This window comes from Streptomyces amakusaensis, from assembly GCF_039532665.1.
GTDB lineage: Bacteria > Actinomycetota > Actinomycetes > Streptomycetales > Streptomycetaceae > Streptomyces > Streptomyces amakusaensis.
In genome coordinates this window covers 56735-103216 of sequence record NZ_BAAASB010000024.1, presented here as the reverse complement: position 1 = coordinate 103216, position 46482 = coordinate 56735, and the positions used below count along the sequence as shown (strand labels likewise).

The 46482-nt window shown below is 72.5% G+C and carries 44 protein-coding genes and 1 pseudogene (1 of these 45 running past the window's edge); 26 read left to right on the top strand and 19 right to left on the bottom strand.

All coding sequences use genetic code 11. The features are described 5' to 3' along the window. A pseudogene (locus ABD371_RS31530) lies at window positions 1-116 on the bottom strand (electron transfer flavoprotein subunit beta); the annotation flags it as partial. A 183-nt stretch (window positions 117-299) separates the two neighbouring features. Here ABD371_RS31530 and ABD371_RS31525 point away from each other — a divergent pair. Continuing rightward, window positions 300-995, top strand: a complete 696-nt coding sequence (locus ABD371_RS31525) for a TetR family transcriptional regulator (protein ID WP_344484605.1) — start codon at window positions 300-302, stop codon at window positions 993-995. Window positions 996-1036: 41 nt separating this feature from the next. On the opposite strand, the gene ABD371_RS31520 is transcribed toward ABD371_RS31525, so the two are convergent. Beyond that, on the bottom strand, window positions 1037-1627 hold the full coding sequence (locus ABD371_RS31520) for a TetR/AcrR family transcriptional regulator (RefSeq protein ID WP_344484587.1): 591 nt from the start codon (window positions 1625-1627) through the stop codon (window positions 1037-1039). Window positions 1628-1734: 107 nt separating this feature from the next. Here ABD371_RS31520 and ABD371_RS31515 point away from each other — a divergent pair, with 107 nt between their 5' ends. From ABD371_RS31515 to ABD371_RS31500, 4 genes are read left to right on the top strand one after another with little or no spacing between them, the layout of a single operon-like run. Continuing rightward, window positions 1735-2148: a VOC family protein gene (locus ABD371_RS31515; protein WP_344484584.1), complete on the top strand. Its 414-nt coding sequence runs from the start codon at window positions 1735-1737 to the stop codon at window positions 2146-2148. A gap of 58 nt (window positions 2149-2206) precedes the next feature. Beyond that, entirely contained in the window at window positions 2207-2887 is a 681-nt protein-coding gene (locus ABD371_RS31510) for an ABC transporter permease (protein ID WP_344484581.1), read from the top strand. Continuing rightward, window positions 2884-3555: an ABC transporter permease gene (locus ABD371_RS31505; protein WP_344484579.1), complete on the top strand. Its 672-nt coding sequence runs from the start codon at window positions 2884-2886 to the stop codon at window positions 3553-3555. The genes ABD371_RS31510 and ABD371_RS31505 overlap by 4 nt, the downstream gene beginning before the upstream one ends. Further along, window positions 3552-4499: an ABC transporter substrate-binding protein gene (locus tag ABD371_RS31500; protein WP_344484577.1), complete on the top strand. Its 948-nt coding sequence runs from the start codon at window positions 3552-3554 to the stop codon at window positions 4497-4499. Before ABD371_RS31505 ends, ABD371_RS31500 begins: the two co-directional genes overlap by 4 nt. 67 nt (window positions 4500-4566) lie before the next feature. Here the strand turns inward: ABD371_RS31500 and ABD371_RS31495 are convergent, their stop codons facing one another. Next, entirely contained in the window at window positions 4567-5862 is a 1296-nt protein-coding gene (locus ABD371_RS31495) for a hypothetical protein (protein ID WP_344484575.1), read from the bottom strand. Between the two features lie 72 nt (window positions 5863-5934). Then, on the bottom strand, window positions 5935-7098 hold the full coding sequence (locus ABD371_RS31490) for an ABC transporter ATP-binding protein (RefSeq protein ID WP_344484573.1): 1164 nt from the start codon (window positions 7096-7098) through the stop codon (window positions 5935-5937). Between the two features lie 216 nt (window positions 7099-7314). Here ABD371_RS31490 and ABD371_RS31485 point away from each other — a divergent pair, with 216 nt between their 5' ends. From ABD371_RS31485 to ABD371_RS31475, 3 genes are all read left to right on the top strand, one after another. Beyond that, window positions 7315-8460, top strand: a complete 1146-nt coding sequence (locus ABD371_RS31485; protein WP_344484571.1) for a glycoside hydrolase family 5 protein — start codon at window positions 7315-7317, stop codon at window positions 8458-8460. Window positions 8461-8548: 88 nt separating this feature from the next. Continuing rightward, window positions 8549-9847 (top strand): alpha/beta fold hydrolase, encoded by a 1299-nt coding sequence (locus ABD371_RS31480; RefSeq protein ID WP_344484568.1) that lies wholly within the window; start codon window positions 8549-8551, stop codon window positions 9845-9847. Window positions 9848-9888: 41 nt separating this feature from the next. Further along, window positions 9889-10620 (top strand): PIG-L deacetylase family protein, encoded by a 732-nt coding sequence (locus tag ABD371_RS31475; protein ID WP_344484565.1) that lies wholly within the window; start codon window positions 9889-9891, stop codon window positions 10618-10620. 55 nt (window positions 10621-10675) lie between these two features. On the opposite strand, the gene ABD371_RS31470 is transcribed toward ABD371_RS31475, so the two are convergent. Both ABD371_RS31470 and ABD371_RS31465 read right to left on the bottom strand, forming a co-directional pair. Beyond that, on the bottom strand, window positions 10676-11431 hold the full coding sequence (locus tag ABD371_RS31470) for an SAM-dependent methyltransferase (RefSeq protein WP_344484562.1): 756 nt from the start codon (window positions 11429-11431) through the stop codon (window positions 10676-10678). A gap of 75 nt (window positions 11432-11506) precedes the next feature. Then, a complete protein-coding gene (locus ABD371_RS31465; protein ID WP_344484559.1) occupies window positions 11507-12412 on the bottom strand; it encodes a ribokinase in 906 nt (301 codons plus the stop codon). A gap of 157 nt (window positions 12413-12569) precedes the next feature. On the opposite strand from ABD371_RS31465, the gene ABD371_RS31460 reads away from it, so the two are divergent. From ABD371_RS31460 to ABD371_RS31440, 5 genes are read left to right on the top strand one after another with little or no spacing between them, the layout of a single operon-like run. Next, a complete protein-coding gene (locus tag ABD371_RS31460) occupies window positions 12570-14204 on the top strand; it encodes an ABC transporter substrate-binding protein (protein WP_381735183.1) in 1635 nt (544 codons plus the stop codon). A gap of 53 nt (window positions 14205-14257) precedes the next feature. After that, window positions 14258-15223 carry an ABC transporter permease gene (locus tag ABD371_RS31455; protein WP_344484556.1) on the top strand — a complete coding sequence of 322 codons (966 nt, stop codon included), beginning with the start codon at window positions 14258-14260 and terminating at the stop codon, window positions 15221-15223. Beyond that, window positions 15216-16082 (top strand): ABC transporter permease, encoded by an 867-nt coding sequence (locus ABD371_RS31450; protein ID WP_344484553.1) that lies wholly within the window; start codon window positions 15216-15218, stop codon window positions 16080-16082. The genes ABD371_RS31455 and ABD371_RS31450 overlap by 8 nt, the downstream gene beginning before the upstream one ends. Beyond that, window positions 16079-17053, top strand: coding sequence for an ABC transporter ATP-binding protein (locus tag ABD371_RS31445; protein WP_344484550.1), 975 nt, complete (start codon window positions 16079-16081; stop codon window positions 17051-17053). Before ABD371_RS31450 ends, ABD371_RS31445 begins: the two co-directional genes overlap by 4 nt. Window positions 17054-17097: 44 nt before the next feature. Next, window positions 17098-17760: an ABC transporter ATP-binding protein gene (locus tag ABD371_RS31440; RefSeq protein WP_344484547.1), complete on the top strand. Its 663-nt coding sequence runs from the start codon at window positions 17098-17100 to the stop codon at window positions 17758-17760. A 48-nt stretch (window positions 17761-17808) separates the two neighbouring features. Here the strand turns inward: ABD371_RS31440 and ABD371_RS31435 are convergent, their stop codons facing one another. After that, window positions 17809-18891, bottom strand: coding sequence for a protein kinase family protein (locus ABD371_RS31435; RefSeq protein ID WP_381735180.1), 1083 nt, complete (start codon window positions 18889-18891; stop codon window positions 17809-17811). Between the two features lie 202 nt (window positions 18892-19093). Here ABD371_RS31435 and ABD371_RS31430 point away from each other — a divergent pair, with 202 nt between their 5' ends. Continuing rightward, window positions 19094-19963: a phosphatidylinositol-specific phospholipase C/glycerophosphodiester phosphodiesterase family protein gene (locus ABD371_RS31430; RefSeq protein ID WP_344484544.1), complete on the top strand. Its 870-nt coding sequence runs from the start codon at window positions 19094-19096 to the stop codon at window positions 19961-19963. Window positions 19964-20083: 120 nt separating this feature from the next. Further along, window positions 20084-20278, top strand: a complete 195-nt coding sequence (locus ABD371_RS31425) for a hypothetical protein (protein ID WP_190126733.1) — start codon at window positions 20084-20086, stop codon at window positions 20276-20278. A 15-nt stretch (window positions 20279-20293) separates the two neighbouring features. Here ABD371_RS31425 and ABD371_RS31420 read toward each other — a convergent pair whose 3' ends face one another. Next, window positions 20294-20650: a DUF779 domain-containing protein gene (locus tag ABD371_RS31420; RefSeq protein ID WP_344484540.1), complete on the bottom strand. Its 357-nt coding sequence runs from the start codon at window positions 20648-20650 to the stop codon at window positions 20294-20296. Between the two features lie 186 nt (window positions 20651-20836). On the opposite strand from ABD371_RS31420, the gene ABD371_RS31415 reads away from it, so the two are divergent. Beyond that, window positions 20837-21283 (top strand): nitroreductase family deazaflavin-dependent oxidoreductase, encoded by a 447-nt coding sequence (locus tag ABD371_RS31415; protein ID WP_344484537.1) that lies wholly within the window; start codon window positions 20837-20839, stop codon window positions 21281-21283. Window positions 21284-21374: 91 nt separating this feature from the next. Continuing rightward, complete coding sequence (locus ABD371_RS31410) at window positions 21375-21869, top strand: hypothetical protein (RefSeq protein ID WP_344484534.1); 495 nt, start codon at window positions 21375-21377, stop codon at window positions 21867-21869. A 134-nt stretch (window positions 21870-22003) separates the two neighbouring features. Here the strand turns inward: ABD371_RS31410 and ABD371_RS31405 are convergent, their stop codons facing one another. The 4 genes from ABD371_RS31405 to ABD371_RS31390 all read right to left on the bottom strand — a co-directional run bounded on the left by ABD371_RS31405 (window position 22004) and on the right by ABD371_RS31390 (window position 25917). After that, entirely contained in the window at window positions 22004-23041 is a 1038-nt protein-coding gene (locus ABD371_RS31405) for an ABC transporter substrate-binding protein (RefSeq protein WP_344484531.1), read from the bottom strand. A 56-nt stretch (window positions 23042-23097) separates the two neighbouring features. Then, a complete protein-coding gene (locus ABD371_RS31400) occupies window positions 23098-23892 on the bottom strand; it encodes an ABC transporter ATP-binding protein (protein ID WP_344484528.1) in 795 nt (264 codons plus the stop codon). After that, window positions 23892-24959, bottom strand: a complete 1068-nt coding sequence (locus tag ABD371_RS31395) for a FecCD family ABC transporter permease (protein WP_344484596.1) — start codon at window positions 24957-24959, stop codon at window positions 23892-23894. The genes ABD371_RS31400 and ABD371_RS31395 overlap by 1 nt, the downstream gene beginning before the upstream one ends. Before the next feature lie 331 nt (window positions 24960-25290). Then, the gene (locus ABD371_RS31390) at window positions 25291-25917 is read right to left on the bottom strand and encodes an SMI1/KNR4 family protein (RefSeq protein WP_344484525.1); all 627 of its coding nucleotides are present in this window, start codon (window positions 25915-25917) and stop codon (window positions 25291-25293) included. Between the two features lie 177 nt (window positions 25918-26094). Here ABD371_RS31390 and ABD371_RS31385 point away from each other — a divergent pair, with 177 nt between their 5' ends. From ABD371_RS31385 to ABD371_RS31365, 5 genes are all read left to right on the top strand, one after another. Then, window positions 26095-27081, top strand: coding sequence for an NAD-dependent epimerase/dehydratase family protein (locus ABD371_RS31385; RefSeq protein ID WP_344484522.1), 987 nt, complete (start codon window positions 26095-26097; stop codon window positions 27079-27081). A gap of 122 nt (window positions 27082-27203) precedes the next feature. Continuing rightward, entirely contained in the window at window positions 27204-28697 is a 1494-nt protein-coding gene (locus tag ABD371_RS31380) for an outer membrane protein assembly factor BamB family protein (RefSeq protein ID WP_344484519.1), read from the top strand. Window positions 28698-28782: 85 nt separating this feature from the next. Then, a complete protein-coding gene (locus ABD371_RS31375; protein WP_344484516.1) occupies window positions 28783-29046 on the top strand; it encodes an acyl carrier protein in 264 nt (87 codons plus the stop codon). Then, the gene (locus ABD371_RS31370; RefSeq protein WP_344484513.1) at window positions 29043-30587 is read left to right on the top strand and encodes an AMP-binding protein; all 1545 of its coding nucleotides are present in this window, start codon (window positions 29043-29045) and stop codon (window positions 30585-30587) included. Before ABD371_RS31375 ends, ABD371_RS31370 begins: the two co-directional genes overlap by 4 nt. After that, the gene (locus ABD371_RS31365) at window positions 30587-35020 is read left to right on the top strand and encodes a non-ribosomal peptide synthetase (RefSeq protein WP_344484510.1); all 4434 of its coding nucleotides are present in this window, start codon (window positions 30587-30589) and stop codon (window positions 35018-35020) included. The genes ABD371_RS31370 and ABD371_RS31365 overlap by 1 nt, the downstream gene beginning before the upstream one ends. A gap of 16 nt (window positions 35021-35036) precedes the next feature. Here the strand turns inward: ABD371_RS31365 and ABD371_RS31360 are convergent, their stop codons facing one another. The 4 genes from ABD371_RS31360 to ABD371_RS31345 all read right to left on the bottom strand — a co-directional run bounded on the left by ABD371_RS31360 (window position 35037) and on the right by ABD371_RS31345 (window position 38244). Further along, complete coding sequence (locus tag ABD371_RS31360) at window positions 35037-35855, bottom strand: class I SAM-dependent methyltransferase (protein ID WP_344484507.1); 819 nt, start codon at window positions 35853-35855, stop codon at window positions 35037-35039. Between the two features lie 67 nt (window positions 35856-35922). Then, window positions 35923-36138 (bottom strand): hypothetical protein, encoded by a 216-nt coding sequence (locus ABD371_RS31355; protein WP_344484504.1) that lies wholly within the window; start codon window positions 36136-36138, stop codon window positions 35923-35925. Between the two features lie 250 nt (window positions 36139-36388). Continuing rightward, window positions 36389-37036: a response regulator gene (locus ABD371_RS31350; RefSeq protein ID WP_344484501.1), complete on the bottom strand. Its 648-nt coding sequence runs from the start codon at window positions 37034-37036 to the stop codon at window positions 36389-36391. Next, complete coding sequence (locus ABD371_RS31345; RefSeq protein ID WP_344484498.1) at window positions 37021-38244, bottom strand: sensor histidine kinase; 1224 nt, start codon at window positions 38242-38244, stop codon at window positions 37021-37023. Before ABD371_RS31345 ends, ABD371_RS31350 begins: the two co-directional genes overlap by 16 nt. Before the next feature lie 110 nt (window positions 38245-38354). On the opposite strand from ABD371_RS31345, the gene ABD371_RS31340 reads away from it, so the two are divergent. Both ABD371_RS31340 and ABD371_RS31335 read left to right on the top strand, forming a co-directional pair. Further along, the gene (locus ABD371_RS31340; protein WP_344484495.1) at window positions 38355-39128 is read left to right on the top strand and encodes an ABC transporter ATP-binding protein; all 774 of its coding nucleotides are present in this window, start codon (window positions 38355-38357) and stop codon (window positions 39126-39128) included. Continuing rightward, window positions 39128-41521 carry an ABC transporter permease gene (locus ABD371_RS31335; RefSeq protein ID WP_344484492.1) on the top strand — a complete coding sequence of 798 codons (2394 nt, stop codon included), beginning with the start codon at window positions 39128-39130 and terminating at the stop codon, window positions 41519-41521. Before ABD371_RS31340 ends, ABD371_RS31335 begins: the two co-directional genes overlap by 1 nt. 25 nt (window positions 41522-41546) lie before the next feature. Here the strand turns inward: ABD371_RS31335 and ABD371_RS31330 are convergent, their stop codons facing one another. Beyond that, the gene (locus ABD371_RS31330; RefSeq protein WP_344484489.1) at window positions 41547-42446 is read right to left on the bottom strand and encodes an aminoglycoside phosphotransferase family protein; all 900 of its coding nucleotides are present in this window, start codon (window positions 42444-42446) and stop codon (window positions 41547-41549) included. Window positions 42447-42543: 97 nt separating this feature from the next. On the opposite strand from ABD371_RS31330, the gene ABD371_RS31325 reads away from it, so the two are divergent. Both ABD371_RS31325 and ABD371_RS31320 read left to right on the top strand, forming a co-directional pair. Next, on the top strand, window positions 42544-43305 hold the full coding sequence (locus ABD371_RS31325) for an SDR family NAD(P)-dependent oxidoreductase (RefSeq protein WP_344484486.1): 762 nt from the start codon (window positions 42544-42546) through the stop codon (window positions 43303-43305). 26 nt (window positions 43306-43331) lie between these two features. Next, window positions 43332-43703, top strand: a complete 372-nt coding sequence (locus tag ABD371_RS31320) for a MerR family transcriptional regulator (RefSeq protein ID WP_344484483.1) — start codon at window positions 43332-43334, stop codon at window positions 43701-43703. A gap of 287 nt (window positions 43704-43990) precedes the next feature. Here the strand turns inward: ABD371_RS31320 and ABD371_RS31315 are convergent, their stop codons facing one another. Both ABD371_RS31315 and ABD371_RS31310 read right to left on the bottom strand, forming a co-directional pair. After that, complete coding sequence (locus ABD371_RS31315) at window positions 43991-45277, bottom strand: right-handed parallel beta-helix repeat-containing protein (RefSeq protein WP_344484480.1); 1287 nt, start codon at window positions 45275-45277, stop codon at window positions 43991-43993. Window positions 45278-45332: 55 nt separating this feature from the next. Beyond that, on the bottom strand, window positions 45333-46482 hold the 3' portion of the coding sequence (locus ABD371_RS31310; RefSeq protein ID WP_344484477.1) for a right-handed parallel beta-helix repeat-containing protein. Its footprint extends 815 nt past the window's final position; 1150 of the gene's 1965 nt are visible here — the last part of the coding sequence; its start codon lies beyond the right edge, outside the window — the gene reads right to left on this strand; its stop codon occupies window positions 45333-45335.

Genomic DNA, 46482 nt, shown 5'->3' with positions numbered 1-46482 from the left:
AGCTCCGACAGCAAACCGTCCACACCCTCACGGTCCACCGTCAGATCCCCCGCGAAACGCCGGTCCCCCGCCGCATCGGGCACATACTTCACACAGACAACAATCCTCAAGCTCACGCCGGCTCTCCCACTGCTGGACGGATTCGTCCCGATCAGGCTATGGAACTCAGTACCCCTTGTAAAGGTACGGAGTGCCAAATGGTGGTCTCCGGTGTTACGTTTCCCGGCATGACTGAGGCACGCAGATCACGCGGGGCCGCCGCGGGCCCGGCGGCGGACGGCCCGGCCGCCAAGACGCCCATGCGCGAGCTGCTGGCCGAGGCCGCGTTCGAACTCTTCATGGAGCGCGGCTTCGAGGGGACGACCGTGGACGACATCGTCGCGCGGGCGGGGGTGGGACGCCGGTCCTTCTTCCGCTACTTCCCCTCCAAGGAGGACGCGGTCTTCCCCGACCATGAGCGCTGCCTCGCCGACATGACCGAGTACCTGGAGCGGGCCACCTCGGGAGACCCGCTGGACAGGGTGTGCGAAGCGGCCCGGATCGTGCTGCGCATGTACGCCGCCAACCCCGTCTTCTCGGTGCGGAGATACCGTCTGACCCGCGAGGTTCCGGGGCTGCGCACCTATGAGCTGTCCGTGGTGCGCCGCTATGAGCGCACCCTCGCCGGCTATCTGCGCGGCCGCTGGGGCGATGCTCCGGACGGATCGCTCCGGGCCGAGGTGATCGCCGCCGCCGTGGTCGCCGCGCACAACAACGGGCTGCGCTCCTGGCTCCGCTCGGGGGCCGTCGGCGACGCCGAAGTCGCGGTGGACCACGCGCTCGCGCTGGTGCGGGAGGTCTGGTCCCGGACACCGGACCGGCCGGTGACCGTGCTGGACGGCGCGGACGGCGACGGCCGCGAGGTCGTCGTGATGGTCGCGCCCCGGGGGGCCCCGCTGTGGCGGGTGGTCCGCCAGCTCGAATCCGCCCTGGCGGAGACCCCGGCCGCCGAGTAGCCACCCCATGGTGGCACTGAGTGCCATCAATAGTGCGCGGCTCAGTGCGTCCGCAGCGCCCCCAGCATTCTGGAGAGCGCCGCCCTGGTGTCCGCCAGATCGTCGGCGGAGCCGGACGCGGCCAGCCACAGCGCCGCCTCGTTCATCGCGCCCGACAGCAGATGCGCCAGCGGGATCACCGGCTGGGGCGCGATGACGCCGCGCTCGACCAGATCGCCCAGCTGCTCCGCCAGATGGCGCGCGGACGAGGACTCGTCCATGGCCCGCCACTCGTGCCACCCCAGCACCGCCGGGCCGTCGATCAGCATGATCCGCTGAATGTCGGGGTGGGTGGCGGCGGTGATGAACTCCTGGCAGCCGGCCGCCAGTCGCTCCCACGGATCCTTCCGCTCCTCGGCCGCCGCGGCGACCCGCTCGCCCACCTCCTCCTGCACCTCCGTCAGCACCGCGCGGAACAGCGCCGCCTTGCTGGCGAAGTGGTGGTAGAGCGCGCCCTTGGTGACATCGGCGGCCTCGACGATCTCCGCCAGTCCCACCGCCGCGTACCCCTGTGAGGCGAACAGCTCCCGGCTCACGTCCAGCAGCGTCCGGCGGGTCCGCTCCCGCTGCTGGGCTCTCGTCGTCTGCGGCATCGTGCTCCGTCCGTCCGGGCGGCCGGGAGTCCCGGCTTGTTGACATACCGATGGTACGTCAATAGATTCTTGGCATACCGCTGGTATGTCAACGAAGGGAAATCGCCGTGCTCTCCAGCTTCTACCCCGTTATCGCCACCGACCGTGTCCAGGAGACCGTGGACTTCTACACCCGTCTCATGGGCTTCGAGATCACCTTCGAGGCCGACTGGTACGTCAGCCTCCGCCGCGCCGGCGACCTCCCCCACGAGCTGGCCGTGCTCGACCACACCCACCCGACCATCCCCGAGGGTTACCGGAACCCGGTCACCGGCCTGCTGCTCAACTTCGAGGTGGACGACGTGGACGCCGAGTGGGAACGCCTCGTCGTGCGCGAGGGCCTCACCCCCCGGCTCGAACTGCGCACCGAGGAGTTCGGCCAGCGTCACTTCATCGTCGCCGACCCCAGCGGCGTCCTCGTCGACATCATCACCGAGATCCCGCCGGCCGAGAGCTACGCCGACGGCTTCCGCACCCCGTGAGCCCACGGACAGGCCAGCAGAACGCGCGCGCGTCCGCCCGCCGGGCTCCAATGGACGAGTGACGGCGACACCCGACGACTGCCTCGCCCGCAATGAGTGGATCTGCGGCGAGTACCTCTCCACCCGCCGATCGATCCTCGGGGACGCGGTGGTCCAGCACCTCCAGCTCACCGTCGCCGCCGTCCTGATCGGCCTCGCCGTCGCCGTACCGCTCGCCGTCGCGGCCCGCCGCTGGCGCTGGGCCGCCGGACCGGTGCTCGGGATCACCACCGTCCTCTACACCATTCCGTCGCTGGCGATGTTCTCGCTGCTGCTGCCCGTGTACGGCCTCTCCGCCTCCATCGTCATCGCCGGACTGGTGTTCTACTCGCTCACCCTGCTCGTACGGAACATCCTCGCGGGCCTCCGCGCGGTCCCCGAGGAGACCCGCCAGGCGGCCCGGGGCATGGGGTACGGCCCCGTCCGGCTGCTGCTCGCCGTCGAACTGCCGCTCGCCCTGCCCGCCGCGATGGCCGGGCTGCGGATCGCCACCGTCTCCGCCGTCTCCCTGGTCACCATCGGGGCCATCGTGGGCTACGGCGGCCTCGGCAACCTCATCTACTCCGGCATGAACACCTACTTCAAGGCACAGGTGCTCACCGCGTCCGTCCTCTGCGTCGTCATCGCCGTCACCGCCGACCTGCTGCTCCTGCTGGTCCAGCGGTACGCGACGCCCTGGACGCGGGCGGTGGGGGAGTGAACACCCTCGCGGGGGCCTGGGACTGGCTCACCGACGGGGCCAACTGGTCCGGCGAGGGCGGCATCGGGAACCGGCTCACCCAGCATCTCTATCTCACCGGCGTCTGCCTGGCCCTGAGCTGTCTGATCGCGCTGCCCGTCGCCCTCGTCCTCGGCCACATCGGGAAGGGCGGCGCGCTCGCCGTCAACATCTCCAACATCGGCCGGGCCGTCCCCACCTTCGCCGTCCTGGTCCTGCTGCTGCTCAGCCCGATCGGCGGCCACGGCTCCTGGCCCACGATCATCGCGCTGGTGCTCTTCGCCGTGCCGCCGCTGCTCACCAACGCCTATGTCGGCATGCGCGGCGTCGACCGGGACGTCGTACGCGCCGCACGGGGCATGGGCATGACGGGCCGGCAGCTGCTGACCGGGGTGGAGATCCCGCTCGCCCTGCCGCTGATCCTCACCGGCGTACGGATCGCCGCCGTACAGCTGGTGGCCACCGCCACCATCGCCGCGCTCGCGGGCGGCGGCGGCCTCGGCCGGATCATCACCGCCGGCTTCAACCTCGCCTCCACCTCCCAAGTCGTCGCCGGCGCGCTCCTGGTCGCCGTCTTCGCCCTGCTCGTGGAAGGGCTGTTCGAGGCGGGGCAGCGGCTGGCCCCCTCCTGGACCCGGGACCGGGGATGACACGGCCCCTGCTCGTCCTCGGGGCCCTGCTGCTGCTCGTGCTCGCCGCCTGCGCGACCGGACCCTCGCTGGAGCGGAGGGGCGATGTCACCGGCCCGCCCGGCGACAGCCGGGATCTGACGATCGGCTCGGCGGGCTTCACCGAGAGCGATCTGCTCGCCCAGATGTACGCGCTCCTGCTCCACCGGGCCGGCTACCGAACCAAGATCCTCTCCGTCACCAACCGGGAGATCTACGAACCCGCGCTGGAGAGCGGACAGATCGATGTGGTGCCCGAGTACGCCGCGACCTTCGCCGACTGGCTCAACGCCAAGGTCAACGGCCCGGACGCGCCCCCCGCCGGATCGCCCGACCTCGCCCGGACCATGACGGCCCTCCGCCGGCTCGCCACCCCGCGCGGTCTCGACGTCCTCGACCCGGGCAGAGCCGTCGACCAGAACGCCTTCGCGGTCAGCCGCTCCTACGCGGCCGAACACCGGCTGAAGACCCTCAGCGACCTCGGCCGGTCCCAACTCCCCGTACGGCTGGCGGCGGGCGACGAATGCGTCAGCCGCCCCTACTGCGAACCCGGGCTGAAGAAGGTCTACGGAATCGACATCACCGCCGTCGACCCGAAGGGCGTCGGCACCACCCAGGCCAAACAGGCCGTCCAGAACGGCCAGGACCAGATGGTGCTGACCACCACCACCGACGCCACCCTCGACGACTTCGGCCTCGTCCTCCTCGCCGACGACAAGCACCTCCAGAACGCCGACTACATCGTGCCGGTGGTCAACCGCGCCCGCGCGGGCAGCGCCGGCGTCACCCGCGCGCTGTCCGCGCTCAACACCGTGCTGACCACGGCCGACCTCGCCAATCTCAACGAGCGGGTGGACAGCTGGCGCAGGCTGCCCCAGGACGTCGCGAGCGAGTACCTCCGCTCCAAGGGCCTGCTCCCCGGCTGACCGGCCGCCCCGGACGCCGGACCCAGGGGCGTCAGCGCCGCCGCCGAGGCCTTGAGCGGCCCACCCCTCAGACGGGACGGGCCGCGTGCAGACTCTCCAGCCGGCGCTGGAGCACCCTGAGCGCGCCCCGCTGACGGCCGGGCACCCGGCGGCGCAGCGCGACCAGCCGGGGGGCCAGCGCTCGGGCCCCGGCGGCGTCCTCGATCTGCTCCCACTGGTGGTGGGCGCGGTCGACCGCGGCCTCGACATCGGGATCGTCGCTGGCCTGCTCGCGCGTCAGCCGGGCGTCGGCCGCGGTCATCCACAGCTCACAGCTGAGCCGGGGTTCGCGCGCCAGCCGGGCCAGATCCGCCCGTACCTCCAGCCAGTGGATCGCCTGTACGGAGCCGGGCCCGTGGGCCCGCATCTCCTGCTGCTCCCACGCGGCGGCGGCTGCCGCCGCCTCGCTGTGCCGCCCCGCCTGCGCCGCGGCGAGTATCGCCGGATGCGGGTCGCCGTCGCCGACCGGAATCGCTGCTCGCGCAGGCTCCGGGGAGCCCTGCTGCGGCCCGGAGCCGCCGCGCCCCTGCCCGCCGCCGGCCGCACCCGCCGCACCCGCCGGGACCGGCGCGGGCCGCCGGGTCCCGGCGGGATCGTGGACCGCCGGAGGGGGCGTCATCGCCTGTGGTGCGTCCCGCCCGGCGGCGCCGGTGTTCGCCGGCAGGGCGGGGGTGCCGGAGAGCAGCAGCGCGCCCGACATCCCGGCCTGGATCGCGGCCTGTTCGTGCAGGGTGTCCAGATCCGGACGGGACCCGCCGCGCCAGATGGCGGCGCAGGCCCGCAGATACGCGGGGCCCGGCTCCTCGCGGCGCGAAGCGGGCGGTGCGACCCGGCCGTACAGCCGGATCGACAGCCCCAGGCCGAGCCCCTCCTCGCCCACCCGCCGCCAGGCCTCCGGGTCCGCGACCAGATCGACGAAGACGGTGGTCGTGCCGGGCCGCCGGATCGTCAGCTCCGAGGCCAGCCAGTGCCAGGGCAGACCGGTGTACCGCAGGGTCGAGGGGGTGGACCGGGCGAGCGCCAGATGCGGCAGCCGCTGCTTGCGGTCGAGCTGGAGCTGCCCCGCGACGTACAGGAAGAGCGGCCCCGGCGCGGCGGCGGCCGACCGGATCCGGGTCAGCACCGTCTGCGGGTCGAGCGGGTCGGCCAGCTCGATCACCGTCGCCGCCGAGGTGCCCGTCAGCACGCTCGGCGGGACCGCGGCGAGCGCGGGCAGCACCGAACTCGCGTCGACCAGACGCCCCTTCCCGACCGGCGCGGCCGCGATCAGCAGCGCGGTTCCCGGCGCGGCAGTGTCCCCACCCGTGATCAGCACACCCAGCACGGTATCCGACGAGGCCGGTGCCGAGCGCCTCGTACGCCATTCCGGGCATGCCTCTCAGCCGTTCAGCGGTCGCTACACATCGGACACCGAGTCGAACTCCACCTCGTCGCGGGAGACCCCGCGCTCGTCCGCGTCCACCGATCTGCGCAGCGCCTCATGGAGTTTGGCCGGGGTCAGCACCCCCGCGAAACGGGATCCGTCCACCACCGCCACCCACCCCGCGTCATGCTGGAGCATCTCGCTGAACGCCTGCTTCAGCGGCGCTCCGAGCGGCACCCAGGCCTCCATGCGGCGGGCCAGATCGCCCACCGTGCCCCGCTCCCCGGCGAGGGCCAGGGCCTCCGCCGACACCCAGCCGTGCAACTCCCCGTCCGTGCCGACCACCACGGCCCAGCGCGCGCCCTCGGACCGCAGCCGGAGCGCGGCCGTCCGCACGCTCTCGTCCAGTCGGGCGAGCGGCGGCTGCTCCAGGTCGTCCTCCTCGATCGCGGTGACCGAGAGCCGCTTCAGCCCCCGGTCCGCGCCCACGAAGCGGGCCACGTACGGGGTCGCCGGGGTGCCCAGCACGGCGGCCGGGGTGTCGAACTGCTCGATGCGCCCCTGTCCGTACACGGCGATCCGGTCTCCCATCCGGACCGCCTCCTCGATGTCGTGGGTGACCAGCAGCACCGTCTTGCGCACGGTGGCCTGGAGGTTCAGGAACTCGTTCTGGAGCCGTTCGCGGACCACGGGGTCGACCGCGCCGAACGGCTCGTCCATCAGCAGCACCGGGGGATCGGCGGCCAGCGCCCGGGCCACCCCGACCCGCTGGCGCTGGCCGCCGGAGAGCTGGGCGGGGTAGCGCGGGCCGTAGGTCCCCGGGTCGAGCCCCACCAGATCGAGGAGTTCGGCCGCCCGGGCGCGGGCCCGGGACTTCTTCCAGCCGATCAGGGCGGGCACGGTGGCCGTGTTGTCGAGCACCGTGCGGTGCGGGAAGAGCCCGACCTGCTGGATGACATAGCCGATACGGCGGCGCAGCTTCACCGGGTCGACGGACGAGATGTCCTCGCCGTCGATCAGGATCCGCCCCGAGGTGGGCTCGATCAGCCGGTTGACCATCATCATCGTGGTCGTCTTGCCGCAGCCGGACGGGCCCACGAGGGTGACCAGCTCCCCCTTCGCGACCTCGAAGGACAGGCCGTCGACGGCGGTGGTGCCGTCCGGGTAGACCTTGGCCACCTGCTCGAACCGGATCATGTGTCCACGCTAGGAGCGGCGGACGGCCTCCGCACACCGGCCGGGACCGGACGGGCCGGGACCGGCCCGTCCGTCCCTCTGTCCGTCAAGCACTGCCGCGCGCGACACGCCGAATCCTTCTCCCGCCGAGCCCCTTGCAACAGCTTGTTGGAGCCCTTTACCGTTAGGAAAGTTTCCTACCACTCCCGTCACCCACGACCAAGGCAAGGGAGAACCATGGATATTTCCCGCAACCGACTGCGCTCGCTCACCGGCGCCGGCACACTCGCCGCCACGCTCGCGCTCGGCCTCACCGCGGCTCCGGCCACCGCCACCGCCACCCCCTCGGTCCCGCTGACCCCGGCCCCCGCCGCGGGTCCCGTCCTCCCGGCGGCGAACACGCCCGCCCCCGCCGTCAGGGCCCCCGCCGGATCACCCGTGGCGATCAACGGACAGCTCAAGGTCTGCGGCACCAAGCTCTGTAATCAGTACGGCAAACCCATCCAGCTGCGCGGCATGTCCACCCACGGCATCGGCTGGTTCCCCAACTGCTACACCACCGGCTCGCTCAACGCCCTGGCGAACGACTGGAAAGCCGACGTCCTGCGCATCTCCATGTACATCGAGAAGTCCGAGAAGGGCTATCTGGAGAACCCGCGCAAGTACACCGACATGGTGCACAACCTCATCGAGCAGGCCACCGCGCGCGGCATGTACGCGATCGTGGACTGGCACATCCTCACCGAGGGCGACCCCTGGACCAACATCGGCCACGCCAAGACCTTCTTCAAGGAGATCGCCGAGCGCCACAAGAACAAGAACAACCTGCTCTTCGAGATCGCCAACGAGCCCAGCGGCACCAATGTGACCTGGTGGACGATCAAGACGTACGCCGAGGACCTCATCCCCCACATCCGGCAGTTCGACCCGGACACCCCCGTCCTCGTCGGCACCCGCGACTGGTCCTCCTTCGGACTCTCCGGCTCCACCAATGAGTCCGAGGTCGTGAACAACCCCGTCCAGGCCTCCAACATCATGTACACCTTCCACTTCTACGCGGCCTCCCACCGCGAGTGGTACCTCGACGGCCTCACCCGCGCGGCCGACAAGATCCCCGTCTTCGTCTCCGAGTTCGGCACCCAGAACTACTCCGGCGAGGGCGCGAACGACTTCCCCATGACGCAGCGCTTCCTCGACGTCATGGCGAGCAAGAAGATCAGCTGGGTCAACTGGAACTACTCCGACGACCACCGCAGCGGAGCCGTCTTCAAGCAGGGCACCTGCAACTCCGGCGGCCCCTGGACCGGCACCGCGCCGCTGAAGGAGGCCGGAGTCTGGATCCGGGGCAAGATCAGGACCCCGGACAACTTCCCCACCAGCTGATTCGTCGCCCTGTTCGACGCCCCGCGCCCGCCCGTGAAGTCACCGTGTGATCCCATGGGCGGGCGTGCAGCACAGAACAGGAGCTTTCGTGACCAGCTACCGCCAGCCCGGCGTCGTTCTCACCGACCGCCGCTTCACCGTCCCGCTCGACCACTCCGACCCCGGCGGGGAACAGCTGGAGCTGTACGGACGGGAAGTGGTCGCCGCCGCGCGGGCCACCGAGGAACTCCCCTGGCTGGTCTATCTGGAGGGCGGCCCCGGCTTCGGGGCCCGCCGCTTCGTCGGGGCCCAGGCCTGGCTGGGACGCGCCGTGCGCGACTACCGCGTCCTCCTCCTGGACCAGCGCGGCACCGGCCGCTCCGCTCCCCGGAACCGCCAGACCCTCGCCCCGCTCGGCACCCCCCGCGCCCAGGCCGACCACCTCGCCCACTTCCGCGCCGACAGCATCGTGCGCGACTGCGAGACGATCCGCGCCCGGCTCACCGGCGGCGCGCCCTGGAGCGTCCTCGGCCAGAGCTTCGGCGGATTCTGCGCCACCCACTACCTCTCCACCGCACCCGAGGGGCTGCGCGAGGTATTCATCACCGGCGGCCTGCCCTCCCTCGACGGCCACGCCGACGACGTCTACCGCGCCGCCTACCCGCGCATGCGGCGCAAGGTCGAGGCCCACTACGCGCGCTACCCCCAGGACGTGGCCCAGGCCCGCCGGATCGCCGCCCACCTCGCCGACCACCCGACCACCCTGCCGGGCGGCCACCTCCTCACCCCCGAGGCGTTCCAGTCCCTCGGCATCCTCCTCGGCAGCGGCGACGGCAGCCACCAGTTGCACTACCTCCTCGAAGACGCCTTCATCAAGGCCGGCGACCGCCACGAACTCTCCGACGCCTTCCAGGAAGCGGTCCGCGCACAGCTCTCCTTCGCCGGACACCCCCTGTACGCCCTGCTCCACGAGGCCATCTACGGCCAGGACGAGCGCCCCACCGGCTGGTCCGCCGAACGGGTACGCGCCGAGTTCCCCCGCTTCGACGCCGCCACCGCGCTCGCCGGGGACGCCCCGCTCCTCTTCACCGGCGAGACCATCCACCCCTGGCACTTCGAGACCGACCCCGCGCTGCGCCCCCTGCGGGAGACCGCCGAACTCCTCGCCGCCCGCACCGACTGGGCCCCGCTCTACGACGCGAAGCGGCTCGCCGCCAACGAGGTGCCCGTCGCCGCCGCCGTCTACCACGACGACATGTACGTCGACACCACCCATTCGCTGACCACCGCCCGCGCCATCCGGGGGCTGCGCACCTGGGTGACCGACGAGTACGAGCACGACGGAGTCCGGGCCGGCGGCCCCCGCGTCCTCGACCGGCTGATCTCCCTGGTCCAGGGCGAGATCTGACGTACCCGGACCGATCCACGAGAAGGCCCTAGGGTTGGGCCATGGACGAGCAGCTGAAGCCGATGCCCGACGACTGGCGGCGAGCGCTCGCCGTCGTGGCCCACCCCGACGACCTCGAATACGGCTGCGCGGCGGCCGTGGCCGGCTGGACCGACGGCGGGCGGGAGATCGCGTATCTCCTCGCCAGCCGGGGCGAGGCCGGGATCGACACCGTCGACCCGGCCGAGTGCGCGCCGCTGCGGGAGCGCGAGCAGCGCGCGGGCGCGGCGGTCGTCGGGGTCTCCGAGGTGGAGTTCCTGGACCACCGGGACGGTGTCATCGAGTACGGCACCGCCCTGCGGCGGGACATCGCGGCGGCGATCCGCCGCCACCGCCCCGAACTGCTGATCACCCTCAACCACCGGGACACCTGGGGCGGCGGCCACTGGAACACCCCCGACCACCGGGCCGTGGGACGGGCCGCGCTGGACGCGGTGGCCGACGCGGGCAACCGCTGGATCTTCCCGGAGCTGATCTCCGAACAGGGCCTGGAGCCCTGGGGCGGGGTCCGCTGGGTCGCGGTCGCGGGCTCCACCGAGCCCACCCACGCGGTCGACGCGGGCCCCGGCCTCGAACGCTCCATCCGCTCGCTCCTGGAGCACCGCACCTATCTGGAGGTGCTGACCGAGGACCCGGACAGCTATGTCCGCTCCTTCCTCACCGACATGGCCAAGGAGGCGAGCCCGCGCTTCGGCGGCAGGCCGGCCGTGACCTTCGAGCTGTTCCCCCACTGACGGCCCCGGCCGGTCCCGCCCGCCCGCGCGGGACCGGCCCCCCGGCTCCCGGCCCTCAGCCCTCGTCGGACTCCGTCCGCCGGAGCAGCAGCGTCACGAATCCGAGCGTCCGGCGGTAGCCGTGCAGCCAGGCGTCACGGTGCTCCCGCGCCGCCCTCAGCGCCGCCGCGCGCTCCGCGCCGGGTGCCCGGTCCAGTCCCCAGCGGGCCAGGGTCCCGGTCCACGACCACTCGTAGTCGTCCCACTCCTCGACCGTGCTGACATGCCCGTACACCGGAGTCCAGCCGTCGTCCCCGATCCGGTCCACGGTCACCGCGAGAGAGTCGTACTCCTGTGCGGTGAAGCCCGCGTCCAGTGTCTCCGGCCCCGGCTCGCGCTCCCAGAAACCCTCGCCCACCAGGACCGAACCGCCCGGCGCGAGATGCCTGCGGGCCGCCGCGAGCGTGGGCAGCAGACCCCCGAAGGCATGGGTGGCCCCCACCGAGAGCACCAGATCGAAACGGTGGTCCGGGGCGAACTCCGAGGCGTCCCCGACACGCAGCTCGATCTGACCGGCGAGCCCGTCCGCCGCGCAGGCCGCCCGCCCGCTCCCGACCGCCGAGGCGTCGATGTCGATCCCTTCGGCCCGCACCCCGGGCCGGCCCCGTACCGCACGCCTCAGCCAGACGCCCTCCCGGCAGCCGAGATCGAGAACGCGTTCGTCCCCGCGCGGCAGGGCCCGGTCCAGCAGCCCGGTCACCGAGGTCTCGTGCAGGGGAGCGGCGACGGGGTGATCCCCATGGGCGATCGAACTGATCATCTGACGGTCCATGGACGCATCCTGCCGCCCGCCCGCCGCCCGGTCTCCCGGATTTCCCGCGCGCTGTGGACCGGAGACGGCTCCGGCTCAGCCCGCCGGCAGTTCGTCCGGGGTCGGGTACGAGTCCTGCGCGCCCCGGCGCGTCACGGCCGCCGCCCCCACCCGTACGGCGTACGCGGCTGCCGTGACCAGCCTCTCGCCGAGACTCAGCCGCCACGCCAGCGCGGCGGTGAAGGCGTCGCCCGCCCCCGTGGTGTCGACCGCCGTCACCCGGGGGCTCGGCACCGGCACCACCGGGGCCGAGGGGCCCTCCGCGACCAGCGCCCCGGCGCTCCCCAGCGTGATCACCACCGAGCGCGGTCCGAGCGCGAACAGCCCCCGCGCCCACGCGCCCGGCTCGTCCCCGGCCGCGCCGCCGAGCAGGAACCGGGCCTCGTGCTCATTGACGATCAGCGGATCGCAGACGGCCGTCACCTCGGCGGGCAGGGCCGCGGGCGGAGAGGGATTGAGGACCAGACGGCTCCCCGGGGCCAGCGCGCGCACCGTCTCCACCACCGTCGCGAGCGGGATCTCCAGCTGCGCCGAGACCACCCGCGCCGCCCGGAAGAGCGGCGCGGCCCCCCGTACATCGGCCGGGGTCAGCCGGGCGTTCGCGCCGGGCGACACCACGATGCTGTTGTCGCCGGAGGGATCCACCGTGATCAGCGCCACCCCGGTGGGCGCGCCGCCCACCAGCACACCGTCCACCGCCACCCCGGCCGCCCGCTGGGACTCCAGCAGCAGCCGCCCGTGACCGTCGTCGCCGACCCTGGCGAGCAGCGCGGTACGCGCCCCGAGCCGGGCCGCCGCCACGGCCTGGTTCGCGCCCTTGCCGCCCGGATGGACGGCCAGGTCGGAGCCGAGGACCGTCTCGCCGGCTCCGGGCCGCCGCTCCACACGGGTCACCAGATCGGCATTGGCCGAACCGACGACCAGCAGGTCGTAATCGCTCATGCGCCACCTCCTCACGGGTCGGACACGGCCACCTTCTCATCAGCGGGCGCGGGGACCGGCCGAAGCCGATCGAGCCAATGTTTCCCGCATCCTTTACGTGCTGTTTAATGCATGACGTTCGCAACAACAGCTGATCTTCAGTAGGGGTGTGGGAGCCGTGTCTGCCCGACCGATCCGACCGATTCGTTCGACCCGTTCCATACGCGGCCTGGCGGCCCTGACCACGGCCGCCGCGCTGACCGTCGGCGCGACCGCCTGCTCCAACCCGGAGAGCGGCGCGTCGGGCGGCCAGGGCGAGGGCGAGTCGGCGGTCGTCGGCATCGCCTACGAACCCGAGAGCCTCAGCCCTCTCCTCGGCTTCGGCAAGGACGGCAACTCCAAGATCTTCGACGGGCTGCTCGCCCTCGACGGGGACATGAAGCTCAAGCCCGCCCTCGCCGCGGCGCTCCCCGAGGTCAGCGAGGACGGTCTGACCTACACGTACAAGCTCCGCCAGGGCGTGAAGTTCAGCGACGGCAAGCCGTTCTCGGCCAAGGACGTCGTCTTCACCTACCGCACCATCCTGGACGCGAAGACCAACAACGCCTCGAAGTCCGAACTCGACGCGGTCAAGGACGTCAGGGCGACCGGGGACGACACCGTCGTCTTCACCCTGAAGTACCCCTACGCCCCCTTCGCCCAGCGCACCGTGCTCCCCATCGCCCCCGAGCACATCGCCGGCAAGCAGGACGTCAACACCGGCCCCTTCACCACCAAGCCGATCGGGACCGGCCCCTACACCCTGACCGGCTGGTCCAAGGGCGAGAAGATCAGCTTCAAGGCGAACCCCTCCTACTGGGGCGGCGAGCCCAAGGTGAAGAAGTTCACCATGGCGATCATCAAGGACGACGACGTCCGCGCCACCCGGCTGCGCGCGGGCGACCTCGACGGAGCGATCCTGCCGCCGAACCTCGCCGAGGGCTTCAGCGGCGACAAGGCGAAGAAGACCCACGCCGCGAAGACCTACGACTACCGGACCGTGACCCTGCCCGGCGGCAACAAGGTCGCCAAGGACCAGGCCGTCCGCCAGGCCCTCGACATCGCCGTCGACCGCCAGACCATGGTCGACCGGATCCTCGAGGGCGCGGGCAAGCCCGCCTACGGCCCCGTCCCCACCGGCAGCGAGTGGTTCGCCGAGGGCACCGAGCGCGTCCACGACCTCGACCGGGCCAAGAAGATCCTGGACGAGGCCGGCTGGAAGCCCGGCAAGGACGGCATCCGGGTCAAGGACGGCGTCCGCGCCGAGTTCCCCCTCTGGTACCTCTCCGGCGACCGCCTCCGCCAGGACCACGCCCTCGCCTACGCCTCCGACGCCAAGAAGGCCGGGATCTCCATCAAGACCCAGGCCGGCACCTGGGAGGTCATCCAGCCCCGGATGAAGACCGACGCCGTCCTCGCGGGCGGCGGCGCACCCGGCGACCCCGACTTCGACCAGTACCTCCTGCTCACCTCCTCCCTCGCCGGAGACGGCTTCAACAACATGGGCTGGTACGACAACCCGGTCGTCGACAAGGCCCTGGAGAAGGGCCGCGAGAGCGGGAAGAAGGCCGAGCGCAAGGCCGCGTACGACACCGTCCAGCGCGAACTGGTCAAGAACCCCGGCTACACCTTCCTCACCCACATCGACCACCTCTACGTCGTCAACGACAGCTGGGACGGGCTCACCACCCAGATCGAGCCCCACGACCACGGACTGGCCTCCGGCCCCTGGTGGAACGTAGAGGACTGGACCCCCAAGGGCACGAAGAAGTGAGCACCGGCCTCATCGGGGGGAAGACGGCCCGCCGCCGTCTCCCCTGGGGGCCCATGGCACGCATGGCGGGGCGGCGAGCACTCTTCGCCGCCCCCGTCCTGCTGGCCGTGACCTTCGGAGTCTTCGCCGTCGCCGACGCCTCCCCCTTCGACCCCGTCAAGGCGTACACCGGCACCGCGGGACTCACCGCCTCGCAGGAGAGCCTCGACCAGATCCGCGCCAACCTCGGCGTCGACCAGCCCCTCACCACCCGCTGGTGGAACTGGCTCACCTCCGCCCTGACCGGCGACTTCGGCGACTCCAGCGTGATGCGCCAGCCCGTCGCCGACGTCATCGCCGAGCGCATGGGCTGGTCCGTGCTGCTCGCCGCCTCCGCGTTCCTCGTCGCCATCGTCCTCGGCACCGCGCTCGGCGTACTCGCCGCCCGCCGCCAGGGCGGCTGGCTGGACCGCTGCGCCTCCGCCGCCGCCTACACCCTCGAAGCCGCCCCCGCCTTCTGGCTCGGACTGCTCGCCATCTGGTTCTTCGCCCTCGAACTCGGCGTACTGCCCGCCGGCGGACTCACCGACACCGCCAGCGACGTCATCACCTTCGGCCAGGTCGCCTCCCACCTGGTGCTGCCCGCCGCCGTCCTCGGCATCTCCCAGCTGCCCTGGTTCTTCCTCTACGTACGCCAGGGAGTCGCCGACGCGCTGGACGAGGACCCCGTACGCGGGGCGCGCGCCCGGGGACTGAGCGAGACCTCCGTACTCCTGGGCCACGCGCTGCGCTCCGGAATGCTGCCCATGCTCACCCTCATCGGCTCCCGGGTCCCCGAGCTGATCACCGGCGCGCTCCTCGTCGAGACCGTCTTCAGCTGGCCCGGGATCGCCGCCGCCACCGTCGAGGCCGCCACCTCCGTGGACTTCCCCCTGCTGGCCGCGCTCACCGTGCTGGCCACCACCGCCGTACTCCTCGGCAACCTCCTCTCCGACCTGCTGTACGGACTCGCCGACCCGAGAGTGGGCTTCGATGGCTGACACCCTCTGGCGCTCCACCGGACAGACCCGGCGCTCCACCCGCACGGTCCGGATCTCCTTCTCCGCCGTGATCGTCGCCGCCGTCGCCCTCGCGGTGCTGATCGTGCCGCCCCTCGCCCAGCTGGACGAGCAGGCCGTCGACCTCTCCAAGAAACTGCTGCCCCCGTCCTGGGAGCACCCCTTCGGCACCGACGACGTCGGCCGGGACCTGCTGCTCCGCTGTGTGTACGGGCTGCGGATCTCCCTCCTCGTCGGACTGGTCGCCGCCCTCGTCGCCACCGTCGTCGGCACCCTGGTGGGCGCGGCGGCAGCCGCCTTCGGCGGCTGGACCGACCGGATCGTGATGCGGCTGGTCGACACCTTCGCCTCCGTGCCCCATCTGCTCCTCGGCATCTTCATCGTCGCGATGTTCCGCCCCGGGGTCTGGCCGGTCATCGCCTCCGTCGCCCTCACCCACTGGCTCTCCACCGCCAGGATCGTCCGCTCCGAAGTCCTCTCCCTGCGCTCCCGGCCCTTCGTCGACGCGGCGATATCCGGTGGAGCCTCCCGGCTCCGGATCACCACCCGGCATCTGCTGCCCAGCGTGCTCCCGCAGGCCGGCCTCGCCGCCGTCCTCATGGTCCCGCACGCCATGTGGCACGAGTCGGCGCTCTCCTTCCTCGGCCTCGGCCTCCCCACGCACCAGGCCAGCCTCGGCAATCTGGTGCAGTCCGCGCGCAGCTCCCTGCTGGCCGGGGACTGGTGGCCCACCCTCTTCCCCGGACTGTTCCTGATCATCCCGACCCTCGCCATCGCCGGCCTCGCCGGAGCCTGGCGGGAACGGATCAACCCGCGCCGCCGATCGGAGCTGATGCTGTGACCGCCGCCGTCCTGTCGGTACGTGATCTCTCGGTACGGTTCCGGATGCGCGGCGGCCGTCATGTCGCCGCCGTCACCGGCGCGTCCTTCGACCTCGCGGCGGGGGAGTGCCTCGCCCTCGTCGGCGAGAGCGGCTGCGGGAAGTCCGTACTCGCCTCCGCGCTCCTCGGCCTCCTCCCCGGCAACGCCCAGACCGCCGGCAGCGCCACCGTCGACGGCCTCGACCTGCTCGGCGCGGACGAGCGCACCCTCGCCCGCTCCGTACGCGGACGGCGCGTCGGACTGGTGCCCCAGAGCCCCGCCGCGCACCTCACCCCCGTCCGCACGGTCGGCGCGCAGCTGGAGGAGACCCTGCGCGCGCTCACCGCCACCCCCCGCCGCGAACTGCGCCGGGCCGCGGTCGCCGCCGCCGAACGCGCCGCCTTCCCCGCCGGCCATCTCGACCGCTACCCCCACGAGCTCTCCGGCGGACTCGCCCAGCGCGCCGCCACCGCCCTCGCCCTCATCGGCGACGCCCCGCTGCTGCTCGCCGACGAACCCACCACCGGCCTCGACCGCGACCTGGTGAACGGCACCGTCGACGAGCTGCGCCGCCACACCGGCGACGGCGCGACCGGCCGGGCCCTGCTGATGATCACCCACGACCTCGCGGCGGCCGAGCGCATCGCCGACCGCGTCGCCGTGATGTACGCGGGCCGCATCGTCGAGATCGCCGAGGCCCGGACCTTCTTCGGCGAGCCCGGACCGCTCCACCCCTACGCCCGGGGACTGCTCGCGGCCCTGCCCGAGCGCGACTTCACCCCGATCCCCGGAATGCCCCCGGAGCTGGGCGACCTCCCCGAGGGCTGCGCCTTCGCGGCCCGCTGCGACCGCGCCACCGGCCTCTGCGCCACCCGCCCCGACTTCGCCTCCGGCCTCGCCTGCCACCACCCGGCGGCCGTCCCCGGCGAACGGAGCGCCGCCCATGCGTGACCCGCGCCCCGGCCGCCCCACGCACCACCGCCAGGAGTGCCACCGTGCTTGAACTCGACACGATCACCGCCGGATACGACCGCCTCCGGCCCGTCGTCCGCGAGGTCTCGCTCACCCTCGCCCCCGGCGAGGCCGTCGGCCTCCTCGGCCCCAGCGGCTGCGGCAAGTCCACCCTCGCCAAAGTGGCGGCGCTGCTGCACCGCCCCTACGCGGGCCGGGTCGTCATCGACGGCGAACCCGCCCGGGGGTGGCGGCACACCGCGCCCCGCGCCCAGCGCACCGCCATCGGCGTCGTGTTCCAGCAGCCCAGGATGTCCGCCGACCCCCGGCTGCCGCTGCGCGACCTCATCGCCGAGCCGCTGCGCGCCACCGGCCGCCGCGACGAGGTCCCCGCCCGGGTGGGGGAACTCGCCGACACGGTCGGCCTCACCGGCGAACTCCTCGGCCGCCGTCCGCACGAGGTCAGCGACGGCCAGCTGCAGCGCGCCTGTCTGGCGCGGGCGCTGGTGCTCCGCCCGCGCTGGCTGATCTGCGACGAGATGACGGCGATGCTCGACGCCTCGACGACCGCGGCCCTCGTGGCCGTCGTGGAGGAGTACCGCGCGACCGAGGGCGCGGGGCTGCTTGCCGTCGGCCACGACAGAATCCTCCTCGAACGCTGGTGTGACCGCACCGTCCACTGGCAGACGCCCCCGACCGCCGCCTGACCGCCCGGCCGCGCGACGTCCGGCCCTCGCGCGGGCGGGGGGCGGGTCTCACCCGCCGAGCCGGCGGATCTCCTCCAGCGGATACGGGGTCCGCCTGCTGCGGAGCCGGAACTCGCGGTTGAAGTCCGACACCACGGCGGCGATCGGCGCGTGCCGGGCGATGACCGCCGCCGCCCCCTCGGGGATCCCGGTGGGCCGCTCGCCCTCCGCATAGGCGCGCACCAGCGCGCCCCGGCCGTCCCGGTCCCCCACCTCGTACCCGTGCAAGGCGGTGACCAGCCAGTTCACCAGATACGCGGCGGTGTAACAGCGGTCGTAGACCTGGTTTCGGTCAAAGAAGTCGGCCTCGGGCCCCGACAGTGCGAAACGGGAGGAGAGCGCGAGCCCGTAGTCGCTGAAGTAGAGACGCCGGCCGTCGGTCAGGATGTTCTCGAAGTGCGCGTCGAAGTGGAGCAGCCCCCGCGCGTTCATGAACGACACGCCGGCCGCCAGCTCCCGCTCCACCATCGCGCAGGCCAGGTCGGTGCTTCGGTCCCCCGCCGCGACCCGGGTGCCCAGCCACTGGTGCAGATTCTGCGGGATGTACTCCAGGAACAGCGCGACGCTCGCCGAGGACCGCTCCAGAGCCTCGATCCGCCGCCGCACCCCAGCCCCGCCGCCCCAGTAGGCGACGGCCCGCTCGACGTCCGCCAGCTCCTCGGGCAGGGGCGCCGAGTCGGGCAGCACTCTCCAGTGGTACATCAGGGGGAAGCCCTCGTGCTCCGCCGCGAGCACCCAGTTCGTCGTCATGGTGTGCGCGGCCAGCTCTCTCCAGGCCCCGAAGCCCGGCCCGCCGATCGCGCCGATGCCGTACTGGCAGAAGACGGGCAGCCCGAACAGATTCGCCGTGGACCGGATGTGCTCGGGCCGCAGATCCAGGTCGGTCAGGGGCACCCGCTTCACGAAGACCGGGACACCGCCGACCTCCAGCAGGGCCGACTTCCCGCCGATCCCGGATCCGATCGGCACGGCCGCGTCCACCAGCTCGCCCAGGGCGCGATCGCCGTACAGGGCCAGGGACGTGGAGACGGCCCCATGGGCGGTCAGCCGCGCGGCGCGCGACCTGTCGGGGCACTCCACCGCGTCCTCCACCCGGGCACCGACCTCGATTCTCCCTGGCCGCTCTCCACGGCCGCGCGCTTTCGCCGAGCATAACAACGCCTCGCCCGGCGGGCTTTGGCCGCTCCGTAGCCCCCGCGCGCCCCGGCCGAACCCCTGACGGCCCCCTGCCGTCCGGCTCCGCCCCGGCCGATACTCCGGTTGTCCCGCCGCACACCGCTCTGGAGGCCCCTCCGTGCCGACCACCCGTCGCACCGCCGTCACCACGGCCGCCGCCGCGCTGGCCGCCCTCGCCGTGCCCGCCGCCACCCGCACCGCACACGCCGCGGAGGGCGACGACGACTCCCCGCGCCCGAGGCCGCTGCGCCGGGCCCACGCGCACAACGACTATCTGCACCCGCGCCCGCTTCACGACGCCCTCGCCCACGGGTTCACCAGCCTGGAGGCGGACATCTTCCTCGTCGGGGGCGAGTTGCTGGTCGCCCACACACCGGCCGAGCTGGACCCCGCCCGCACCCTGCGCTCCCTCTACCTCGACCCCCTGCTCGCACGGGTGAGGGCCAACTGCGGCACCGTTCACCCCGGCCACCCGTACCCCGTGCAGCTGCTCATCGACATCAAGGCCGACGGCGTCGCCTGCTACCGCGAACTCGACCGCCAGCTCCGCGACTACCGGAGGATGCTGAGCGAATACGCCGACGGCCGCGTCGGCCCCGGCGCGGTCACCCCCGTCGTCTCCGGAGACCGCGCCGCCCGCGCGCCGATGGCGGCGCAGCGGCAGCGGTACGCGTTCTACGACGGCCGGCTCGACGACCTCGCGACAGCCGCCCCCGCCTCCCTCGTCCCGCTGATCTCCGGGAACTGGAACAACAGCTTCACCTGGCGGGGCGACGGAGCATTCCCCCCGGCGGAGCGCGAACGGCTGCACACCCTCACCGACTCCGCCCACGCCCAACACCGGCGCATCCGCTTCTGGGCCACCCCCGACACGCCCGGACCGGCCCGTGACGCGCTCTGGAACGAGCTGCTCGACGCCGGAGTCGACCACCTCAACACCGACGATCTGGCCGGTCTGGCGGCCTTCCTGCGAGCCCGCCGCCCCTGACCGCGCCCTCCGCGGGCGCAACCACCCGTACGGCGGACACGCCAGTCGGCCGTACGGCCCGGCCACTGCGCCAGACTACGGCCGAATGCCGTGAATCCGGCACGGTGAAGGAGGTTGGCGATGGCCATTTCGATTTCGGTGGTGCTGCTTCTGGTGGTGCTCGCGGTGATCTTTCTGCGCAGCGGGGGACTGAAGTTCTCCCACGCGCTCACCTGCGCGCTCCTCGGTTTTTTCCTCTCCGGCACCAGCATGGCGCCGACCATCCACGAAGGCGTCGCGGCCACGGCCGAGGTCGTCGGCAGCCTCCACCCCTGACGCTCCCCGGCCTTCCTAACCGCCGACGACATGTGAGCGGATCAGGAACCGCACCCCCTCCGGAGCCTCCAGCGAGAAGCCGCTCCCGCGCCCCTCGACCACGTCCACCACCAGCCGGGTGTGGCTCCAGACCTCGTACTGCGACCTCGACATCCAGAAGGAGACCGCGTCGGCGACGCCCGCCACCCTCAGCTCCGCCAGCAGGACGTCCGACTGCCCCGTACGGAACTCCCCTCGCGGGTAGCACATGGGGGCACTGCCGTCGCAGCAGCCGCCCGACTGGTGGAACATCAGCGGACCATGAGCCTCCGTCAGCGAACGCACCAGTGCGGCGGCGGCCGGGGTCAGCTCCACGCGTGGGGATTCGGTCATCCGTTCAGCACAGCACGAACGAGGTTGCGTCACCGTTGCGGCACTCGCCCCGGCGGCCGGCGCGTGGGCCCTGTCGCACAGGCGCGCCGCCGGGAATGATTGTCCCGGGTCCGGCGACGCGCCGACGGCACGGCCGTCCAACCGCCGAACCGCCGATCACCGTCTCCGACAGAAAGTGTGGACACCATGCCTCTTGAGGGCGAGTACGAGCCCAGCCCGGCGCAGTGGGTGCGGGACCAGGTCGAGTTGTACGAGAGCTCCGGCGGCACCCGGGGCACCACGCTGAGGGGCATGCCCGTCGTCATCCTGACCACCCTGGGCGCGCGCAGCGGCCGGATCCGCAAGTCCCCGCTGATGCGGGTGGAGCACGACGGCCGGTACGCCGTCATCGCCTCGGCGGGCGGGGCCGACTCCCACCCCGTCTGGTACCACAATGTGGTGGCCCATCCCCGGGTGGAGCTCCAGGACGGCACCGTGCGCCAGGACATGACGGCACGCGAGGTCGAGGGGGAGGAGAAGGCCCTGTGGTGGGCGCGCGCGGTCGAGGCCTACGCCGACTACACCGACTACCAGGAGAAGACGGACCGCCCCATCCCCGTCTTCGTCCTGGAACCCGCGCCGGACGGTCACTGAGCCCGAGCCCTGGGCCCGGAGCGGCGCCGACTCCGCTCCGAGCCCTGCTCAGCCGCCGGACGACCGCCCACGACGAGCGGAGGAGACCGCCGTGTCCGACCCCCACCCCGGCGGGGAGAACGAGAGCCCCGCCGAACTCCCGAGGCTGCGCTACGCCCTGTACGTCGAGGCGCTCCGGGCGCGGATGCCCGGCCCGGCGTTCACCCTTCTGATGGAGGCCGTCGGCCTCTATGTGAAGGCCGGCGGGGGCCGCGTCAGACTGCGGATGGACCCCGAGGACCGGGAGCTGTTCACCGCCGAGGTGCAGCAGGAACTCCTCACCCTGCTGGGTCTGCTCGGCGCGATGCAGCCGGGCCACGCCGACCGGGCCGACCATGTCGTCGTCAGGCTCGGCGACGGGGAGCACGCCAAGGGGGCCCTGTCCCTGGTGCCGCCCGAGGTCGCGGCCGACCCGGAGCGGCTGCGCGCGATGCTGGAGAAGATCGACGCGCGGCAGCGCCGGATCGACGACGACCGCCGGGAGGTGGAGGAGATCGCCAGGGCCAGCGGGATGCCCGTCGGGGAGTCCGGCCCGTCCCAGGAGTGAACACGACCGCGGCCGGACCCGCCCTCTCGGCGGGCCCGGCCACGGTCCGGTCCTCGGCACGCCGCACGGGACTCGCACGCCTCACTCGTACGAGTGAACTTTGCCGTCCCGGTGTCCGTCGGTACGGGACCCCGTCAGCGGACCGCCGCGCCGAACTCCTTCGCCAGCTCGACGATCGCGCCGGGGTTGCGCGGGCTCTCCACCAGCTCCACGTAGTCCAGGACGACGAACCGGTCGTTCTTGACCGCCGAGACCTTGGCGAGCGGCGCGTACGACTTGAGGAACTTCTTCTTCTCCTCGGCACTCGTGTCCCCGTAGTTGTTGATCACGATCACCTCGGGGTCCCGCTCCACCACCGTCTCCCAGCCGACCGTCGTCCAGCTGTCCTTCAGGTCCTTCATCACATGGTCGCCGCCCGCCTTGGTGATGATGTCGTGCGGCCCGGCGTACGCGCCCGAGGTGAACGGCTTGTCCCGGCCGTCGTCGTAGAGGAAGACCCGAGGCCGGTCGGCCCCCTGGGGAGCCTTGGCCCGGGCGTCCGCCACCTGCCCGCGGAACTTCGCCACCAGAGCCTCGGCGCGCTTCTCGACGTCGAAGAGCTTCCCCAGGTTCAGCAGATCGGTGTAGAGGGCCTCCAGCGGCGGCATCAGCCCCCGGGCCTTCGAACGGCCGTTGCGGCAGGACTCGGTCAGCAGATACGAGTCGACCCCGAGCCGCTTCAGCTCCGCCGGGGTGAAGCCCTCGCCCTCGTTGAATCCGTAGTTCCAGCCCGCGAAGACCAGATCCGCCCGCGCGTCGAGCACCAGCTCCTTGTTGATCCGCTTCTTCGACAGCCAGGTGGTCCGGTCGTAGGCCCCCTTCCACGGCGCATCGCCGACCGAACCCTTGTTGTCCGGCATCACATAGCCGGCCATCCGGCCCTCCAGGCCGAGCGCGAACATGATCTCGGTGATGCCGACGTCATTGGTGACGACCCGCTCCGGAGCCTTCTCGAACGTTCTGCGCTCACCGCAGTTCTCCAGGGTCACCGGGTAGTGGCCGCCCGCCGACGCGCTCTTTTCCCCACCCGGGGAACCGGTGCCGGTGTCGACGTCGGCACCACAGCCGGAGAGCGCCAGCGCGGTCGCGAGTATCAGCGCCGAGGCGCGCAGAGGACGTGGGGAACGGGGCATGACGGAAGGCTCCTTGGAAGGGTGGAGGAGGGAAGGGGAGAGGGACGGGAGAGGGGTCACGGGGCGTCGGCGGCCCCGCCGCCCGGAGGCAGCCGGTCGAACAGCAGCTGGATCGCGCCGGACACGGGATGCGCCACCCGGTGCGCCCGGACGCCGAACACCTCCGCGAGCAGCTGTGCCGTCAGCACCTCGTGCGGCGGACCGGCGGCGACGATCCGGCCGTGGTCGATCACATGGAGCGTGTCGCAGTGCACGGCGGCCAGATTGAGGTCGTGGAGCGCGGTCAGCACCGTGAGACCGCTGTCGCGCACCAGCGACAGCACCTCCAGCTGCTGGGCGATGTCCAGATGGTTGGTGGGCTCGTCCAGCACCAGGACGCGCGGACGCTGCGCCAGCGCGCGGGCGATCAGGACGCGCTGCTTCTCACCGCCGGAGAGCGTCAGAAAGCTGCGGTCGGCGAGATGGGAAGCGCCCACCCCGGCCAGCGCGGCACGGCACTGGGCCCGGTCCTCGGCCGAGGTCCGTCCCGCCGCCCGCTGATGCGGCAGCCGGCCCATCGCCACCACCTCGGCGACGGTGAAGTCGAACTCGCCGACCGTCTCCTGGGGGAGCGCGGCCAGTCTGCGCGCCCCCTCGCGGGGACTCAGCGCGTGCAGATCGTCGCCGTCGAGCCGGACGGTGCCGGCGGCCGGGCGCAGCGCCCGGTAGACACAGCGCAGCAGGCTGGACTTGCCGCTGCCGTTGGGGCCCACCAGCCCCACGAGCTGACCGCTGCCGGCCCGCAGGTTGATGTCCTCCACCAGCCGCGCCCCCGCGACGGCGACGGTCAGATCGTCGATGTCGATCCTCATCACTGGCCTCCGAACGTGTAGCCGCGACGGCGCATCAGCAGAACGAAACAGGGCACGCCGATGACCGCGGTGAGCACGCCCACCGGCAGTTCGGTGGGGGCCAGCACGACCCTGGAGAGGATGTCCACCCAGATCAGCAGGATCGCGCCGGCGAGCGGGGCGACGGCCAGCACCCGGCGGTGGTCGGCGCCCACCAGCATCCGAACGGCGTGCGGAACCATCAGTCCGACGAAGCCGATCGCCCCGCTGACCGCGACCACCGCCCCGGTGACGGCGGCGGAGACCACGAACAGCTCCCTGCGCAGCCGCCCGGGGTCCACACCGAGCGCGGCGGCGGTCTCGTCGCCCATGGCGAGCGCGTTCAGCCGGCGCGCGGAGAGCCCGAGGTGCACCAGACCGGCGAGCACCGCGCCCGCCGCGATGGGCACGGCGGCCCAGTTCGCCCCGCCGAGGCTGCCGAGCAGCCACATCATCGCCGAGCGGGCCGCCTCGCCGTGCTCGGCGGCGAACACCATGAAGGTGGTGATCGCCGAGAACCCGTAATACATCGCGGTGCCCGTGAGCACCAGCCGTATCGGGGTCAGCCCGTGGGCGGTACGGGCGATCGCGTACACCAGGGTCATCGCGAGCAGCGCCGAGGCGAAGGCGGCGGTGGACAGGGCCCAGACACCGAGCGCCCCGAGCGCGCCGAAGATCAGCACCGCGTTCGCGCCGACGGCCGCCCCCGAGGAGATGCCGAGGACGAACGGGTCGGCCAGCGCGTTGCGCACCATGGCCTGCACGGCCACGCCGATCGCCGACAGCCCGGCCCCGACGACCGCCGCCAGCACCGCGCGCGGGAAGCGCAGCTCCCAGACGATGGTGTACGAGGAGATCTGCTCGCCGGTGATGGTCCCGCCGGTCAGCCCGGCCCAGAGATGCCCCAGCACCTCGCCCCAGCCGATGCCGGACGCCCCGATGCCCGCGCCGCAGACGACGGAGATCGGCAGCGCCAGGCCGAGCGCCACGACCAGCGGAAGGAGCGGCACCCGCCGGGGCGGTGGCGGTCCCGTGTCGGCGGGGGACACCGCGTCGCGGGCGGCCGGCTGTGACGCGGTGGACTGATGGTCGGTGGGTACGGCCACGAACGACGTCGCTTTCGCCTCGGGCCGTGCGTCCACGGCCGAGGAGCGGCCCGGGAGACGGATGTCCGGCCGGGCATCCTCTCGCAGTCCACGGCGAGTTGACAGGATCCTGCGCCACCGCGGGTAATCGGGCTCACGGGCCCGGTCTCCCGGACTCCGTCCACCGTTGCGGGTCAGCGCCGGAATTCGACCGGACTTCCCCCACAGGGCGTCTGAAGAGTAACCCCTCCCGGCGGGAAGCGGGTTGCCGGGGCCGCGGGAGCGAGCGCCGGGATCAGTCGTAGACCATGCCGAAGTACGGATCCGGCTCCCCGGTGTAGGGGTTGAACCCGGCGTCCCAACGCTCCGTCTCCAAGCGCCGGTTGACGAAGTGGGGAGCGGGCTCCCGCCAGAGGGAGGCGTCGCTGAGCGGGCACTCGGGGAACTCCCCGGCGAACAACCGCCGCAGGAACTCCGCCATCCCGAAGCCGTAGACCTTCCAGTGCGGCCGTCCGTGCCGCTCCCAGACGACCACCGGCCACGCGTCCGGATCGCCGTCGTCGGTCAGCCACCCCAGGACGTCCGCGCCGCAGCTGACCCCCCAGGCGATCGCCCGGTCCGCCGTGGCCCCCACTCCGGCGGGCCCCCCTTCCTGCTCCCAGGTGAGCCGCAGGGTGCCCGTCTCCCCGGCCATCCCGCCGTACTCGGGGCCCCCGGCGTCCCCCCGGCCCTCGGGAGCGAGCACCGAGAAGGCGTCGTCGATGCCGCCGGATCCGTACGTCGCCATGAAGGCCCTGTAGTCGGCCGGGAAGGAGGAAACCCCCCACTCGGCCCCGGCCGCGGCCCAGTCGACCCGCTCGTCCACACCGTCGTGCGGCGACATCACCGCCATGAGCGCGGCGATGGGTGAGTCTTCGGACATGTTCCCCTCCAGTGCCGTCCTTTCGCTTCAACATAGCCCCGGCCACTGACAGCCGATGTCCGGGAGAAGCGGGCCGGCCGGCGCGGTCGGCCTGAGGGACCGTGCCTCACCGGCCGGTCCGTCTGCTGTCGGCAGAACGCCCTTGGCCTCCGGTGCCGCCGCTGTTTGAGTACCGGCATGGAGATCCTCGTTCTGGGTGGTACGGCATGGATGGGCCGCGAGCTGTCGCGGCGGGCGATCGGGCGCGGCCACCGGGTGACCTGCCTCGCCCGCGGCGAAAGCGGCGAGACGGCCGACGGAGCCCTGCTGGTCCCCGCAGACCGGCGCGATCCGTCCGCATACACACCGCTGCTCGACCGGGAGTGGGACGCCGTCGTCGAGGTGTCGTGGCAGCCCGGCTTCGTCCGTGACGCCCTCGCCGCGCTCGGTGGCAGGGCCAGGCACTGGACGTACGTCTCCTCGGTCAGCGCCTACGCCTCCCACGCCGACCCGGACGCGGACGAGTCCGCCGCGCTCCTGCCCCCGACCGACCGCCGCGAGGCGGGCCGAGAACTGTACGGAGAGGCGAAGGCCGCCTGCGAGCAGGCCTCGGCGGACGCCCTGGGGGACCGGCTCCTCGTCGCGCGGGCCGGTCTCATCGGCGGCCCCGGCGATCACAGCGGCCGTTCCGGATACTGGGCGGCGCGCGCCGCTCGGGATCCGCGGGGGCCGATGCTGGTACCGGACGAACCGGCCATGCCGACGCAGGTGATCGACGTCAGAGACCTCACGGACTGGCTGCTCGACGCCGCCGAGAGCGGAACCACCGGCACCTACGACGCGGTCGGCCCCGTCCTCCCCCTCGCCGAGTGGATCGAGCTGTCCCGCGCGGCCGGCGGGCACACCGGGCCGGTGACCCGCGTCGACTCGGCCCGGCTGCTCGCCCATGGCGTGGCCGGGTACATGGGCCCCGAGTCGCTGCCGATGTGGCTGGCCGAACCCGGCTGGGAAGCCTGGTCGGCCCGCAGGGGAGCCGCGGCGCTCGCCGCCGGTCTGCGGCACCGGCCCCGGGCGGAACTGGTGAACGACATACTCCGCTGGGAACGCGAGCAGGGCCTGGACCGGCCCCGCCGCGCGGGTCTCACCGCCGCGCGGGAGCGCGAGCTGCTGGCCGCTCTGGGCTGACGGGGGCGGAGGCCGCCGAGCGCGCCTGCCGTTCCAAGGTCATCGGCCGGGCCGGGACCTCATGGGCACGTGTAGATTCCGCCCCATGGGTGTGAAAGTGCGCCCGGGGACGGGGGATGGGCATGAGCGAACAGCGCGCGGGGGCCTCGAAGGCCGCGTTCTTCCTGTTCGGCACCGTGGCCGGAGCGATGGCGGTGCTGCTGACGGTGGAGGTGCCCGAAGGGCATGCGGAGGTGGCCTGGGGCGTCACCTGGGCCGCGCTCCTGATCAGCTCGCTCGTCGCCGCGTTCGCCGGGCGCGAGCGGAGACCACCACCGCCGGACGGCGGCGGGGCGGCGGCCGGCCCGGCGGACACCGTACGCCCGAGCCGTACCGGAGCGGTCCGGGCGACGGCCGCCGTCGTCCTGTGCCTCGTCCTCGGCGGCGGCACCTGGGCCTTCTGGCCCGAGGACGAATCGAAGGGCAAGGCCTCCGGCGCGTCGGCCAAGGGCGGGGAGAAGCCGCGCGCCTCCTGGAAGGTGCCGTCCGTCGGCAACCGCGACGACGAGGGCCCCGGCGCCTGGGGGCTGGGCGACTCCGTGGTCCGGGGACGGGTCGACGGACTCTCCTCGTACAGTGCTCGCGACGGCGCCGAGCGCTGGACGCTGCCCGCCCCGGCCCGCGAAGCCGTCTGCGCGATGAGCCCCGAGGCCGAACAGGGCATCGGCCTCATCGCGTACGGAAGGCACTACAAGCCCTGCGCGACCCTCGTCGCCGTGCGCGTGTCCGACGGCAAGGCGCTGTGGCAGCGCTCCCTCAAGGGCGAAGGGCTCATCGACGGCGGTGCCGCCGTCGGCGGGACCACCGCCGTCACCGCGGAGGACGGCGCGCTGAGGGCCCGCTCCGCCGGGACGGGCGAACAGCTGTGGCAGCGGCCCCTGGGGAAGGAGTGCGCGGCCCGGGCGGTCGACGCCACCAGCGCCCGCACCCTGCTCGTCGAGCAGTGCGGCACCGGCGCGCGCCTGATCGCGCTCGACACCCGTACCGGCGAGGAACGCTGGACCAGGGACCTGCCCGTCGAATCGATCACCGACGCCGCCGTGGTGTCCGTGACCCCCGCCGTCCTCGCCGTGTCCGAGGAGGACCAGCGCGGTACCCACGCACTGCTCGGCTTCGACGACCGGGGCGCGCCGACCGCGACCGTGCCGCTGTCCGGGCCCGCCGGGGAACTCGTCGCCCCCGAATCGATCGGGCGGAACTTCGGCGGCCAGGGCCGCCCACTGGTCCTCGGCGATCTGCTGATCACGCTCGCCGAGCGCGACGGCCTCTGGGCGGACGTGGTGGTCGCCCACTCGCTGAAGGACGGCCGCGAGATGTGGGAGCACCGGGCGGCCGGATCCCTCTACGGCCTCGCCCCCATGACGAACGGACGCGTCGGAGTCCTGACCGAGAGCGGGGACGAGGGGCACATCATCCTGCTCAACAAGGACGGTGCCGAACGCGGCCTGATCGAGCCGGAGGAAGGCAGGGGCGGCGCGGTCTCGACCAGACCCGAGCTGATCCCCGTGACAGGCGGTCATGTCGTCGTCAATCACCTGTCGATGAGCGGCGAGCCCGCCCTCTTCTCCCTGCCCTGACCCTGCCCGCCCCTACGCCTGCCCCGACGGGCGGACGGAGCCCCCGGCCCCTGTCCGCCGAGGATTCAGTCCACTTGGAGAGACCGTGACAGAGCACATACCCCATGACGCGACCGCCCCGGTGGACGCGGCACGGGTGATCCGGACCGTCGAGGACGTCCTCCGGGCGGGCCCGCTGACCGCCGGGGACAGTTTCCACGCCTTCGGCGGCTCATCTCTCCAGGCCATGCGCGTCTGCCTCCGCCTGGAGCAGGCGACCGGCGTGGCCACGCCCCCCGAACTCCTCCTCGACAGCGAGACCGTGGGGGAGTTCGCCGAAGCGGTCGTCGCCCGGGCGGCCGCCCGATGAACGACCCCTCGCCGATCCATGTCGCGGTGGCCCGCCGGGCGGCCGCCACCCCCGACGCCATCGCGGTGGTCACTCCTCACGAGCGCGTCGGGTACGCCGAACTCGACGCCGCCGCCGACGGCTGGGCCGCCCGGCTGGGCGAGCTGGGGGTCGGCCCCGGCGATCTGGTCCCCGTCGATCTGCCCAGGTCGGCCGAGCTGGTGGCGGTCCTGCTCGGAGTCCTCAAGAGCGGCGCGGGCTACGCGGCCCTCGACCACCGCTGGCCGCCGGAACGGGTGCGCACCGTACTGGAGACGCTGTCGCCCCCGCTCTTCATCACCCGGAGACCCGTGCCCGGCGCGCTCGTGCCCTCCTGGGCCCCGGACGGGGAGCCGCCGCGCGCCCCCCGCACCCCGCCGCCGGACGTCACCGGCGACGCCCCCGCCACCGTGTTCTTCACCTCGGGAACCTCCGGCGCTCCCAAAGCCGTCGTCTCACCGCACCGGGCGACCACCCGCCTGGCCCGGGACGCGCGGGCCTGGACGGGACCCGGCCGGTCCATGGCCCAGATCTCCCCGGTCTCCTGGGACGCCTTCTCCCTGGAGGTCTGGGGGACCCTCATCACCGGCGGACGCTGCGTCGTCTCCGAAGGCGACCATCTGCTGCCGAGCGGTCTGCGCTCCCTGATCCGGGAGTTCGGGGCCGACGCCGCCTTCCTGACCACCTCGCTCCTCAATCTGATCGCCGAGGAGGACCCGGACAGCCTGCGCGGACTGCGGACCCTGGTCACCGGCGGAGAGCGGATGTCCGCCGGTCATGTACGGCGCTGTCTGGAGACCCACCCCGGTCTCGAGGTGATCAACGGCTACGGCCCCGTGGAGAGCTGCGTCTTCGCCGCCACCCACCCCGTCGAGCCGGACGACTGCGCCGCGCCGGAGGGCGTCCCCCTCGGCACCGCCGTCTCCCGCACCGGGATCCATGTGCTGCGCGGCGAAGAACCGGCCGCCCCGGGCGAGATCGGCGAGATCTGCCTCTCCGGCGACGGACTCGCCCTCGGATACCTCGGCGACCCCGGACTCACCGCCGCGAAGTTCCCCACTGTACGCGTCGCCGGATCGCCCACCCGGATCTACCGGACCGGGGACCGGGGCCTGCTGGACGCCCGAGGCGTCCTCCACTTCCGGGGGCGCGGCGACCGGCAGCTGAAAATAGCCGGGCACCGGGTCGAACCCCAGGAGATCGAGGCGGCCGCCCGGCGGATCCCCGGCGTACGCGCGTGCGCGGTCGCCGCGCTCCGCGACACGGCGGACGGCACCGGTGGCACCCGGCTGGCGCTGTTCTACACCACCGAGCCGCCGGGAGCCCCGGAGCACCGGGACCTCGGCCCCGCCGCACTCCGGCGCGAACTGGCGGCCAGGCTGCCCCGCCACCTCGTACCCCACTTCCTCTCTCCGCAGCCGGCCTTCCCGCTCACCCCGAACGGCAAGGTGGACCGGGCGGCGCTGCTCGCCCTGCTGCCCGTTCCGGCCGCCGAGGGCCACGCCCCGAACAGGAGCTCATGATGGCCACCGGCCCCACCGGGAGCACCAGCCCCACCGAGAACACCGGCCCTGCCCCCCTCGTCCACCCCATGTCGTGGGAACAGGAAGGGATCTGGCTGAACGACCAGCTCGGGGACGGCGTCTCGCGGTACGTGGAGTCCTGGGTCCACCGGCTGCGCGGTCCCCTCGACGCACGGGCCGTCGAGGCCGCGCTCACCGGAGTCGTACGCCGGCACGAAGCCCTGCGCAGCAGACTGCTCCTGGCCGACGGCCTCCCCGTACAGGAAGTGCTGCCGCCCATGCCCGTGCCGCTCGCCAGACGGCGGGTGACCGCCGGCGAACTGGACCGCGCGGTGCGCGAGGCCGTCTCGGGCCCGCTGCCGCTGGACCGGCCGCCCCTGCTCCGCGCGACCCTGCTGGAGGTGGGGGACGACGACGCGGTGCTCGCCGTCGCCGTCCACCACGCGGCCGTGGACGGCTGGGCCCTGTATCTGCTCGACGAGGAGTTCAGCAGCCTGTACCGCGCGGAGACCGGCGAACCGGAACCCGAACTGCCGCCCGTGCCGCTCCAGCCCGGACCGTACGCGCGCCGGCAGCGGACCTCCGGCGCGCCCCGGGCCGAAACCGTGGAGCACTGGCGGCGCACCCTCGCGGACCCGCCCCCGGAATCCACCTTCCCGCTCGACCGCCCGCGCCCCGCGACCCTCGGCCACCAGGGCGGAACGGTCGAGTTCACCCTGGAGGAGGAGTTCGTCTCCCGGCTGCGCCGGCTCTGCGGCCAGACCCGGGCCACCCCGTTCACCGTCTTCGCCGCCGCTCTCACCGCGCTGATGGACCGACACGGCGACGGCCACGGCCACGGCCACGGGGACGGCGACGGCGACGGCCGCGGCGCGATCCTCGGCGTACCGGTCTCCCGGCGCGACGGAACCGGCACCGAACCCATGATCGCGTGCCTCGCCGAGGTACTCCCGCTGCGCCCGCGCACCGCACCGGGACAGTCCTTCCGCGAGCTCGTGGCCGAGACGAAACGGACGGCCCGGGAGGTCGGGGAGCACCGGGACATGCCGTACACCCGGCTGGTGGCGATGGCCGGCGCGCCGCGCACCCGATCGCGGACTCCGCTCTTCCAGGTGGTGCTGACGGTGGACGACGGGCAGGCGCCCGGCCTCTCGCTGCCGGGGGTACGCGCCGAGCGCCTCCGTCCGCACGACGGAACGGCGAAGTTCGACGCCTTCTTCCATCTCACCCCGGAGCGGGGCGTCTTCCGGGGGCGGCTGGAGTACGCGGCGGAGCTGTTCACCCCCGCCGGCGCGGGACTTCTGACGGAACGTCTCCGCGTTCTGCTGGACGACGCCGTCTCCCGCCCGGACACGGCGGTGGCCGAACTGGCGGTGCTCACGCCGGAGGACCGGGAGCGGACGGCCGTGACCTGGGCCCAGGGCCCGCCGCTCGCCCCCGGCCTCCCCCTCGCCCACGAGGCCTTCGCCCGAGCCGCCCGGCGCACGCCGGAGGCGGTGGCCGTCGAGCACGAAGACGTACGGCTCACCTTCGCCGAACTCGACGCGGCCTCCGGCGCGCTGGCCGCCCGGCTGGTCGCGGCCGGACACGGCGGCGGACGGGTCGGGATACTGCTGGAACGCTCGCCGGAACTCCCGGTCGCGGTACTGGCGGTGCTCAGGGCCGGGGGGTGCTGCGTTCCCGTCGACCCCGCCTATCCGGCGGAACGGATCTCCCTCATGCTCCGCGACAGCGCCGCCGCGGCGCTGCTCACCACCCGCCGGACCCTCCGGGACCTGGCGGTCGACACGGCCGGTGCCGAAGCGCTGTTCCTGGAGGACACGGCGGAGCGCCCGGCGTCCGCCGCCCTTCCCGCCGTGAGCCGTGACGACCCGGCGTATCTGATCTACACCTCCGGCTCCACGGGACTGCCCAAGGGGGTGCTGATGCCGCATCGCGCCCTCGCCGGTGTCATCGACCGGCAGCTCCGCCGGTCCTCCTCCCACGCGCCCGGCCCTCTGCGGACCGCCCAGTTCGCCCCGCTCAGCTTCGACGTGGCGTTCCAGGAGCTGTTCAGCACCTGGGGCGCGGGCGGCACCCTCGTCCTGGTGGACGAGACGGCCCGGCGCGATCCCGCCCGGCTGCTGGCCCTGATCGACGACAGCCGTGTCGAACGGCTCTTCCTGCCCTACGTCGCCCTCCAGCAGCTCGCCGAGTACGCCGCAGGAACCGGAACCGCCGGGGCCCGTGGCGGCGGCTCGCTGCGCGAAGTCGTCAGCGCGGGGGAGCAACTGTTCATCACCCCGGCCGTCAGACGGTTCTTCACGGAGAACACCGCCGCCGTGCTCGACAATCAGTACGGCCCTTCCGAGACCCACGTCGTCACCGCCGGGGCACTCACCGGACCCCCCGCCGACTGGCCGGACCGCGCCCCCGTCGGCCGTCCGGTGCCGGGGGCCCGCGTCCGCATCCTCGACGACCGGCTCGCCCCCGTCCCGCCGGGAGCGGTGGGGGAGCTCTGTCTCGGCGGCGAGAGCCTCGCCATCGGATACCACGGACGGCCGGACATCACCCGGCGGATGTTCGTCCCGGACCCGCTCACTCCCGGCGAACGGCTCTACCGCAGCGGCGACCTGGGCCGATTCCTGCCCGGCGGGGCCATCGAATTCCTCGGCCGGCGCGACGGCCAGATCAAGGTCCGGGGCCACCGGGTCGAACTCGGCGAGATCGAGTCCGCCGCCAAGGCGGTCCCCGGGGTCGCCGACGCGGTCGTCACCGCCGACACCTCCCTGCCGCACAGCACCCGTCTGGTCGCCCACTACATCCCGGCGGGCCCCACCGCCCCGGACGCGGAACGGCTGCGCGCCGCCCTGCGGGAGAAGCTGCCCGCGGCCATGGTCCCGGTCATGATCGTGCCCGTGCCCGGGTTTCCCCTCACCCCCAGCGGCAAGGTCGACCGCGCCGCGCTGCCCGCCCCCGCCGCCCCCGGCGCGAGCACCCCGGAGCCGGCCCCGGCCCGCACCGGCCCGGAGCACCGGATGACCGAGATCTGGCGCGAGGTGCTGGGCACCGGCCGGATCGGGGCGGACGACGACTTCTTCGCACACGGCGGGGACTCCCTGCTGGTCGTCCGCCTGCTGCTGCGCGTGCACGAGGAGTGGGGCGTACGGCTCAGCCTCGGCTCCTTCTTCGCCGCACCGACCGTCCGCCGGATGGCGGCCCTCCTGACCGGCCCAGCCCTCCCGGCCGGCCCGGGCGACCCGACCCGGACCGCCGCACCGGATCTGCGGGCCGACGCCGAACTCCCTCCCGCGATCGTGCCCACGCCCGCCCCGGCCCGGGTCCTCGACCGCCCGGAGCGGACCTTCCTCACCGGCGCGACCGGCTTCCTCGGCACCTTCCTCCTCCACGAACTGCTCCGCTCCTCCGCCGACGGCCTCGTGCACTGCCTCGTCCGCGCGCCCGACACGGCCACCGGCCACAAACGGCTGCGCGCCGCGCTCGACGGCTACGGCCTCTGGAAGGACTCGTACACGGACCGGATCGCGGCCGTGCCCGGAGATCTCGCGGAGGAGGGTCTCGGAATGCCCGCCGGAGACTTCGACGGCCTCGCCCGCCGGGTCGACACCGTCTTCCACTGCGGGGCCGCGGTCAATCTCACCCAGTCCTACGAGCGGCTGAGAAGGAGCAATGTGCGCGGCACGGCGGAGGTGCTGCGACTGGCGGCCCTCCACGGCTCCGTACCCCTGCACCACATCTCGACCGTCGGCGTCCACACGGCCGGCGGTTGCATCCGACCGGAGGACCCGCTGCCCCCGGCGGACACCCTGCGCAACGGCTACGCGCAGAGCAAATGGGCCGCCGAAGCACTGCTGGAGCAGGCGCGGGAACGCGGCCTGCGGGTATCGGTCCACCGCCCCGCGCGGATCTGCGGAGCCACCGACAGCGGACTGTGCCAGACCTCCGACTACTTCTGGCTGCTGCTCAAGGGGTGCGTCGAGGCCGGGCTGGCCCCGGCCGACCTGGAGGAGCGGTTCGACCTCGTCCCGGTGGACTATGTGAGCAGGGCCGTCGTCGCGCTCTCCCGCACCCCCGGGGCGGCGAACCGCACCTTCCATCTGGCCGCCGGGGACCGGGTCCCGCTGGCCCGCGCGATCGGCTGGCTGCGCTCCCTCGGCTACGCCGTCGGGGACGTGCCGCTCGCCGACTGGCGGCGGGCCGTCGAGCGGGAACCGGCCAACACGGCCCACCCCCTGCTCTCGCTCCTGCCGGCCGACGCGTTCGACGCCGCGACCCGCTTCTCCGGCGCGGCGGTCTTCGACGCCACGAGCACCCGGGAGGCGCTCGGGGGGAGCGGAATCCACTGCCCGCGGGTGGACGAGGCCCTCTTCACCCGGTACGTGGAGTCCCATGTCCGGGTGGGCTTCCTGCCGCCGCCCACCGGAACCGGCTGAACCGCGCCCCGCCCGCTCATCGGGTCCGGGCGAGGAACAGATCGTTCATATGGTGCATGTCGATGCCGCCGCCACGGGCGTCGAGGAGCTCGCCGACATCGGCGAGGGCCTGCTCGCGGCGGCGCTCCGGCAGCATGCGATAGGCGGAGACCGAGGCGAGGAAAGCCAGATAGCGCTCGGTGTCGTAACGGGCGCGCCGGCGGAAGCGGACCGAACGCACCTCGGTGAAACGCCCGTCGCGGCGGCACTCGGCCTCCGGCCACTCGTCCCAGTGGCCCCGGCTCCCCGGCTCGTCGCCACTGGTGGCGGCCAGCGCGCCGTGGGGCGATTCCACGACTCCGTGACGGCGGTCGATCTCGGCGAGTTCGCCGTGCAGCCCGCCGTCCACGACAGCCTGCGGATTCCAGAACAGCGCCACCGCCCCACCGGGCTCCAGCACGGAGTGCACCAGGTCCCAGCGCCGGTCCGCCGCCATCCAGTGCCACGAGGTCGCGGCGAGGAACAGCCCGAAGCGCCGTCCGCCCGGCTCCCACTCTTCAAAACCGCACACCTCCACACGGACCCCGGGGTGTCCGGCCGTATTGCGCCGCAACACCGCGGCCATACGCGGATCGGGCTCCACACAGACCAGCGGAACCCCCCGCTCCGCGAAAGCCACCGTGGCCTTGCCCGTACCCGCCCCGACCTCCACCGCCCCGCGACCGCCGAGCCCCGCGTACGCCAGCACCTCCCCGACCAGCTCGTCCGAGTACCCCGGGCGGGCGGCGTCGTACACCTCCGCCACCTCCCCGAAGACCTTCCCGCGCACCACGCCGGCACGCCCCTCTGAGGTCATGTCCGTTCCCCGATCCTTCTCGCCGACAGACGCCCACCCTAATGAGGCCCCGGCGGAACCGGCCGGCCTACTCCGGCCCCGTTCTTCCCAGGACGCGCCTGGCCGCCTCGCTCTCGGCGGCGGCCGGTGACAGCTCGTCCAGCGTGTCGAGATCGTCCCGCTCCAACTCCGCCTCCCAGGCGGCGGCGAGACTGGCCTGCTCCGCATCCGGCCGCCCGGCGACTTCCTCCCGGTGCTCGGGGCTCAGGGCAGCCAGAAACCGCGCGACGGTGTCCATGGGCATTTCGCTCTCCTTCGATCATGTTCGGGCGCAGTCTGCCCGACCGCGGGCGTACGAGACATGAGACTGAGGTCTGACGCGCCGGGGCGGGCGCCCGCCCCGGCGTTTCCCCATGGCAGAACTCACCCGGCCGGCCGTAGCCGCCGGTACGTCGCCGCCCTTCGACCAGCATCCGAAGGGCAGGCCGCAGCCGGTGCTCTCGGGGCCGACCGCAGCCCACCCCGCGGTGAGGTTCCACCATCCCTGACCCGGATCAGGCCCTGAGGAAGGCCAGCACAGCGAGAACCCGGCGGTGCCCGTCCATGCGCACCGGCAGATCGAGCTTGCCGAAGATGCTGCCGATGTGTTTGTTGACGGCGGCTTCGCTGATGAACAGATGCGCCGCCAGGTTCGCGTTGGACCGCCCCTCCGCCATCAGGGCCAGCACCTCCTTCTCACGGGCGCTGAGCCGCTCCAGCGGGTCGGGGCGGAGCCTGACCAGCTGCTGGATCACCTCGGGATCCACCACGGTCCCGCCGGCCGCGACGAGTTCGAGCGCCGCCATGAAGTCGGCGACGGCCCCCACCCGCTCCTTCAGCAGATAGCCCACCGAGGCACCGCCGCACGAGTCGAGCAGCCGCAGGGCGTACGACCGCTCGACGTACTGACTGAGCACGAGCACCGGCAGCCCGGTGTACGTCTCCCGCAGGGCGACGGCCGCACGCAGCCCGTCGTCCCCCTTCGAAGGCGGCATCCGCACATCCGTGATCACCAGATCGGGCCGCTCCCGGTGGACGGCCTCGACGAGCGCGTCCGCGTCGCCGACCACGGCGGGCGTCTCATGGCCGAACCGCTCCAACAGGCCGACCAGCCCTTCACGGAGGAGAACCGCGTCCTCCGCGAGGATCACGCGAAGTGGCACGGGATCTCCACATGGAGAAGAGTCGGACCGCCGGCCGGGCTCGACACCCGCATCCGGCCGTCCAGGGCCGTGAGCCGGTCGGCGAGCCCGGTCAGACCGGTCCCGGCGGCGGGATCGGCACCGCCGTCCCCGTCGTCCGTGATCTCAAGGACCAGCAGGTCCGAGTGGTGGCGGCCGCGCACTCCCGCGCTCCGGGCGCCGCTGTGCCGCGCGATGTTCGTCATGGCCTCATTGATCAGGTAGTACACATGGGTCTCCAGCTGCCGGGGAAGCCTCCCCGGCAGCTGGAGATCGACGGTGACCGGTACGGGAAAACGGCTCGCGTGGTCCTCGACCGCGGCCACCAGACCGTGGTCCGCCAGCACCGGGGGACTGAGCCCCCGGATCAGATCGCGCAACTCCTGGTGAACGGCGGAGAGCTGCCCCTCGGCCTCGGTCAGCCGGGCCGCGAGCGGGGAGTCCCGGGGGATGTCCAGACGCATCAGCCCGAGCGCCATCCCCAGGGAGACCAACCGCTGCTGCGCGCCGTCGTGCAGATCGCGCTCGATGCGTACGCGCTCCGCGTCGAAGGAGTCGATGAGCCGCGCCCGCGACGCGTGCACCTCCTTCAGCGACTCCCCGAGCTCCTCGTCGCGCGGCGCGAGGAAGGTCCGCGCGAGCGCGCCACGGGCACCCGCCCACGACGTCACGGTGTACGGGGAGGCGAGCAGCACGAGCGTGCCGAAGACCGCCCACGGCCAGGTGCTCGGATCGTCGAGCGCCTCGAAGGTGAGAACGGGCAGACCGAAGGAGAAGGCGAGCACCAGCAGATCCAGCCACCACAGCGCCGCCGCGGAGACCACCGTGAAGAGCAGCTCGCGCCAGGTGACCTGCTCGGTGAGCCTGGTCGACACCCAGGCCCGGAAACCGGCCGTCTCCGGCCGCCGGTGCGTGTCCGGCATGCCGTCGAGGTCGACGAGACGCAGCCTGCGCCGCTCGACGGCCGCCACGGTGATCGAGGACAGCACGACGCCGACGAGAGGAGCCACCCCGACCAGCACCACCAGCAGGATCAGCCCGGCCACCAGCCCTGTGACGAACACCGCGACAGCGGCCGCACCGACCACGACACCAGTGACCAGATACGCCAGTGACCGCCACGGCCAACTGGAGGACAAGAAGCTCAGCGGGCTTTGAGCCATGGCCTGCCAGGCCGTTCTGGGACGCATCCGGCAACCGTATGCCAGACGGCCGTTCGATGACGGTAGAGCCAGCTCTACTTCCGCGTTAGAGCCCAGGTCAATGCGGTGCCCCGGGCCGATCCGCTGGAGTCGACACCATGAGAACCACTCGACAGAACCCCGCCCCCGACGCCGTACGGCTGCGCTCCGTACGGAAGATCCACGGCACCGGCACCGGCTCCGTGACCGCGCTGGACGGCGTCTCCATCGACTTCCCGCGCGGAACCTTCACGGCCGTCATGGGCCCGTCCGGCTCCGGGAAATCCACCCTTCTTCAGTGCGCGGCCGGCCTGGACCGGCCCACCGAAGGACAGGTGACACTGGCCGGCTTCGACCTGGGACGCCAGAGCGAGCGGCAGCGCACCGTACTGCGGCGCGACCACATCGGCTTTGTGTTCCAATCCTTCAACCTGGTCGAATCGCTGACAGCGGCACAGAACGTCGAACTCCCCTCCCGCTTCGCCGGACGCCGGGTCCGCCCCGAGGAGATCGCCGCCGCGCTCGCCGCGGTCGGACTGACCCGGCGGGCGAAACACCGGCCGAGCGAGCTGTCCGGCGGTCAGCAACAGCGCGTCGCGCTCGCCCGTGCCCTGGTGACCCGGCCGGACGTGCTGTTCGCGGACGAACCCACCGGCGCCCTGGACACCACCACCTCGCGCGAGGTGCTCCAACTGCTGCGCCGGCTGGTCGACCAGGAGGGCCGCACCACCCTCATGGTCACCCACGACCCCGTGGCCGCGGCCTTCGCCGACGCCGTCGTACTCCTCAAGGACGGCCGCGTCGCGGACCGGATTACCCTCGACCGCGACCCCCGCTCCCACGGCCGCAACGCCTCCGCGATCGCGGCCCACATGGCGGGGATGGAGGCGTGATGCTGATCCTCGCGAACGTCCGTGAACGCTGGAGCGGTTTCCTGGCGGCCTTCCTCGCGGTACTGATCGGCGTGGCGCTCATCACCACCACCCTGATCATCTACGACTCCGCCCGCCCCGGGCCCCAGCCCCGCCTGGCGGCCGCCACCGCGCTCGCCGTCCCCGAACAGGCCGTCGACCGGGACGGCACACCCCGGGACCGGGTGCCGTGGAGCCGGCGCGAGGCCCGGCCACTGCTCGACGAACTCGCCGCGGTACCGGGCGTGGCATCCGTGACGGTGGACCGCTCCTTCTACGCGCAGGCCCTCACCCATGGCGAGCCGGTCGAGGACGAAGGAGCGCTGGAGGCGGGACACGGCTGGTCGAGCGCGCGACTCGCGCCGTACGGCCTCGTCACCGGACGGGCCCCCGCCGCGGCCCACGAGATCGTGGTGGACCGGGCGCTCGGAGTGGCCACGGGCACCGAACTCACGGTCAACATCACCGCCGGGCGCGCCGAGTTCCGTGTGGTCGGCACCGTGAACGGACCGGGCTACTACTTCACCGACGACTTCGCCGCCCGCCAGGAACCCGGGGTCGGGGCCATCGCGATCATCGCCGACAAGGGCGTCTCCGCCGCCGACATCACGGCGAAGGCCGAGAGCGTCGTCGGCGACCGGGGCACCGTGCTCTCCGGCGACGGCCGGTCCGCACTCCAGCCGGCGCACGTGGAACACCAGCGGTTCCTCGGTACGCAGCTCATCGGAGCGCTGGCGGCGCTCGCCCTGTTCACCACCGTCTTCGTGGTCGCGTCCATGCTGGTCCTGGCGACCGGACTGCGCCGGCGGGAGATCGGCCTGCTGCGGACGATCGGCGCGGCACCGCACCAGATACGCCGGATGATCCTGGGCGAGGCCGGCCTCATCGGCCTGCTGGGCTCACTGGCCGGCTGTCTGGCGGGCGTCGGAACCGCGCCACTGCTGCGCGACATCCTCCAGGGGCTCGGCGTGACCCCGCCGGAGCCCGGACTGCGGGTGGCCCTGTGGCCGCTGCTCACGGCGACCGCGATCGGCGTCGGCGTCGGCGTCCTGGGAGCCCTGGCCGCCGGCCGGACGGCCGTACGGGTCGCGCCGATCGAGGCGCTTCTGGACAAGGGCGCGAACAGCCGGACGATCAGCCGCCCCCGCCGGATCGGCGGCCTGACCGCGCTCGGCCTCGGCGCGCTGCTCACCGTCGCGACCGCCGCCGTTCGCGCCGACACCCGGATCAACACGGCGATCCTCGCCACGATGGCGCTCGTCGTGGCGGCCGCACTGCTCGCCCCGCTCTGCGTCGGCCCCGTCGGACGGGCGCTCACCTCGCCGTTCGCCCGGCTCGGCTCGGCCGCCCCGCTCCTCGTCCGCGCGGAACTGCGTGCCGACTCGCGCCGGGCGGCGTCACTCGCGGCCCCGGTGACCGCGGCCGTCGGATTCGCCGTCCTGCTCAGCGGCATGAACGAGACGATGCGCGTGGCGTACCCGGCGGGCGAGGCGCTCAAGCTCACGGGACAGGTCATCGTGACGCCGGACGGAACACCGGGCAACACCGACGAGGTGGTCGCCGCCAACCCGGTGGGCAGGGCGGCACTGCCGACCCGGGCCTTCGTCCGCGACAAGGACGGCACGCTCACCGTCATCGACGCGCTCGGCTCACGCGACCCGCGCTGGAACAGACCGGGCCGGGCGGTGCTCGGCAGGAAGACGGCGGACCTCCTCGGAGTGAAGGCCGGAGACGAGCACACGGTGAGGTTCGCCGACGGCGCCACCGTGAGACTGCGCATCGGGCAGGTCCTGCCGGACGACCCCGCCCGGGGCGACTTCGTCCTTCCCCGCCAACTGGTCCGCGCGCACGACCCGTCCGCCCTCACCGACGACATCTTCGTACCGGCGGCGTCCAGGCCCGAATCGGCCGTTCCCGGCACAGCCGTGCACGACGCGGTACGACACGCCCTCGACGACTACGCCACCGACGCCAGGCTCACCGACACCCTCACCGCCATGCTGATCGCCGTCGCCGTCGGCTACAGCGGGATCGCCATGGCCAACAGCATGGCCATGACCGCACACGGCCGCCGCCGCGACCTCGCCGTCATGAAGTCCGCCGGCGGCACCGTACGGCAACTGCTCCTCTTCGCCGCCGCCGAGACCTCCCTCGTCGTGACCGTCGGCGCGGCCCTCGGCCTCCTCGTCCCCCTGGGGCCACTGGCCGGCATGGCGTCCGGGCTGTCCCAGGCCACCTCCACGGAAGTCGGACCCCACCTCAACCCGCTCACCATCGCCGCGGTGATCCTCGGCTCCCTCGCCCTGGCGACCGCGTCGAGCGTCGTCGTCACCTGGCGCACCCTACGGCGGGAGAACCGGCCCACCCGCCGATGAGGGCCGCCCTGCCGGGCCCGCGGCCTCAGCTCTCGTCCAGCACCGCCCGAATCACATGCCGGGCATTGCCCGCCATCACAGGGTTCGTCCTCCGGTAGTACGGCAGCGCGATCAGCGCCTGCGAGAGCGTCCGCCCCCGGCCGCGGACCCAGGTCGCGTCGTCCACGCCCAGCGCCTCGCGGAAGACCTCCCTCGCCCCGCGCGGCAGCAGATTCCACGCCGGAAACAGATCACAGGCCGGATCCCCCGAACCCATGCACCCGAAATCGATCACGGCGGTCAGCCGGCCGCCCTCGACCAGCAGATTGCCCGGCATCAGATCCGCGTGCAGCCACACCGGCGGTCCGTCCCAGCCCGGGGCCCGCAACGCCTCCTCCCACACGGCGGACACGGCATCACCGTCCACGCCCTCCTCCGGGATCCCGCGCAACTCCTCGACAGCCGCCCGGGTCTCCGCGTCGAGCGAGGCGACCGGCCCGCCCCGGTGCGCCTTCGGCGCGCCCGGCAGGGTGATGCTCCACATCGACGCGACGAAGGCCGCCAGATCCTTCGCCAGCGGAAGGGGCTCGCTCAGCGCTCCCGATTCGGGATGGCCGCCCGGCAGCCACCGGTGCACCGACCACGGCCACGGGTACCCCTCCGCGGGCTTCCCGGCCCCGAGCACCTCGGGGACGGGCGTGGACAGAAGAGGCGCGAGGCGGGGCAGCCACTCCTGCTCCATCGACACGTCCTTCGCCCCGCCCCGTACCAGCGGCAGCCGTACGACCATGTCGTCGCCCAGCCGGTACATGGCATTGACCGTCCCGCCGGACGGCCACCGCTCCACCGCCAGCCCCGCCCACCGGGGGAACTGCCCGGCGACCAGCCGCCGTACAAGATCACCGTCAAGGGGGTGCATACCGGGATGCATCCGTCCTGCACTCATGCACGCCATCCGAGCACCGGACGCCGACGGGCGTCAAACACCTTTCCACGACGCCGCTTGACCTTGCCATTGGCGGCAGGGTTGAAGGATCACCGACATGAACAACAGCAACGCAACGCGGTCCGGCCGGGTCGTCATCGTCACCGGGGGAGGCACCGGGATCGGCCGGGCCACCGCTCGCGCCTTCGCCGAGGAAGGCGCTCAGGTACTCGCCGTGGGCCGGCGGATCGCCCCGCTCGACGAGACCGCCGCCGGACACGACCGCATCACGCCACTGGTCGCGGACATCACCGCCCAGGGCGAGCCCGAGCGGATCGTCGAAACCGCTCTGAAGACGCACGGACGCCTGGACGTACTGGTCAACAACGCGGGCATCGTGAGCGCCGCCGCGCTCGGGACTCTCACACCGGAGGTGATCGAGCCCCAGATCGCCACCAACCTGATCGCGCCCATCCTGCTGACCCAGGCCGCGCTGCCGCCCCTGGAGACCTCCGGCGGAGTGATCGTCAACGTCAGCACCTCGGTGGGGCAGCGCGCCTGGCCGGGCAACTCGCTCTACGCGGCCACCAAAACCGCGCTGGAGCTGCTCACCCGCAGCTGGGCGGTCGAACTGGCACCCCGCGGCATCCGGGTGGCGGCGGTCGCGCCCGGCGCGATCGACACCCCGATCGGCGAGCACCAGGGCCTGACACCGGAGCGCATGGCCGAGGTACGGAAGTGGCAGCTGGCGAACACCCCGCTGAGCCGGATCGGCCGCCCGGAGGAAGGGGCCTGGGCCATCGCCCGACTCGCCTCACCGCAAGCGTCGTTCATCACCGGGGTGATACTCCCGGTCGACGGGGGAGCGGTCGTGGCGTGATAGGGATGGCCCCGGAGGTGGAACGGGTGAGAATCGGTGAACTGGGCAAGGCGACAGGGGCGACCGCCCGAGCGCTGCGCCACTACGAACAGGCCGGGCTGATCTCCTCCGAGCGAGCCGCCAACGGCTACCGGGTCTATGACGAGCGAACGGTCGCACGGGTGCGCAACATCCGTTACCTGCTGGCCGTCGGCCTGACCCTGGACGATGTGCGGGCCTTCCTGCCCTGCCTGGACGGCGACATGTCCACCGCGCCGCCCTCGGAAAGCGGTCTGCGGGTCGCCGTCGAGCGACTGACGGTCCTCAACGACCGGATCGCGGCCCAGACCGAGGCCCGCGACCGCCTCAAGGCCGCCCTCGACCGGCGAACCGCCGAGCTGCCCCGGTCACCTGCCTGACCGGTCACCCCGGGGCACAGAGGTCCTGCGGCCCGTTCGACAAGGAGCCACCGCCAGTCGTCCGGTAGCGATTTCTCCGCCTTCAGCAGCCGTTCCACCACACCGGACCGCAAGTGCGCCCAGTTTCCCGCGGTGCCGGAGCGCCGTTCGTCGACGCGCGGTATTCCCCGGCAGTCCACCAGGGGTTCGCCGCACTCGTCCACCGGGACTGCGGTGACTCTCGGGTCCGACATCAGCACGATTTCCGTCATCGGGAATCCCCTTCGGCTGGACTGGGCGGAGAGGGCTCAGGATCGGCCCTTGCCGCAGCGGCCGTTGGTGTTGGTATGGCCCTGAGCGGCGTTGACAGTGGTGTTGGTGCAGGTGAGCGTGTTGTTCTTGGCAGTGAGGTTGTACCCGTAGCCGGGCCCGTTGACATGGGCGGTGTTGTTGTCGAAGGTGTTGCGGACTCCCCAGCCCTTGAGGACCTGATGGGTTTGGTAGCCGTCCTGGGGGGTGTTGTGGCCGGTGTTGTTCTGGATCAGCCAGTCGTTGCCTTTTATGTCGATCCAGGAGTCGTTGTGCTTTCCATTGAGGTAGGTGCCGTCGAAAATATTGTGGGTGATGGTGCCGTTCGAGGTGCCTTCTTTGATGTCGATGGCTTCGGCGGTGGTTTTGGTGATGTGGTTGTTGGTGATGCGATTGTCGTCGCTGTTGTCGGGTTGGCATTGGGTGACGGTGCACCAGTTGGATTTGGCGGTGCCGATGTAAATGCCTTCGCCGTATTTGGGTTTGCGCAGGCCGGTGGTGTGGATGGTGTTGTGGCGAATGGTGTTCTGAGTGCTGTGGTTGCGGAAGTGGATGGCTTCGTCGCCGATGTCATGGACGGTGAGGTTGTTGAGGGTGGTGTGGTGGGTGCTGTCCGCCATGACGCCTTTTTGGGCGTTGCGGATGGTGAAGCCGGTAATTCTCCAGTGGGTGGCGCGATTGAGGTGCAGGGCGTATCCGCCTTTGATGCCGTCGCCGTCCAGGACGGCGTCGGAGGGGCCGCAAAGGGTGATGGGTTTGTTCTTGGCGGCGGGGGTGGTGGCGGTGAAGCGTCCGGTGTAGGTGGTGGGGGTGAGGCGGATGTTGTCCCCCGGGCGGGCGTCGGCGAGAGCTCTCTGGAGGGAGCGGGTGTCGGTGACGGTGATGGTGGCGGGCGGGCAGTCGGTTTCCCGGGAAGGAGCGGGCGGGGCGACGGGGCCGCCGGGGGTGGGCGTGGCGGTGTGTTCGGGTGCGGGGGCACCGGTGCCGGTTTCGGTGCCGGCGGTGGCGGGTTCGGGCGGGCCGGCGTCGGTGTCGGCATCGGTGGGGAGGGTTCCGGGCCTGACGGACCAGGTGCTGTGGGGACCGGCCTGGGTGGCTCCGGGGACGATCCCGGTGCTGTCGTCGTCGTTGTCGGCGAGGGCGACAGCGAGTGCGGTGAGGGCCGTGAGAAGAGCGGCGGAGGACAGCCAGACGGCCGGGCCGCGGGCCGCGGTCCGGCCCGCCGGTTGTGGTCCGGGTGTCTGTTCCGGGTCGGGGCCGGACTGCGCCGGCGGGTTTGACGTCATGGTCGGTGGCTCCGGTTTCGGCGGGATGCGGGGGTGCGCCAGAGACGGCCAGGCCCTAGCGCTGCTCGGTGGGGGGCGGGGAGGGGAGCGGCTGCTTGTCGGCGTACGGATGGGGGGCGGTCGGTGCGGCGGTGGTGTTGCTGTGGCGGCTGGTGCGACGGGCGCCCAGGATCGCGGAGATGAGGATGAGAAGGAGGATCGTGGTCCACAGGATGGTCATGGGGCTGGCGTAGTGGCGGAACTTGATCCAGAAGGTGCTGGTGTCGTGCCAGGCGAAGGTCTGGTTCTTCTTGAGCGTGATGGTGCCGTGGGCACGGCTGGTGTCGAGAGCGCTGGGGCCGACACCGGCGACGACGTTGTAGGAGACCGCGGTGGCGCCGACACGGCCGACGAGCGAGATGCCGTGCGAGGTGGCGTCCTGGACGGTGTTTCCGCGTATCTCGGCTTTCGCGTCGCGCAGATAGATGCCGGTGTCGGTGCCTTCGACGAGGTTGCCGCTGATGGTGGCGTCGGTGACTCCGTCGCGGACCGAGATGCCCTGCCGGGTCTGACCGGTGAGGTGGTTGCCGGTGATGGCGACTTTGGTGGTGTTGTCGCGGGTGACGATGCCCATGTCGCCGCCGTGGATCTTATTGTCCTGGACACCGACATTGGTTCCGCCGAGGACTTCGATGCCGTGTCGGCCGTTGTCGCGGGCGGTGCTGTGGGAGACGGAGTTGGATCCGTAGGCTGCGGTGGATTCGCCGGCCGCGGAAGGTCCGTCGGCCAGGGGACGGCCGCTGAGGGTGAAGCCGTTGCCGCCGTTGGAGAGGGCTGTGGAGCCGGTGACACGGACCTGCTGGGTGGCGCGGGAGAGGACGAAGCCGTCGCCCGCGTTCTTCTGGGAGACGGTGCGGTCGACGACGACGTTGGTGACGCCGCGGTGGAGGACGACGCCGTCCTCGAGGCTGCTCTCGACACGGGTACGGGTGATGTTGACCCCGGTGGCACCGGAGACGAACAGCCCGAAGAGGTTGCCCTTGATGGTGGAGTTGCTGATCTCGGCCGAGAGATAGGAGAGATCGGGGAGGGAGAAGCGGGTGTCGGGGGTGGTGAGCTCCCCGGCGGGACCGGCGATGATGCCGCCGCTGCGAGGCGTACGTTCGGACTGCCGTTCGGCTTTGTCGTCGGCGGCGGACTGCTCGCGCTGGTTGAGGTCTTCGTCC

Bases quoted from the DNA above. Each gene is read 5' to 3' on its own strand.
- ABD371_RS31525 (WP_344484605.1), top strand. From the start codon at position 300: ATGCGCGAGCTGCTGGCCGAGGCCGCGTTCGAACTCTTCATGGAGCGC.
- ABD371_RS31520 (WP_344484587.1), bottom strand. From the start codon at position 1,627: ATGCCGCAGACGACGAGAGCCCAGCAGCGGGAGCGGACCCGCCGGACG.
- ABD371_RS31500 (WP_344484577.1), top strand. From the start codon at position 3,552: ATGACACGGCCCCTGCTCGTCCTCGGGGCCCTGCTGCTGCTCGTGCTC.
- ABD371_RS31490 (WP_344484573.1), bottom strand. From the start codon at position 7,098: ATGATCCGGTTCGAGCAGGTGGCCAAGGTCTACCCGGACGGCACCACC.
- ABD371_RS31485 (WP_344484571.1), top strand. From the start codon at position 7,315: ATGGATATTTCCCGCAACCGACTGCGCTCGCTCACCGGCGCCGGCACA.
- ABD371_RS31475 (WP_344484565.1), top strand. From the start codon at position 9,889: ATGGACGAGCAGCTGAAGCCGATGCCCGACGACTGGCGGCGAGCGCTC.
- ABD371_RS31470 (WP_344484562.1), bottom strand. From the start codon at position 11,431: ATGGACCGTCAGATGATCAGTTCGATCGCCCATGGGGATCACCCCGTC.
- ABD371_RS31465 (WP_344484559.1), bottom strand. From the start codon at position 12,412: ATGAGCGATTACGACCTGCTGGTCGTCGGTTCGGCCAATGCCGATCTG.
- ABD371_RS31455 (WP_344484556.1), top strand. From the start codon at position 14,258: ATGGCACGCATGGCGGGGCGGCGAGCACTCTTCGCCGCCCCCGTCCTG.
- ABD371_RS31450 (WP_344484553.1), top strand. From the start codon at position 15,216: ATGGCTGACACCCTCTGGCGCTCCACCGGACAGACCCGGCGCTCCACC.
- ABD371_RS31425 (WP_190126733.1), top strand. From the start codon at position 20,084: ATGGCCATTTCGATTTCGGTGGTGCTGCTTCTGGTGGTGCTCGCGGTG.
- ABD371_RS31420 (WP_344484540.1), bottom strand. From the start codon at position 20,650: ATGACCGAATCCCCACGCGTGGAGCTGACCCCGGCCGCCGCCGCACTG.
- ABD371_RS31415 (WP_344484537.1), top strand. From the start codon at position 20,837: ATGCCTCTTGAGGGCGAGTACGAGCCCAGCCCGGCGCAGTGGGTGCGG.
- ABD371_RS31405 (WP_344484531.1), bottom strand. From the start codon at position 23,041: ATGCCCCGTTCCCCACGTCCTCTGCGCGCCTCGGCGCTGATACTCGCG.
- ABD371_RS31400 (WP_344484528.1), bottom strand. From the start codon at position 23,892: ATGAGGATCGACATCGACGATCTGACCGTCGCCGTCGCGGGGGCGCGG.
- ABD371_RS31390 (WP_344484525.1), bottom strand. From the start codon at position 25,917: ATGTCCGAAGACTCACCCATCGCCGCGCTCATGGCGGTGATGTCGCCG.
- ABD371_RS31385 (WP_344484522.1), top strand. From the start codon at position 26,095: ATGGAGATCCTCGTTCTGGGTGGTACGGCATGGATGGGCCGCGAGCTG.
- ABD371_RS31380 (WP_344484519.1), top strand. From the start codon at position 27,204: ATGAGCGAACAGCGCGCGGGGGCCTCGAAGGCCGCGTTCTTCCTGTTC.
- ABD371_RS31370 (WP_344484513.1), top strand. From the start codon at position 29,043: ATGAACGACCCCTCGCCGATCCATGTCGCGGTGGCCCGCCGGGCGGCC.
- ABD371_RS31365 (WP_344484510.1), top strand. From the start codon at position 30,587: ATGGCCACCGGCCCCACCGGGAGCACCAGCCCCACCGAGAACACCGGC.
- ABD371_RS31360 (WP_344484507.1), bottom strand. From the start codon at position 35,855: ATGACCTCAGAGGGGCGTGCCGGCGTGGTGCGCGGGAAGGTCTTCGGG.
- ABD371_RS31355 (WP_344484504.1), bottom strand. From the start codon at position 36,138: ATGCCCATGGACACCGTCGCGCGGTTTCTGGCTGCCCTGAGCCCCGAG.
- ABD371_RS31345 (WP_344484498.1), bottom strand. From the start codon at position 38,244: ATGCGTCCCAGAACGGCCTGGCAGGCCATGGCTCAAAGCCCGCTGAGC.
- ABD371_RS31340 (WP_344484495.1), top strand. From the start codon at position 38,355: ATGAGAACCACTCGACAGAACCCCGCCCCCGACGCCGTACGGCTGCGC.
- ABD371_RS31335 (WP_344484492.1), top strand. From the start codon at position 39,128: ATGCTGATCCTCGCGAACGTCCGTGAACGCTGGAGCGGTTTCCTGGCG.
- ABD371_RS31330 (WP_344484489.1), bottom strand. From the start codon at position 42,446: ATGAGTGCAGGACGGATGCATCCCGGTATGCACCCCCTTGACGGTGAT.
- ABD371_RS31325 (WP_344484486.1), top strand. From the start codon at position 42,544: ATGAACAACAGCAACGCAACGCGGTCCGGCCGGGTCGTCATCGTCACC.
- ABD371_RS31315 (WP_344484480.1), bottom strand. From the start codon at position 45,277: ATGACGTCAAACCCGCCGGCGCAGTCCGGCCCCGACCCGGAACAGACA.